Genomic DNA, 55,413 nt, shown 5'->3' with positions numbered 1-55,413 from the left:
GGCGAGCTGGGCCCGCTGCCCGCCCGAGAGCCGCCCGGCCTTCTGCGCCGGGTCCAGGCCGAGCCGATCGATGCGGCGGTTGGCCAGGGCGGCGTCCCAGCGCGGGTTGAGCCGCGCGCCGAGGCGCAGGTGGTCGGCGACGGACAGGCCGGCGTACACCGGGGCGTCCTGGGCGACGAACCCGACCCGGGCCAGCTGGGCCGCGCCCGCCGCCGGCCGGCCGCCCAGCACCTCGATGCGCCCGGACGTCGGGGCGAGCAGCCCGCAGGTGAGGCTCAGCAGGGTGGACTTGCCGGCGCCGTTCGGGCCGACCAGGCCGACGATCCGGCCCGCCGGCACCGCGATGGTGCAGTCGGCGAGGGCGGTTTTGTGGCGGTACCGTTTGCTCAGCTGCGCCGTCTCGATGACTGGCGTCATGTGTCTCTCCCGTCTGGAGGCTTCGGCCAAAGTTCTAGCCCCCGGGCGGTCACAGCACGGTCCGCGCCGTTGTGACCGGTCTGTGACCGCGTTGCGGCTACTGTCGGCGCGATGAGGGTGCTGGTGGTCGAGGATCAGCGGCAGCTCGCCGACTCGGTCGCGCGGGTGCTGCGCCGCGAGGGCATGGCCGTCGACGTCGCCTACGACGGCGGGGCCGCGCTCGAGCGCACCGGCGTCGTCGAGTACGACGTCGTGGTGCTCGACCGGGACCTGCCCGACGTGCACGGCGACGAGGTGTGCCGGACCCTCGTGGCCCGCGAGTCGCCCAGCCGGGTGCTCATGCTCACCGCCTCCGGCACCGTCGCCCAGCGGGTCGAGGGCCTGGGCCTCGGCGCCGACGACTACCTGCCCAAGCCGTTCGCCTACGCCGAGCTCATCGCCAGAGTCCGGGCGGTCGGCCGGCGCACCCGCCCGGCGGTCCCGCCCGTGCTCGTCCACGGCGACCTGCGCCTGGACCCGGCCCAGCGGGTCGCCGCCCGGGCCGGCGCCCGGCTGCCGCTGAGCCCCAAGGAGTTCGCCGTGCTGGAGTATCTGCTCGCCGGGCGGGGCCGGGTCATCTCCGCCGAGGAGCTGCTGGACCGGGTCTGGGACGAGGCCGCCGACCCGTTCACCACCACCGTCAAGGCCACCGTGAACCGGCTGCGGGCCAAGCTCGGCGACCCGCCCCTCATCGAGACGGTCGCGCGGGCCGGGTACCGGATCTGACCATGCGCCCGTCCAACCGTCTGCGGTGGCGGCTGACGCTGCTGTACTGCGTCGTCACCCTCATCTCCGGGATCGTCCTGCTCGCCCTCGCCTCCGCCGTCAAGGTCGGCGTCGACGCCCCCGCGCCGCGCGGCACCCTCGCCCCGCCGGTCCGGCCGGAGCCGCCCGCCCGCGCGACCGGCCTGCCCGTGGAGCACATCCGCGGCGACCCCGACGGCCGGACGCTGCTCGTGCCCGGCATCGCGCTGATCCTCATGGTCCCGTTGTCGCTGGGCTTCGGCTGGTACATCGCCGGCCGCATGCTCCGCCCGGTGCGCACCATGACCGGCGCCCTGCAGCGCATCTCGGGCCGCAACGTCCACGAGCGCCTCGCCCTGCCCGGGCCGCGCGACGAGTTCAAGGACCTGGCCGACACCATCGACGGGCTGCTCGGCCGGCTGGAGACGGCGATCGACGGGCACCGGCGGTTCGTGGCCAACGCCGCGCACGAGCTGCGCACGCCGCTCACGGTCGAGCACGCCCTGCTGGAGGAGCCGCTCATCGACCGCGAGGCTTCGATCGAGTCGTACCGCGCCAACTTCGAACAACTGCTGGCGGTGAACCGGCACCGGGCGCAGCTGCTCGAATCGTTGCTGACGCTCACGGCCACCGAGTCGGCCCGCGACGGCGGCGAGCTCGTGGACCTGGACGCCCTGGTCGACGCGGCCCTGCGCGACCGGTCCGCCGACATCGCGCGGCACGACCTCACCACCGAGGTCGCGCTGCGCCCGGCCCGGCTGGTCGGCGATCCCGTGCTGGTGGCCCGGCTCGTGGCCAACCTGTGCGACAACGCGGTGCACTACAACGCGCCCGGCGGGACGATCGAGGTCGGCACGCGCACGACCGACGGCCGCGCGCGGCTCGTCGTGGCCAACACCGGGCCGGTGGTGCCGGTCGACCAGGTCGAGCGCCTCTTCGAGCCCTTCCAGCGCCTGCATCGGGTCGCCGACGACGGGCACCACGGGCTCGGGCTGTCCATCGTGCGAGCCATCGCGATCGCCCACGGCGCGCAGCTCAGCGCCTACGCCCGGGCGGGCGGCGGGCTGAGCATCGAGGTGCTGTTCCCCGAGCCGTCCTGAGCCGGGCCCGGAGTGGGAGGGCGGCACGGTCCGCGGGCGGGAGGCCGTCGCCGCGTACTGGCGGCGGCAGTGGGCCGAGATCGATCCGAGCGTGGTGCCCGTCGGGTACGAGCACGAACCCGACGGGCGGGTCGCCGTGGCCGTGCATCAGGTGGTGCGGGACACGGGCGGGAGTGTGATCGCCGATCAGATGGTCACGCACGTGTACCGCTTCGACGGCGACGCCGTGGCCGAGATGGAGATCCGTCAGTAGGTGGCCCGCGGCCGGCTCATGGCCGCGGGCCGTCGCCCGGCGACTTGAGCACCTCGTTGAGTGCGATGGCGGTGAGCACGCCGATGGTGATCGGCGTCTGCGCGCCGGTGTGCAGGCCGGCCGTGACGCCGGCGGTGACGGCGGCGGCGACGACCAAGAGCCGGACAGCGACGTGCAGCAATGTGCGGCGGCGGTCGTTTCGTGAGTTCTGCATGCTTCGAGGCAACGCCGCGACCGGTTGGTGACACCAGGCCACATTGCGTTCACACCACGCTCTCCATCATTCACACTGGGTGGGTGGAGACCGAGGGGAGCGATCTCGAATCGGCGCGGCGCGCCTTCGGAAGGTCCGTCCGGGAGCTCCGCGTGGGATCCGGGCTGTCGCAGGACGCGCTGGCCAGGCAGATCCCGTGCCACCGGACCACGGTCGCGAAGGTCGAGGCCGGCTCCATGAAGCCGACCGCCCGCTTCGCCCGCCGGGCCGACATCGTGCTGCGGGCGGGCGGCAAGATCCTGAGCGACTGGCAGCAGTACGAGGAGCGGCGCACCCGGCTCGACACGGCCCCCGCGCCCCGTAGCGCCCCCGAGCCCGCCCCGTCCGGGCCGCGCAGCATGCGGGTGGTGCGGGAGCGCACGCTGCTGGCCCGCCGCGAGACGAGCTACGACCTCACCGTCATGCGCGAGATCGAGAACCGTGGCGAGGAGGCGATCAACGCCTTCCCGATCCGCGTGCACGTCGACGCGTTCCCGAACGACGCCGCCCGCTCGCGGGAGCACCACCGGCGCCACCCCATCGTCTGGGAGGACCTGGACTTCCACGCCTGGCACGCGTCCAGCCTCGAGGACCTCGAGCTGTGGCTGCAGTCCGGGGAGCGGGGCGAGCGGGGGACCGAGCTCATGCACCGGGCCGACCAGTTGATCACCGACACCGTGGTCGAGGGCTGGATCCTGTTCCGGTCGGTCGACCACCGCGAGCCGCTGCCGCTGCACCCGGGGGACCGCGCCGTCATCGGGCACACCTACACCGTGCCCGATCCGCTGTGGGGGCCGTGGTACCAGCGGCACCTCAAGTACGACACCGGGCGGCTGGAGGTGGAACTGCGCTTTCCCCGGCGGCTCAACACCCGGGTGTGGGTGCAGCAGCTCACCGCCGGGCGGGCGGACCTGCACCCGGCCGAGCGGGTCACGCCGCACTTCGAGTCGGCCCCGCAGCAGGACTGGGCCGTCTGGTCGTGGTCGGCGACGGACCTGAGCGCGCACGACCGGTACCGCTTCGAATGGCGGTTCGCCGATGCGTCCTGACGATGGGCGGCGGCGGCCCAGCGAGGTGATGGCCGCGCTCGGCATCCTGCAGCTCGGCGACCCGAGGCTCACCACGCCCGCCCGCGAGCTGCGCTTCCCGGGCGACGAGCGGGAGGCGGCCCGGGTGCTGCAGCGGCTGTCCGGCGTCGCCGACGCCGTGTTGCGCGCGCACACCTTCAGCGCCGGCGCGATGGGTCTCGCCGCGCCGCAGATCGGCGAGCCCGTCGCCCTGGCGCTGTTCCGGCCGGCGAACGCGCCGCAGATCGTCCTCGTCAACCCCGTCGTGGCCGAGGCCTCGCCGGCCGACCCGGGGGAGTGGGAGGAGACGACGGAGGGCTGCCTGAGCTTCTTCGACTTCCGATGTCTGCTGCGGCGGCCGAAGCGGATCGTCGTGCGGTACCGGACCCCGATCGGCGAACCGCGGGAGACGGTCTTCGACGAGGGGCGCCTCGCCCGCGACGTGCTGCACGAGATCGACCACCTGGGCGGGGTGCTGTGCCTGGACCACGCCGAGCGCGGGCGCCCCTCGGCATACGTCGTCTGAGGTGTCCTGCCGCTCTCAGTGCACGGACGCGCCGATGAGCTCCCGCAGCTGTACCGCGTCGACGTCGGCCAGGGCGGCGAAGTGCCGGTCGGCCCCGGGCGCGGGACGGTGCCCGCGGACCTGGACCACGGCGCAGCCGGCCGCCGCGGCGCTGGCCACGCCGCGCGGGGAGTCCTCGACGGCGACGCAGGCCGACGCGGGCAGCTCCAGGTGGCGCATGGCGGCCAGGTAGGGGGCCGGATCGGGCTTCGGGGCGAACCCGTCGTCGCCGCAGACCACCACGTCGAAGCAGCCCGCGCCCGCCTCGGCCAGCACGTAGGCGACGAGCGTGCGGTACGTCGACGTCACCAGCCCGACGGCCAGGCCCTCGCGGCGCAGCGCGGCGAGCAGATCCCGCGCGCCGGGCAGCCAGTTCACGCCCTTGGCGTACTGCTGGCGCACCTGCTCCTCGACCCACGCCACGTCGTCGGCGAGGTCCCAGCCGGCCCAGCCGAAGCGCTCGTGCAGGTACCGCATGGCCAGGGTCGAATCGAGCCCGCTGAGGTTCTGCAGGATCTCGTCGGTCATCTCGGCGTACCGCGACCGCATGAGGCCGCCGTTGGCCGCCGCCCAGACCGGCTCGCTGTCGATCAACGTGCCGTCGAGGTCGAACAGGACCGCCGCTCGATACCCCGCCCGTTGTGACGCCACCAGCGACTCCTCGTTGAGTGCCTGCGAGATGAACCCTCGGTATGCTAACCGCGTCCGTGCCGGTTGGTGATGCACCCTGTCCGTCACCGCGGACACGACTGAGGTAACGTCGCGATGCTGGTGCACGAGGCGACCCGCGAGGCCTGACGGTCAGGCGACCCGGCCCGATGCGGTCCAGGCCGACGCGGTGATCTCGATCGGGCCGTGCGGCGGCAGCAGCGTCGCGCACCGGGCGCGCAGCGCGTCGCGGGCGGCCGTGTCCAGGCCCCTGACGTAGTCCCCGGCCGGGCCGACGCCGAGCGTGAACGGCTCCCACCAGTCGTCGAAGCCGGCGAAGGCGGTCCGGACCGTCAGGGACGTCTCCTCGACGTCGCGCAGGCCGGCCGCGGCGAACAGCTCGGCCAGGTGCCCCTCGCGGGCGCCGGCCAAGCCGGACTCGTCGTGGGCCGCCGGGTCGAGCTGGAGGGCGGCCGTCCAGAAGGTCGCCAGCGGGCCGCCGCCCCCGGCGTGGTCCCACACGCAGGCCGCGACCACGCCGTCGGGGCGGGTGACCCGGGCCATCTCCCGCAGCCCCGCCACCGGGTCGGCCATGAAGTGCACGACCAGCTGCGCCAGCGCGGCGTCGAACTCGCCGCCGGCGAACGGCAGGGCCTCGGCCGCGGCCCGCCGGATGTCCACCCCGGGAAACCGCGCCCGGGCCGCCGCGACGAACGCCTCGGACGGGTCGGCCGCGGCCACGTTGCCGGACCCTAGCCGGACGACGAGCTCGCCCGTCAGCGCGCCGGTGCCGCAGCCGACGTCCAGCGCCCGGCCGCCCGGCGCGAGCCCGGCGAACTGCGTCGCCAGCGGCTCGGAGTAGCGGCCCATGAACCGTCCGTAGGCGTCCGCGGCGACCTCGAAGCTCACGCCACCATGGTCGCATGGGCGAACGTCAGTGCAAGGGGATCCCGGTCCAGTCGCCGTCGGGGCGGGGGCCGAAGATGCGGCGGTCGGACTCCCTGATGCGCAGGTCGTTGATGCTGGCCTCGCGGCGGCGCATGAGGCCGTGCTCGTCGAACTCCCACAGTTCGTTGCCGTAGCTGCGCCACCATTGGCCGGTGGTGTCGCGGCACTCGTACTGGAACCGCACCGCGATCCGGTCGCCGGTGAACGCCCACAGCGACTTGCGCAGGGCGTAGTCCAGCTCGCGCTCCCACTTCGCGGTGAGGAAGGCGACGATCTCTGCGCGGCCGGTGACGAACGTGTCGCGGTTGCGCCAGACCGAGTCCTCCGTGTAGGCGAGGGCGACCCGCCGCGGCTCGCGGGTGTTCCAGGCGTCCTCGGCGGCCCGGACCTTGGCGTCGGCGGTCTCGCGGGTGAACGGCGGCACGGGTGGGTGCACGAGCTCCTCCATCGACGCGCTCTTCCCCGGCGGCGATGCTTTAGTCCCGCCAGGTCGCGACCCGCGCCCGGACCGCCGCCGGCCCGGAGGTCAGTTCAGCTCCGTGAGCTTCGGGATCGTCACGCCGTGGTTGCCGCAGGCGCCGGTCAGGGTCGCCCATTTCTGGACCAGCGGGCCGGCCACGACCAGGGTCAGGCCGGCGTCCTCGTCCTTGGCCGGGTCGGCGCCGGAGAGCTGGTGCAGCAGGTCGAGCACCTCGGTGCCGGCCGCGCGCAGGTCGCCGTACCTCGAGTCGGCGAACTGCTTGCGGAATGCCTGGTAGGCCTCCAGGTCGTCCGGCGACGAGGCCCTAGGGGCGCCCGGCGGGCGGGACCTGGCCGCGGCCGCGCCGTCGCGGATCTGCTCGCAGGCGGCCACCCCCGGGTCCTTGAAGATGCCCGCGGCCGGTCCGGCGCCGGTCGCGCCCGCGACGACCAGTGCGCCGCCGGTCAGGGTCACGGCCGCGGCGGCCGCGACGGTCATCCGGACGGCGGCCTGGGTGCGCCGCCTCGGCCGGACCAGCATCAGCGGCGGGGGAGAAGGCTCCTCGGCCGGCGTGGGCCAGGTGGATGGATGGCCGAACTTCTGCGGGTAGGGATCGGTCATGTATCCGGAGTCTGGCAGCGGCGGAGGCGGACTTGGCCGGTCGTTCGGTCGCTCCGGTCACCCTGCGGACCGAACAGATCCGGCCGTCCGGCTCGCCGCGTGTCGAACGCCGGTGTGGGGGCGAGGGGGTCGGGTACGTTGAACGCGTGAACATTGACCCTGGTCAAATCGGTACATTTGCGTAGGAGGCGGAATGGCGTCGCCGCAACACCGGAGTTGGCTCAACCGTGGTGGGCAGTGGCGGCTGTGCGCGCCGGGCCTGCTGCTGCGGGACACGCTCCGCGCCGCGGGGTACACCGTCTACGACCTCGGTAACGATGCCCATCTCGACCACCAGCCGCCCGAGGACCACACGCCCTACAGTGCCACCGGCTGGCCCGGCACCAGCCCGTACGGCGTGGTGATGGCGATCGACATCATGCCCCCGCCGCCCGGGCGCGGGCTGCCCTCGCTGCAGTGGCTCGGCGCCCAGCTGCACTCGGACAAGGCGGCCGGGCGCTTCCCCCCGATCAAGTACATGAACTGGGGCCCGATCGACGACAACCACGCCGTGCACTGCGGCTGGCAGCCCGGCCACACGCAGACCGGCAGCACCGACACGGGCCACATCCACATCAGCTTCCGCACCGACATGGTCGATTGGTCGGGCCCGTACAACCCGTTGAAGACCGAAACCGCAACGGAGGATGACCACGTGCTGTTCCTGGCCACCAACGCCGAAGGTAACAAGTTCTACCTGTGCGACGGCATGATCAGCCGTCCGGTGAACAACGAGCAGATCGCCCAGCTGCGCGTGCTGCGCGACGCCAAGCTGATCAACGTCGCCCTGAACGGCGGGCACTCCTCGCTGGAGTTCCCGTTCCGCAACTGGTCGGAGGCGTTCGGCGAGCTCATCGCGACCGCCACCGACCTCGCCGCGCTCTCGTCCAAAGTGGACGGACTGGCCCAGCCGGCCGGGGACGGACCGGCGCAGCCGGGCGGGGGACCGGCACAGCCGGGCGGGGACGGACCGGCGCAGCCGGGCGGGGGACCGGCACAGCCGGGCGGGGACGGACCGGCGCAGCCGGGCGGGGACGGGCCGGCAGAGCCGGCGGCGTAGGCTCCGGCGACGGCCTCGGCGGCCGCGGCCAGCAGCGCACCAGCCCGCGGCAGGAACGCCTCGCCGGCGTCGGTGAGCAGCACCCCGCGCGGCGTCCGCTCGAACAGCGCCGCGCCGAGCTGCTCCTCGAGGCTGCGGATCTGCCGGCTGAGCGAGGGCTGGGCGACCCGCAGCGCCCCGTCCGCCCGGCCGAAGTGGCGGTGCTCGGCGACGACGGTGAAGCACCGCACCAGCCGCAGGTCGCGGTCCAGGTGGTCCTTGCCCGACCAGGCTACCCGCGGCCGGGGGCATTCATCGGTTGATGGTGAAGTCCACGGGCGCGCTCACCTTGGTGCCGATGCGCGCGACGACCTGGTACTTGCCGGGCGGGGCCGGGCTCGAGGCCAGGGCGCAGCGCGGGGTGGCGCGGTAGCTGCTCCAGCTGTAGCGGTACGTCACCGCGTCCCCGACGGCGAAGGCGCGCACGTCGCTGGTCCGGGCGCTGCCGCACTCGTCCGAGGTGAACACCAGCGAGCCTTCGCGCAGCACCCGGATCTCCTGCGCGCCCGCGCCGAGGTCGCGGGAGCACCAGTCGGTGGCCTTCGAGACGATGGCGATGCTGAACGTGAACGTGCCGCCCAGCAGGCCCGGGGACGGGCTGGCCGCGACCGTGACCGTGATCTGGTCGTCGGTGCAGGGCGCCACGTTGGCCGGGGCGGGGCTGCGCGGCGTCGCCGCGGGCCCCGTCTGCTCCGGGGTGGCCGGCACGAACGACGGGGACGTGAGGTCGCCCGGGGTGGGGGTGCCCACCGTGGGGGCGGCCGTCGTCGGGCCGGGCGTCGACGTGGTCCTCGACGCCGGCTCGCTGCTCACCGCCGTCGGCGAGGAGGGCGAGCCGCCCCCCACCGCCAGCCAGACGAGCACGACGGCCACGACGACGCCGACGAGCACGATGGCACGGCGACGCCAGTACACGGATGGCGGGAGCGGTCCGACGGTCAGGCGCGGCGCCGGTCGTTGCATTCGGGCAGTTTGCCAGAACCGGTGCGCCGCTTCAGCCCCGGCACCTCGTGTCGCGCCGCTACCAGGCTTCGAGCAGGACGACGAACCGCTCGGAATCGTCCCGCCACGGAACGTGAGCGGCGCCCGGCACGACGGCCGCCTCGCCCGCCGGGAACAGTGGGGCGTACTCGGCGGCGCGGTGCGGCGGCAGCTGGATGTCGAGCTCGCCGGCCACGAGCAGCACCGGCGCCTCCACTGCGGCCAGGCCGGCGCGGACCTCGGCCGGGTCGAAGGCGCCCTCCCCGTAGTAGGCCTTCGCCGCCTCCTCGTTGCGTGGGATGGCCGGGAAGTCCGCCCGGCCGTACACGAACGGGGCGATCGCGTCCCGGTCCGCGCCCGTCGCGGCGCCGGCGTGGATGCGGTCCAGCGCGGCCGATGCGTCGGCGAACCACGGCTCGTCGCGACGGCGGTCGGCGACGGCGCGGCGGTCGTCGTCGGTGACCTCGACGGCGACCGGGCGCGGGCTCGGGGTGATCAGGGCCAGGCGCGCGACGCGGCCGGGGTGGCGCATGGCGTACAGCACGGCGATCGTCGCCCCGGCCGAGTGCGCGAGGATGTCGATCCGGTCGAGGCCGAGATGCCGACGCAGGGCCTCGACGTCGCCGACCTGGCGATCGCAGCGGTACGTCCCGGGGTCCGCCGGCGCCGCCGAGTCCCCGGTGCCGCGCAGGTCCAGCCGGACCGCCGCCCGCCGCAGCGGCAGGTCGGCCAGGTAGGACGAGTCCTGCATGGGCCCGCCTGGCAGGCAGATCAGCGGGTGCCCGGAACCGGTGCGGTGGTAGGCCAGGCGGGTGCCGTCGGGCGCGTCGAAGGTCTCCACGCGGCGATCCTATGGGCGGCGGCGAGCACCTCGGCGACCGTGACGGACAGCAGCGCCGGGTGCGGCTCGTCGCCGGGGGTGTCGCCGGTCTCCGCGGCGTAGCCGTGCCAGATGGCCACGTGCTGCGGCCGCCGGCGCGGCGGCCCCCAGCGCTGCGGCGACATGGGGCCGAAGAGGACGACGGACGGAGTGCCGTAGGCGGTGGCCAGGTGCGCGATGCCGGTGTCGCCGCTGATCACGAGCCGGGCGTGGCCGGCCAGCGCGGCCAGCTCGGCCAGGCCGGTGCGCCCGGCGAGCGCGGACTCCGGCGGCAGGCCGGCCAGGTCGGCGACCCGGCGGGCGAGCGGGGCCTCGTCGGCCGAGCCGGTGACGATGACGTCGTGCCCGTCGGCGGCCAGGGTATGGGCGACGGCGGCGAAGCGCTCCGGCGGCCAGCGGCGCCGGCCGGACCTGGCGCCCGGGTGCACCAGCGTGGCGCCGGGGCGGCCGGTGGGCGGGCGCTCGAGGGCGAGGTCGGCGGGGTCGCAGCTCAGGCCGTACCACTGCAGCAACCGGCACCACCGCAGGACCTCGTGCTCGTCCTCGCGCCACTGCGGGCCGCCGGGACCGTAGGACAGCAGGCGGGCCGGGCGAGTGGTCCACAGCAGGCGGTGCGACCGCGGGCCCGTGCCGTGCAGGTTCACCGCGATGTCCGGGCCCAGCGGCGGCAGCGGGTCGTCGAGGCCGGCGCACGGCAGCACCTCGTCGACCGCGCCGGTCAGGCCGGCCAGCGGGGCGAGCCACTCCGGCGCGGCGAGGACCAGGCGGTGCCCGGGGTAGGCCCGGCGCAGCGCCCGCAGCGCCGGGACGCCGGTGGCGAGGTCGCCCACGCCGAGGGCGCGCAGGACCAGCAGCACCGGTGGTACGAGGAGGCCGACGCCGGTCACCGGCCCGTCCCGAAGGCCGTGCCCCGCCGAACGGAGAACGGCCCGAGGGCGAGCAGGTCGACGGGGGCGGACCCGAAGAGCCCCATCGCCTCCCGGGGGGTGTCGGCCATCGGGCGCCCGGCGGGGCCCTCGGCGGCGATGCGGGCGTTGGCGGCGCAGTTGAGGGCCACCGCGCCGGCCATGGTGAGCTGCGCCGGGCCGCCGGCCGCCCGGTGGGTCCAGCGGGCGAGCTCCAGCAGTACCTCTTCCAGCCGGGTCTGCACCGGGGAGGCCAGGTCGGCGCCGGCCGTGCGGCCGTTGACCACGAGGGCCGCGGCCGGGTCGTGGAACACGGCGTTGATGCCGAGCACTCTCATGTCCGGCCCGGCTACCCCTGCTCCGGATCCGCTAACCAAATCGGTGCTGCAGCCGAACCGTTCGAACCGGCCTACTCCGAGAGCCGCCGGCGCAGGAAGCCCAGCGCGTGGCGCAGCAGCCGGGACACGTGCATCTGCGACAGCCCGATCCGCTCGGCGATGTCCGACTGGGACAGGTTGCCGTAGAAGCGCAGCGACACGATCCGCTGCTCGCGCTCGGGTAGCTGGCCGAGGAGCACCCGCAGCGACTCGTGGTAGTCCAGCGCGGCGAAGCCCGGGTCGTCGTCGCCGACCGTGTCGGCGAGGGTGACGCCGTCCTCCGGGCCGGTGGCCGGCCCGTCCAGCGAGAGCGGCCGGAACTTCTGGACGGCGCTCGCCACCTCGAGGACCTGCTCCTCGTCGACGCCGAGGTCGGCGGCGAGGTCGGCCGCGGTGGGGGAGCGGCCCAGCCGCTGGGCGAGCGGCTCGCGGGCCCGGTTCATCGCCAGCCGCAGCTCCTGCACCCGCCGGGGTATCCGGATGCCGGCCGTGCGGTCCCGGAAGTGTCGCTTGAGCTCGCCGATGATGGTCGGGGTGGCGTAGAAGCCGAACTCGACGCCGCGGGTGGCGTCGTAGCCGTCGACCGCCTTGACCAGGGCGAGCGCGGCGACCTGGGCGAGATCGGGGACGGGCTCGCCGGCGCCGCCGTAGCGGCGGGCGATGCGCTCGGCGGTCGGCAGGCAGTGCTCGATGATCTCGTCGCGGACCCGCGCGCGGGCCGGATCGTCCGGTGGGAGCGATTGCATGTGGTGCATGCGCTCGGCGACACCGGCCGGCCAGTGCCGATGGCCGGGCGGCACGGCGTCGAGGTCGACGGCGACCCGGTCCCGGTCGGCCTCGGGCCAGTCGAGCTCCTCATGGGTCCGCAGCGCCTTGGCGACGCCGGCGATCTCCAGCGTCTGCTGCACGAGGCCTTCGGCGGCGGCGACCCGAAGCGTCACGCCGCGCTCGCCGGCCCGGCGCTGGAGGTAGGTGAGGGCGTTGATCCCCGCGCCGTCGAGCAGCCGCAGCCCGGCGACGTCGAGGAAGAGGTCGTGGACCCCGTCGTCGAAGGCATCGAACACGACGCGGCGTAGGTGGGGCGCCGAGGCGTAGTCCAGGACGCCGGTCAGCTCGACGAGCCCTTCGTCCGGCCGGCGCGAAACCGTCAGCGTGAAATCCATGCGGCCCCCTCCGGCCAGGCTAGACCCCACCGGCGGAGACCGCACGCTCAGGCGTGTTCCATGACCAGAATGGCGCCGACGATCCCGGCCGATTCGCTGGTCAGGGGGGTGCAGACGACCCGCAGGGAGACGGTGCGCCCCCGGCGGTTCACGGCCTCCTGCTCGGACTCCTCGTGCTGCGACCGGCCGGTGAGCACGTCGCGGATCCCAGGGCGCAGCTGGGCGGTGGACAGGCCGATGTCGATGTTGAGGAAGTGTCGGCCGACCGCCTCGTCCGAGCGGAGTCCCCACAGGTCCTCGGCACGCCGGTTCCACACGAGAATCTGCAGCTCCCGGTCCAGCACCACGACCCCCGCCTGGAGGCTGCCGAGGATCGCGGTCATGAACGCGTTGGTGTTGTTGAGCTCGGCGGTGCGGTCGCTCAGCTCGTCGTTGATCGACTGGAGCTCGTCGTTGGTCGACTGCAGCTCCTCGTTCATCGTCTCGAGCTCCTCGTTGGTGGACTGCAGCTCCTCGTTCGTGGTCTCGAGCTCCTCGACCGTGGACTGCAGCTCCTCGTTGGTCGTCTCGAGCTCCTCGTTGGTGGACTGCAGCTCCTCGTACGCGGTCTCCAGCTGCCGGTTGGCCACCTCGAGCTCCTCGCGCAGCCGGCGCGACGCGGTGACGTCCTGGAAGACGACCACCACGCCGGCGGCGTCGGCCAGCGGGATGACCTGGACGTCGAGGTACACCTCCTCGTCCGGCCGGAGCTTGAGGGCCACGGCGTCGACGTGGGCGATCCGCCGCTCGTTCGCCGCCTGCTCGATCAGGCCGCGCAGCTCCACCGGCCGGTACGACAGGTCGAGCTCCCGGAAGGGCCGGCCGGCGTCGCGCGGAGCCAGCCCGAAGAGGGCCTCGGCCTGCCGGTTGGCCAGCGCCATGACGCCGTCGGCGGCGACCACCACCTGGGCCACGGGGCTGGCCAGGAACGCCTCGGTGCGCAGCCGGTCGAGGCCGGGCGGCTGGATCTGAGGAGCCGCGGTGGCCGGACCCCCGGCGGACAGACCGTCGGCTGGCGGCTGGGTGGCCCGCTGGAAGATCCGCCGCCGCAGGTCGATCGGCTCGAACATGGCCGAGTGGCGCAGCAGCATCTCGGCCTTGCCGAGGAACAGCACGCCGCCCGGGGCCAGGGCGAAGTGGAACCGGGAGACGATGCGGGCCTGGGTCTCGGCGTTGAAGTACATCAGGGTGTTGCGGCAGGCGAGCAGGTCGATCCGGCCGATGGGCGCGTCCTGGACCAGGTCGTTGCGCCCGAAGATGACCGACCGGCGGAGGTCCTTGCGGAAGGTGTACCGCGGGCCGATCTGCTCGAAGTACCGGCTGAGCAGGTCCGGGTCGACGTGCTCGAGCTCGCGGGCGGTGTAGGTGGCCTGCCGGGCGTGGGTGAGGGCCTCGTCGTCGACGTCGGTGGCGTAGATCTTGACCCGCTCCCGGAACTGCTCGACCCCGAGCGCCTCGGCGAGCACGATGGCCAGCGAGTAGGCCTCCTCGCCGGAGGCGCATCCGGCGCTCCACACCCGCACCGGCCCCTCGTGCCGGGCCAGGAGCCGGGGCAGCACGTCGCGGGCCAGCGTGTCCCAGGCGTCGGGGTCGCGGAAGAACCCGGTGACGTTGATCAGTATGGTGTTGAACAGCGCCGAGAACTCGTCCGGGTGGACCTGCAGGTAGTCGAGGTACTCGCTGTAGTCGGCCGGCGGGACGACGCCCAGGCGGCGGTCGACGCGGCGCATCAGGCTCGACCGCTTGTAGCCGGTGAAGTCGAAGCCGCGGGTCTCCTTGAGGTACACCAGGAGGGCCTCGAAGTCCGGATCGGTCTCGGTCACCGCAACACGCTACCGTCCGGGCGGCAGCCGCAGCGCCGCCCATACCACCTTTCCGCCCACGGTCTGCATGCTGCCCCAGGCCGCGGAGACGCCCTCGACGATCAGCAGCCCGCGCCCGGGCTCGTCGTCGTCGCCGCCGGACCGGCGCACCGGCCGCAGGCTGCCGTCGCGCACCGCGATGTGCAGATGCCGGCGGCGCAGGGCGACGCTGACGCGCATCGGCGTCCCGGCGTACTGCAGCGCGTTCGCGACGAACTCGGTCACGATCAGGGCCGCGGTGTCGGCCAGGTGCGGCACCCGCCACTGGGCGCAGGCCCGGTCGACGAGGTCCCGGGCGGCCGCCGTCGAGTCCGGATCGGGGGGCAGCGTCGCCTCCATCCGCAGCGGGCCGGGCCGCCGTGCGCGCTCGGCGACGGCCTGCGCGGCCGTGCCGAACACCGGCACCTGCCGGGCGACGCCGAGCCGCTCCAGCTGCTCGGACAGCACCGGGCTCGGGCCGATGAGCATGACTTCGGTGCCGGCCTCGGCGCCCTGCCGGGCCAGCATCGGGAACGCGGTCAGCGTGATGTCGTCGAGGGCGCACACCCCGGCCACGTCGATCAGCAGCAGATCCGGCTGGTCGGTGATCGCCTTCTGCGCGGCCCGCCGCAGGTCGGGCACCGTGGCGTAGGTCAGCGCCCCGGCCACCCGCAGCAGCGCGACCGGGAGGTCCGGCTCGTGCACGCAGCTCAGCTCGTCGGTGCTCATCGCAGCTCGTCCACCTGCTCGCCGTCCTCCAGTGCGCCGAACCGCTCGATCAGCCGGCGGATCGAGCGGCCCGCCTCGTCCGAGTCGCGGGCCGTCTCGCCGTAGCGGTCCGCGCTGTGGCCGTCGCCGCGGCCGAGGGCCGCCTCGGCCATGCGGTGGTTGAGGGCGGCCTTCTCCTCGAGGCTGCGCAGCGCCATCCACAACGCACCCTCGAGGGACGCGCCGAGCTCGTCGAGCAGCCCCGCGGCCGACCAGGCGTGCCCGACCCGGCAGCGGAACCGGTGCCCGAGCCCGGGCAGCTCGAAGAGCGCGCCGTGGCAGGTCGGGCAGCCGAAGCCGGCCGGTGCGCCGCCGATCTCGTCGGTGGTGACGTCCTCCATCGCCGCCATGGCTTCCTCCATGTCGAGCGTAGGCAGCGTAGCCTGGGCCGCCGTCCGGCGAGTGCCCGCCGACGGCAGTCCGGCGAGCAGTTCGGCGAGCGCCACGCCCATCCCGGCGGCCGGCACGGCCCGGGCCCGGGCGGCCTGGGCGGCGGCGTGCCGCGGCATCGAGGGGTACAGCGCCTCGTCCGGGTCCTGGACCAGCGCGGCGCCGCCCTGCCGGGCGATCTCGGCCAGCCCGTAGGCCCCGTCGTCGCGGTTGCCCGACAGCACGACCCCGATCGCCTCGGCGCCCCACCAGCGCGCCGCCGAGCGGAAGAGCGGGTCGACGGCCGGGCGGTGCCCGTTCTCGGCCGGGCCGCGCGACAGCCGCAGCCGGTCGGCGTTCACCAGGAGGTGGGCGTTGGGCGCGGCGACGTGGATTTGGGCCGGCTCGATCGCCATGCCGTCCGCCGCCTGTACGGCGGGCAATGGCCCCGAGCGCCGCAGGATCGGCGCCAGCGCGCTCGCGGCACCGCGGGGGATGTGCAGCACGACGCAGACGGCGGCCTCGAACCCGGCCGACAGCCCGCCGGCGAAGGCGCGCAGTGCTTCGACCCCGCCCGCGGAGGCCCCGACCACGACGAGTCCCCTCGGGCCGGTCCCGTTCGCTGCCGTTACGCCGTTCATCACCGTCGCTGATCTCGCCCGCGCCACCGGCCGGAGCGGGATACGCGAGCGACTACCCGCCGCCCGGCCGCTCAAACGAGATCCCCGTGCGGGGCCGGGCCGCGCGCCCACAGGCTGGGACGTCAGGCTTAGCCCAGGCCGTCGCCGAAGCGGAAGAGCGGGTCGGTGGTGTCGAAGGGCACGTCCGGGCGGCTCGCCTCCATCGCGGCCATCGACGAGGGCAGGTCGAACGGCAGGCGCGGCCCTCGGCCCGCGCGGCGGGCGTCCCGACGAGGGAGCCGGCCCGGGCGGGGTCCACGAACGGGTCGTCGAACAGGCCGAGCCGGAGCTTCTCGCGCGGGACAGCAGGGCCGTCTTGTCCTCGAGGTCCATTCTGGACAGCAGGTCGGCGACGCGGCGCTGCACGTCGATGGTCTTGTCCTGGTACGGAAAACATGGCCGATCCTGCGGTTCAGCGGCGAGGGGCCTCGCCGTGCAGGATCTCGATGGTGACCCGGTGGTCGCTCCAGCCCACCGCCGCCCGGGCGAGCAGGTTGGTGCCCGGCCACAGGATCTCCGCCCGGCCGACCACCACCTGGGGCAGGGCCAGGTGGCTCGGCTGAGGGAGCAGGCTCTTCAGGTTGCCCGCGGTGATGTTCATCAGCTCGCCGGTGGCGTCCTGGATGTCGTCGGGCTTCACGCGGGTGGGGTCGAGGTCGAGCATGGCGGCGGCGATGGCGGCCGCGGCGGCGAGGCCGCTGCGCAGCACGACGTGGCCCAGCCAGGCGCCCGCGATGCACACGCTCGCCGTGATCTCGGCGTCGGCCTGCGGCACCTCGGCGACGGCGGCGCTGGTGGGGCTGCTGCCCAGGTACGCCGTCCACACCTGCCAGATGATGCCGTGCAGCTGGTCGGGCGTGATGGGCGGCTCATTCCGGTCTTCCATCAGGATTCCGATTCTTCCATCAAGTCCGCGCAAATGGGGCGAATCAGGTCCCTTCGGGGCGTGGCGGCGTCGGCAGGTGAGGCCGGTTCCTGGCTGGCCACACCGAGGGCGGCCCGTTACAGGCGGAACCGGGCGACTTCGCGCTGCAGCTGGTCGGCCAGGTGGGAGAGCTGCGTGACGGTCGCGTCGGCCTCGCCCAGCGTGGCCGTCGTGGCCTGTGTGGCGTGTGCGACGGCGGCGATGTTGCCCGCGATGTCACCGGCCCCCGAGGCCGCGTCGCCGACGCTGCGGGTCATCTCGTTGGTGGTCGCGTTCTGCTCCTCCACCGCGGCGGCGATGGTGTGCTGGTAGTCGTTGATGGTCGCGATGATCCGGCTGATCTCCCCGATCGCGGCCACGGCGTTGCCGGTGTCGGCCTGGATCGCCTCGACCCGGCGCGAGATGTCGCCGGTCGCGCGGGCGGTCTCCTGGGCCAGCTCCTTGACCTCGTTGGCGACCACGGCGAAGCCCTTGCCGGACTCGCCCGCGCGGGCCGCCTCGATGGTCGCGTTGAGGGCGAGCAGGTTGGTCTGCTCGGCGATCGACGTGATGACCTTGACGACGTTGCCGATCTCCTCCGACGACGCGCCGAGCTTCGACACCGTGTCGTTCGTGGCCTGGGCGACGCCGACGGCCTCGCCGGCCACCCGGGCGGCGTCGCCGGCGTTGCGGGCGATCTCGCGGATCGACGAGCCCATGGCGTCGGCGCCGGAGGCCACCGTCTGCACGTTGTGCGACACGGCGCCGGCCGCGCCCGCGGCCACCTCGGCCTGGCGGGCCGCCTCCTGCGCATTGGCGGCGATGCGCCCGCTGACCGCGGTGAGCTGCTTGGAGCTGGCGCCGAGGGTCTGCGAGCCGCCGGTGATGGCGGTGACGGTGCCGCGCAGGCCGGCCCGGGCGTCGTTGACCGCGGCCGCCATCGCGCCGAGCTCGTCGCGGGCGTACACCTCGGCCGGCACGGTGAGGTCGGCGCCGGCCAGCGCCCGCAGCGCCGTGGACACGCTGCCGAGCTGGCGGCGCAGGATCCGGGCCACCCAGGCGCCGGCCAGCAGGGCCAGCACGAGGCCGCCGACGAGCAGCGCGGCGATGAGCGTCCGGGCGTTGTGGTACTGGTCGGTGGCCTCGGCGATGGAGGCGGACGCCTCCTTCGCCTCCAGCGCCTGGAGGTCGTCGAGCGCGGTGTTGGTCTTGTCCTCGTAGCCGGTCGAGGTCGCCACGATCTGGTCCTGGGCGGGCATGGAGAAGCCGGCCGGCGGGGCCTCCTGGAAGAGCACCACGTTGCGCAGCGTGCGGTACTGCTCCAGGGCGGTGGTGATGCGGTCCATGGCGGCCAGCCGCACCGACGAGCCGGCGGTCAGGGTCCGGTACGCGGCCGCCGCGGCGTCGACCTCGCTGTCGGCCGTCGCGACCGCTCGCCGGGAGTTCTGCGCCTCGGTCTTGACGCCGCCCGCGTTGTACAGGGCGAACATCAGCGAGTTGCGGTACATGTCCTGCAGGCCGGCGCGCAGCTTGGTGACCTGCACGGAGCTGTCGAGGTGCCGCTGCTTCATGTCGGCCAGGTCCTCGTTGAGCTTCGACATCCGGCTCAGCGACAGCAGCCCGATCACGGCCGCGACGATCGCGACGAGCAGGACCACGAGGAACGCCTTCGTGATCACCCCGCGGTCCGCCACGAGCGCAGTGAGGCCGCCCCGCCGCACGGTGACCTCGACATCCATCTGCCGCGCCATCACGATCCCTCTATTCCCGTCAGCCAGCCTTCACCGCTCCTATCGGCGGGTGGGGCCCAAGCTTGAGCGGCGGCGGGAAACCGTTCCCGGACGCGGTGCCTGCCGGACGGACCGGCCGGACGGCTCAGGCGCCCGGCTGGCCCTGCAGCGGGTACGGGATGAAGGTGCTGCGGTTCTCGTCGAGGTCCAGTCGGCCGCTGATCGGGGCGGCGGCCCGCTGCGGGCAGGTGGCCCGCTCGCAGGTCTTGCAGCCGGGGCCGATCGGCATCGCGGCCGCGGCGTCGTGCAGATCCATGCCGGTCGAGTAGACCAGCCGGCCGGCGTGCTTGATCTCGCAGCCGAGGCCGATCGCGTAGGTCTTGCCGGGCTGGCCGTAGCCGCCGTGGTGGCGGGTCACGGTGCGGGCGATCCACAGGTACCGCTGCCCGTCGGGCATCGCCGCGACCTGGGTGACCGCGCGGCCGGGGGCGCTGAACGCCTCGTAGACGTTCCACAGTGGACACGTGCCGCCGGTGCGCGAGAACGGAAAGCCCGTCGCGGACTGCCGCTTGGACAGGTTGCCGGCCCGGTCGACCCGCACGAAGGAGAACGGCACGCCCCGCGCCCGCGGCCGCTGCAGCGTGCTGAGCCGGTGGCAGACCGTCTCCCAGCCCATCGCGAAGTGCTCGGTCAGCAGGTCGATGTCGTAGCGGCGGTCCTCGGCGGCGGTCAGGAACTGCTCGTACGGCAGGATCAGCGCGGCGGCGAAGTAGTTCGCCAGCCCCACGCGGGTGAGAATCTGGGTCTGTACGTCGTCGAGGCGCTCCTCCTCGACGATCTCGTCGATCACGTCCGCGTACTCCAGCAGCGCCAGCTGCGCCGCCATCCGCATCGCCTCCTGCCCGGCCCGCAGCGACGTGGACAGGTGCAGGGTGCGGGTGTGCGGGCGGAAGCGGTGCAGCTCCCCGTCGAGGGCGTCGGCGTTCTCGAGCACGACCTGCACGTCGTGGCGCTGGGCCAGCCGGTCCTGCAGCGCGGCGCGCACCTCACCCCGGCGCAGCCGCATCCGGGCGGCGAGCGCCTCGGCCGCCTCGTCGAGTTGGGGCACGTAGTTCTGCCGCCGGTAGAAGAACTCGGTGACCTGGTCGTGCGGGCTGCGCCCGGGCTGGCCGCGGTCCCCGACGAGCTCGGTGAGCTGGTCGGCCACCTGGCGGTAGCGCCGGTGCAGGTCGATCACCGCCTCGGCGACCTCCGGCAGCCTGGAGGCGAGCTCGGTGAGGTCGCCCAGTCCGGTCCCGGCCAGCGCCTCGCGCAGCCCGGCGACCAGCTGCGGGGTCTCGTGCGGGGCGAAGACGGCCGGGTCGACGCCGAACAGCTCGGTGACCCGGATGAGCACCTGGGCGGTCAGCGGCCGCACGTCGTGCTCGATCTGGTTGAGGTAGCTGGACGAGATGCCAAGGTGCCGGGCCAGGTCGGTCTGGCTCAGCCCGCGGTCCTCGCGCAGCCGCCGCAGCCGCGCGCCGGAGAATATCTTGGCCATCACTTATAGCTATAACACAGGTGTCAATTCCCGTTTTCGCAACTTAGCAAAACCGCCCGGAAACTTCGCAGGAATTGGCTGTTTCCGTCCCTCGACCGGCCCGGATGCCCCGTGTGACGGTTGGAACCAGGCACTGGATATTGAGGGAGCACACCATGAAGGACGCAGTCGAGAAGTTGCGGCAGGAATGGGACACCGACCCGCGCTGGCGCGGGGTCGAGCGCAGCTACCGGCCGGAGGACGTGGTGCGGCTGCGCGGCGCGATTCAGGAGGAGCACACCCTGGCCCGCCACGGCGCGCAGCGGCTCTGGCAGCTGCTGCACGACGAGGACTACATCCACGCCCTCGGTGCCCTCACCGGCAACCAGGCCGTGCAGATGGTTCGGGCCGGGCTCAAGGCCATCTACCTGTCCGGCTGGCAGGTGGCGGCCGACGCCAACCTCGCCGGGCACACCTACCCGGACCAGAGCCTGTACCCGGCCAACTCGGTGCCCGCCGTCGTGCGCCGGATCAACAACGCCCTGCTGCGGGCCGCGCAGATCACCACCGCCGAGACCGGCGAGCCGGACACCGGCTGGCTGGCCCCGATCGTGGCCGACGCCGAGGCCGGCTTCGGCGGCGTGCTCAACGCGTACGAGCTGATGACCGGCATGATCGTGGCCGGCGCGGCGGGCGTGCACTGGGAGGACCAGCTGGCGTCGGAGAAGAAGTGCGGCCACCTCGGCGGCAAGGTGCTCATCCCGACCGGCCAGCACGTGCGCACCCTGCAGGCGGCCCGCCTCGCCGCCGACGTGGCCGGCGTGCCGACGATCGTCGTGGCCCGCACCGACGCCCAGGCCGCCACGCTGCTCACCACCGACGTGGACGAGCGCGACCGGCCGTTCGTCACCGGTGAGCGCACCGCCGAGGGCTTCTACCGCTTCCGCAACGGCGTCGAGGCCTGCATCGCCCGCGGCCTGGCCTATGCCCCGGCCTCCGACCTGCTGTGGATGGAGACCAGCACGCCGGACCTCGAGGTGGCCCGGTCCTTCGCCGAGGCGATCAAGCACCGGTACCCCGACCAGATGCTCGCCTACAACTGCTCGCCGTCGTTCAACTGGCGCAAGCACCTCGACGAGACGACCATCGCGAAGTTCCAGCGCGAGCTCGGCCACATGGGCTACAAGTTCCAGTTCATCACCCTGGCCGGCTTCCACGCCCTCAACTACTCGATGTTCGACCTCGCCCGCGGGTACGCCGCCGAGGGCATGCCCGCCTACGTGGCGCTGCAGGAGCGGGAGTTCGCTGCCGAGGCCGACGGCTACACCGCGGTCAAGCACCAGCGGGAGGTCGGCACCGGGTACTTCGACCTCGTCAGCACCGTGCTCAACCCGGCCGCCGAGACCACCGCGCTGCGCGGCTCAACAGAGACGGAGCAATTCTGATGCGGTACAAAATCATCGGTCCTATGCAGGATCGCTTCGACGAGGTTCTCACCGCCGGGGCGCTGGAGTTCCTGGTCGCCCTCGACGACCGCTTCGCCGCCCGCCGGGTCGCCCTGCTCGACACGCGCCGCGCCCGGCGGGCCCGCTTCGCCACCGGCCAGCTGCCGGACTTCCGGCCGGAGACCGCGCACGTGCGGGCCGACCCGGCGTGGCGCGTGGTCGAGCCCGCGCCCGGCCTCGTCGACCGGCGGGTCGAGATCACCGGGCCGCCCGAGCGGCGCATGACCGTCAACGCGCTGAACTCCGGCGCCCGGGTGTGGATGGCCGACTTCGAGGATGCCACCGCCCCGACCTGGGACAACATCATCGGCGGCCAGCTCACCCTGATCGACGCCCGGGACCGGAAGATCGACTTCACCGACGAGCGCGGCAAGCGCTACGTCATCGGCGAGAACCCGGCCACCGTCGTCGTCCGCCCGCGCGGCTGGCACCTGGTGGAGAAGTGGATCGCGATCGACGGCCGCCCGATCCCGGCGACGTTCGTCGACTTCGGCCTCTACCTGTACCACTGCGCCGGCCGGGAGCGGCCCTACTTCTACCTGCCGAAGCTGGAGGACCATCGCGAGGCGCGGCTGTGGAACGACATCTTCGTGTTCGCGCAGCAGTACTTCGGGCTGCCGCAGGGCACCATCCGCGCCACGGTCCTCATCGAGACGATCACCGCCGCGTTCGAGATGGAGGAGATCCTCTACGAGCTGCGGGAGCACTCCGCGGGCCTCAACGCCGGCCGCTGGGACTACATCTTCTCCGTCATCAAGAACTTCGGTCAGTGGTCGGACTTCGTGCTGCCCGACCGGGCCGACGTCACCATGACGGTGCCGTTCATGCGCGCCTACAGCGAGCTGCTGGTCGCCACCTGCCACCGGCGCGGCGCCCACGCCATCGGCGGCATGGCCGCGTTCATCCCGAGCCGCGACCCGGACGTCAACGCGGCGGCCTTCGAGCGCGTCTTCGCCGACAAGCGCCGCGAGGTGGGTGACGGCTTCGACGGCTCCTGGGTGGCGCACCCGGGTCTGGTCGCGGCCTGCCTGGAGGCGTTCGACCCGGTGCTGGGGGAGCGGCCCAACCAGCTCGACCGCCGCCGCGACGACGTCGACGTGGCCGTCACCGACCTGCTCTCGGTCGACAAGACCCCGGGCCGGGTCACCGCCGCCGGCCTGCGCGCCAACGTCGAGGTGGCGCTGCGGTACATCGACGCCTGGCTCGGCGGCTCCGGCGCCGTGGCGCTGCACAACCTCATGGAGGACGCGGCCACCGCCGAGATCGCCCGCTGCCAGGTGTGGCAGTGGCTGCACCACCGAACCCCGCTGGCCGAAGGCGGCTGCGTCACCGAGCAGCTCGTCCGCTCCCTGCTGGCCGAGGCCCTGGCCGGCCTGGTCGAGGGCCGCTCCGGGGAGGAGCGGGCCCGGGCGGTGGCGGCGGCCGGCGTCTTCGAGCGCACCGCGCTGGAGGAGGACCTGCCGTCGTTCTTCACCACGGACGCCTACGCCCGGCACCTGGCCCCGTCGGCCTAACAGGTCCTCGGGCAGCGGCACCGAAATCCCGGCACGAGCTCATCGGCGCGCTCGTGCCGGATCTCGTGTGCCCGGTCGCGGACCTGGCGCAGCTGCCCGGCGGTGAGGCGGCGAGCGCTCCAGATGAGCGCGGCCGCCTCACCGGCGTCCGGGTGTGCCTCGGTCTCGACCCGCGTCAGGTCGATGCCGGCCAGCGCGCTCAGGTCGGCGCGGGGAATGTCGATGAACGCGGCGAACCCGGCGAGCAGCTCGGGCGTCAGCGCCTTGCGGCCGCGCCCGATCACGCCGATCGTCGCGGCCGACAGCATCGGCCCGCCACCCAGGCCGAACAGCATCTGGGCCGCGCCGGGCCAGTTGAGGTTGCGGTTGTGCAGCAGGCGCACGATGAGGGCGCCGGCCTCGTCGTCGGGGTAGCGGTGGTACGCGGGCTCCGGCGGCTGCGGCTCGGGCCTGGGCAGCTGTGGCATGGACTCGATGAGCCGCCGCAGCTCCGCGACGGCTCGCGGCAGGTAGGTCAGGGACCACGCCAGGCGGCCGACCTCGCCGGACGCGCTGCGGTCCAGTGGCGCGAGGTCTTCCGGCACGGGCCGGCCGGCGATGACGAACAGGTCGCTGCGGTGCAGCCCGAGGACAGGCGCGAGGTCGGCCGGGTGCGCGGCATCGCCGATGTCGACGGCGCGTGCCTCGAGCAGCCGCGCCAGCCGTCCGCCGAACCCGGGCAGTCTCGTCACCACCCCACGGTACGGCGCGCTCCGGTTGGTCGCCGGGGCGGTCAGCGCAGGCGGCCGGGGCCCTTGCCGTAGAGCAGGTACATCATCGGGCCGATGGGGAACGACAGCACGATGATGAGCGCCCACACGGTGCGGTCGAAGTAGCGCAGGTCGCGGTCGCTGGTCCCGGCGAGGTCGGCCAGGACGCGCCGGTCGAACCACACGACGGCACTCAGGATCGCCACCGCGCTGGCCAGTGCGATCGCGCTTCCGCCGCTCATCGTCGCCTCCATCGGGCCTCGCGCCGCCGCTTGCCCGGCCGCCCGATCATACGCCCGGCCAGGTCAAAGGGGCCTCAGCGCAGCAGCAGGTTGAGCGCCAGCGTGCAGATCGCGGACAGCGCCGGCGAGATGAGGATCATCAGCAGGCAGCCCAGCCCGCCGCCCAGCGGCCGCACCTCGGTCTTGCCGACTCGCATGGCGCCCCCTCCTAGCAGCTCACCCGGGGCCGCACGGATGTGGGATCGTCGATACAGTCTCACGCCATGATCGGCAGACTCTTCAGCAACCGGTACGGCGCGACCGTCCTGGGTCTCATCCTCGTCCTCATCGGCATCTTCGGCTTCGACAGCGGCAAGGTGACGTGCGGCGGCCAGACCATGACGCCCGGCGACAGCTGCGTCGAGATCAGCAAGGGTCGCTCGACCACCCGCAGCTACGAGGAGGAGAAGTCGCGTGACCACCTGTACCGCTACGGCTTCCTCGGCGTCGGCACCCTGATGTTCGTCATCGGCGCCGCCCTGATCATCAAGCGCCACGCCGTCGACTCCCGCCCCGTCCAGCCGGCGGTGGCCACGGGCGGCGGCAATCCCCCGTTCCCGCCCCAGCCCCAGCCCCAGCCCCAGCCGCAGTACCCGCCGCGGCAGTAGCCCGAGCCGCAGGAGACCGCGGGCGCTACTTGGCGAGCGTCCGCAGGCGGTCCGGCCGCCGCACCAGGTCCCGCGGGCCGCTCTGCTCGGTCATCAGGGTGTATCCGAACCTGACCACGGCACCGTCCTCCTCCCGTAGTGACCATTCCCCGGCCCATGCCCGGCGCGCGTTGGGCAAAACGTCACTGGCACTCATAGTGGGCGCCAGACGGGGAAGCGAGGGACGATGCGTTTGGGACTGGTTGGGCGATCGGCCGTCTGGTGCGCGCTGTACGCACTGCTCATGGCGGGGGTGGCCGCGGTGGTGCTGGCCGCCGTCGCCGAGCGGCGCCAGGCCGACGAGGCCGCGGCCCGGGCCGCCCAGGTGCGTGCCGACGTCGTGCGGGCGGAGTACCAGCTGCTGGACCTCGACCGCACGGAGCGGGGGTACCTGGTCACCCACGACGCGGAGCTGCTCGGCTCCTGGTCGGCCCAGCATGACCGGCTCGCCGAACGCATCGGCGCGCTCCAGCGGCTCCAGGAACCTCGGCAGGCCGACCGGACCCGGCGGCTGAGCCAGGACACCCGCTCGTACGTCGAGGAGCACGCGCTCCCGGCGCTGCGCGCGGCGCAGGCTGGCCAACCCGGCTCGTCCGTCCCCGCGACCCTGCGCGACGGCGACCGCAGGATCGCCCTGCTGCACACCGAGCTCGACGACCTCGCGGCCGGCGACGAGCGGCTGGCCGAGGCGCGCGACCATCGGGCCGACGCGCTGGTCCGGGTGATGGGGGTCGCGGCCGTCGCCGGCATGGCCGCGTCGGTGCTCGTCGGCGTGTGCCTCGTGGGCTACCTCGACCGGGCGGTGGTCCGGCCGCTGCGGCGGGCCGCGAGTGCGGCCGGCCAGCTGGCGCGGGGGCGGCTGGGGGCGCGCGTGCCGGAGGAGGGGGCCGCCGAGATCGGCCGGCTGGCCCGCGCCTTCAACGCCATGGGTGGCTCGATGCAGCGCACCGTCGCGCAGCTGGTGCGGTACGGCCGCACGCAGGCCGCGCTGCGGCGCGTCGCCACCCGCATCGCGCAGGGTGCCTCGCCGGCCGAGGCGCTGGACGCGGTCGTCGTCGAGCTGGGGCGGCTCGTCGGCACCGACGGCGCGCTGATCGTGCGCTTCGACGACGGGGAGGGCACCGTGCTCGCCGCGTGGGGCGCGGAGGGCGCCCCCGCGCACGTCGGCGACCGCGTGCCGCTGGACGGCGACAGCGTCTCGGCCTGGGTGTACCGCACCGGCCGGCCGGCCAGGATGGACGACTACGCCGAGGCGGCCGGTCCGGTCGCCGCGCGGATGCGCGAGCACAACATCCGGGCCGCGGTCGGCGCGCCGATCGTCGTCGAGGGTCGCCGGTGGGGCGTGGTGACCGCGACCGTCCACGGCGACCAGCCGCTGGCCGAGGAGGCCGAGGAGCGCGTCGCCGACTACACCGAGCTCGTCGCCACCACCATCGCCAACGCGCAGGCCAGGGCCGACCTCGCCGCGTCCCGGGCGCGCGTCGTGGTCGCGGCCGACCAGGCCCGCCGGCGGATCGAACGCAACCTGCACGACGACATCCAGCAGCAGCTCATCGCGGTCCACATCGGCCTGGGCGCGGCGCAGGAGGTCGTCCCGCCGGACCTGCCGCACGTGCGGCAGGGCATGGCGAGCGCCACCGAGCGGCTGGGCACGGTGCTCGACCAGCTGCGCGAGATGTCCCGCGGCATCCACCCGGCGATCCTGACGGACCGCGGCCTGGGGGCGGCGCTCAAGATGCTCGCCCGCCGCAGCGGCGTACCGGCGCAGGTGGACGTGGACCTGAGCCGGCGGCCGCCGGAGCCGGTGGAGGTGGCCGCGTACTACATCGCCGCGGAGGCACTGGCCAACGCGGCCAAGCACGCCCGCGCCACGCTGGTGCGGATCGAGGCGACGGACGACGACCACGAGGTGCGCCTGTCGGTGTCCGACGACGGCGCGGGCGGCGCCGACCCGGCGCGGGGCTCGGGCCTGCTCGGCCTCGCCGACCGCGTGCACGCCCTCGGCGGCACGATCGCCGTCATCAGCCCGCCGGGCGGCGGCACGCGCGTGGTGGCCGAGCTGCCCCTGGACTCCGTTCTCCTCACCGCCGCGACGGCCCGGCTCGGCTGAGCGCCCGCGGGCCGGCCGGGTTCACCCGTGGTGGCCGAGCTGGCCCCCGGGCTCCGTTCTCCTCACCGCCGCGACGGCCCGGCTCGGCTGAGCGCCCGCGGGCCGGCCGGGCTCACCCCGCGGGCGTGCGGTACATCGCGAAGGTGGTCTCGCGGCGGAGCCGGAAGCCGAGCCTCTCGTAGAGCCGGATGGCGCCGGTGTTGCTCGCGGCGGCGTGCAGCAGCACCTGGTCGCCGCGGGCGCGGATGTTGTGGGCGACCGCGCGCACGAGCCGGCCGGCCAGTCCCTGGCCCCGATGGGCGGCGTCGGTGCACACCGCGCTGATCTCCGTCCACCCCGGCGGGTGCAGCCGCTCGCCGGCCATCGCCACCAGCCTTCCGTCGCGGCGGATGCCGAGGTACGTCCCGAGCTCGAACGTCCGCGCCCGCCACGGTCCAGGGTTGGTCCGCGCGACCAGCTCGCTCATCTCGGCGGCGTCCCGGGCGCCGAGGACCACGGCCTCCTCGTCGGGCCGGGCGTCGAGCCCGTCGCCGACCATCTGCACGCCGCGGCCGACCATGACGGGCGTCCAGCCGGCCGGGGGAGCAACCGCGGCGCCGGTGAGCGGCACCTCGACCGCCGGTCCGACGAGGGCCGCGAGGTCTGTCCAGGTCTGCCCGTCGCGCTCGTCGGGCAGGCCGACGAACACGGAGATGTCGGGGTGATAGCGGCGGGCCACGCCGTGGGCCTGGGCGAAGTGCGCGTGCGGGCCGGTGAGCGAGTGCCAGGCCGGGTTGTCGAGCACGGTGGTCATGGGTGCGCCAATCATCGAGCTGGATGTTGAGGGGTGGCTAATTACTATCTAACCGATCGGGATTGACAACTTATCCTACGTTCCCTACGTTGCCCAATAGGCAGCCCGCCCGCATCCCCCGATCCACCCCGTCCCGATGGAGCCACTCGCATGAGCGAGCCGATCACCCTGCAGAAGCCGCCCGAGACCGGGCCAGTCCCCGGCGTCGACCCGCAGATCGCGCAGCGTCGCGTCACGCCACGGCTGCGCCCGTGGCGCTGGCTGGCCAGTGCGATCGTGCTGGTGGTGCTGGCCCAGTTCGTGGCCGGCATCTTCACCAACACCCACTACGAGTGGCAGAAGTTCTGGCCGTTCTTCACCCGCGAGTCGATCCTCGACGGCGTCGTGGTGACCCTGCAGGTCGTCGCGCTGAGCGCGGCGTCCGGGCTCGTCCTCGGGGTGATCGTCGCGCTCGGCCGGCTGTCCACCAACCCGCTGATCGCCGGTCTGGCCTGGGCCTACGTCTGGTTCTTCCGGGCGCTGCCGCTGCCGCTGCTGCTGATCATCACCTTCAACTTCTCGTACTTCTATCCGCGCCTCGGCGTCGGCATCCCCTGGGGCCCGGTCTTCGCCGAGCTGCAGACCAGCGCCCTGACCCCGCTGACCATCGGCGTCATCGCGCTGGGCCTCAACGAGGCGGCGTACGCGGCCGAGGTGATCCGCGGCGGCGTCCTGTCGGTCGAGCACGGCCAGATCGAGGCGGCCAACGCGCTCGGGCTGTCCAAGGCCAGGCAGCTGCGCCGGGTCGTCCTGCCGCAGGCGCTGCGCTCGATCGTCCCGGCGTACGGCAACCAGCTCATCGGCCTGATCAAGGCCAGCTCGCTCGTGTACTACGTCTCCCTGCTCGACCTGTTCGGCGCGGTGTTCGTGCTCGAGTCGCGCCACCCCGAGTCGCTCGTGCCGATCCTCATCGTCGGCGCGGCCTGGTACCTCCTGCTCACCGCGGCGCTGTCGATCGTGCAGTTCTACGTCGAGCGGTACTTCGCCCGCGGCAGCGTCCACGCCCTGCCGCCCACTCCGGTCCAGCGGCTGCGCCGCCTCACCGTCGACTCGTGGGCCCGCCTGGCCGGCGTCCGCCTCACCCGGAGGGGCTTCTGATGGGCGCCGCGCTGGAGATCCGCAACGTCCACAAGTCGTTCGGGGCGCGGGAGGTGCTCAAGGGCGTCGACCTCACCGTCCCGGCCGGCGACGTGGTGGCCGTCCTCGGGCCCTCCGGCTCGGGCAAGTCCACGCTGCTGCGCACGATCAACCACCTCGAGCGGCCCGACCTCGGCTACGTCGCCGTGCACGGCGAGCTCATCGGCGTCGAGGTCCGCGGCGCCCGACTGCACGAGCTGCCCCCGCGCGCGGTGCGGCGGCAGCGCACCCGCATCGGCTTCGTGGCCCAGAGCTTCAACCTCTTCCCGAACCTGACCGCGCAGGACAACGTCGCCGAGCCGCTGGTCGCGCACAAGCGGCTGGACCGGCCCGCGGCCCGGGCCCGCGCCGTCGAGCTGCTGGCCAAGGTCGGCCTCGGCGACCGCGGCGGGGCCTATCCGCGCCAGCTCTCCGGCGGCCAGCAGCAGCGGGTCGCCATCGCCCGCGCCCTGGCGCTGGAGCCGGGCCTGCTGCTGTTCGACGAGCCGACCTCCGCGCTCGACCCCGAACTGGTGGGCGAGGTGCTCTCGGTGATCCGGCAGCTCGCCGACACCGGCACCACCCTGGTGGTCGTCACCCACGAGATCGGCTTCGCCCGCGAGGTCGCCGACGCCGTCGTCTTCATCGACGACGGCGTGATCGTCGAGCAGGGCCGGCCGGCCGAGGTGCTCGACCGTCCACAACAGACGCGCACGCGCGAGTTCCTTTCCAAAGTGCTCTGAAATCCTTCAAGGAGTCATCAATGTCAACCCGCAGACCATTCGCGGCCGCGGCGCTCTCCCTCGCGCTCCTCACCGGGCTCGCCGCGTGCGCCAAGGACGCCGAGGCCGGCGCGGACACCGGCTCCGGCGCCTCCGGCACGGTGAGCATCGCCGCTCAGGCCAAGGGCATCGGCAAGCCGGCCGAGCTGAAGGTCGAGAAGCAGGCGGCCATCGCGGCCGAGGTGCCGGACGCCATCAAGGCCGACGGCAAGCTCACCATCGGCATCGGCGCCCTGCCGACCGGCTTCCCGCCCCTGGCCTTCGTCGGCGACGACGACAAGACCATCACCGGCGCCGAGCCCGACCTCGGCCGCCTCGTCGCCGCGGTCCTCGGCCTCAAGCCCGAGTTCAACAACGACACGTGGGACAACCTCTTCGTCGGCATCGAGTCGGGCAAGAACGAGGTCGGCTTCTCCAACATCACCGACACCGAGCAGCGCAAGGAGAAGTACGACTTCGCCTCCTACCGCCAGGACAACCTCGGCTTCGCCGTCAAGGCCGCCAACGCCTGGACCTTCGACAAGAACTACGAGCACCTGGCCGGGCTGAAGGTCGCCGTCGGCGCCGGCACCAACCAGGAGAAGATCCTGGTCGCCTGGCAGGAGAAGCTCAAGGCCGAGGGCAAGACCCTTGACATCAAGTACTTCGCCGACACCCCCACCACCTTCAAGGCCCTCGCCTCGGGCCAGATCGACGCGTACTTCGGCCCGAACCCCGGGATCGCGTTCCAGATCAGCCAGGCCCAGGGCACCCCCGACGCCGTGCGCAACGCCGGCGTCTACTCCGGCGCCGGCGAGAGCCTGCAGGGCCTGATCGCCGCCACCACGAAGAAGGACAACGGCCTGATCAAGGCGGTGGCCGACGCCATCAACTACCTGATCCAAAACGGTCAGTACGGGCAGTGGCTGGCCGCCTACAACCTCGACACCGAGGCGGTCGGCAAGGCCGAGGTGAACCCGCCGGGCCTGCCGAAGTCCAACCTGTAGGGGCCGTAGCGCAGGGCGAAGGCGCGGGCCGGGTGTTCGATCGGGTGCGCGACGGCAACGCGCACCCGGTCGGACGGCCGCGCTGCGGGCCGAGCCGCTGCCCGGCACGGCCGCCGGGGAGGTGCTCCCGTGGCAGATCCCCGGCATCGCCTGACCTTCGAGGTCGTCGGCGGCACGCCGGAGGAGGCGCCGGGCGCCGATGAGGAGCTGATCTCTCTTCTCACTGGATCTGATCCCTACCTGATCCGTAACGCCGGACGCTCGCCCGTTCCGGCGGCAGCGCGGCTGGACCATCCCGGCGCGCGATGCCGGCGGGGCGTCGGCGATGCTGTGGGCGTGGAGTACGTGTCCAGAGTGCCGCGACCGCCGCTGGACGGGCTGATCGACGACCTGTACTACCTGGAGGGTGCGCCGCCGTACGCCCGGCTGACGCTGCCGCCGATGCCGTCGGCGTTGCTCATCGTCAACCTCGGGGCGCCGTTCCGCATCCGCGCCGGCACCGACATCGAGACGGCCGAGTACGCCGACGGCTGCATGGTCACCATGCCCACCCGCGCCTTCGAGTTCGGCTATCCGCCGGAGACCCGGTCAGTCGGCGTGCACGTCAAGCCGTGGGGGCTGGCGCCGTTCCTGCCGATGCCCGCGGCCGAGCTGTGTGACCGGCCGGTGACGCTAGAGCAGGTTTGGGGCCGGCCCGCCATTGCTGAGCTGCGAGACCGGCTGGCCACGGCGGACGGACCGCACGAGATGCTGACGCTGCTCGAGGAGGAGCTGATGCGACGGCTGTGCGAGACCGCCGGCCTGGGGCTGGTCCGCCATACGAGCAGCGTCATCGCGGCGACCAGCGGGGCGGTGGCGATCGGCGACCTGAGCGTGGCAGCCGGTGTCAGCAGCACTCATCTGGCACGGCGGTTCAAGGAGCTCATCGGCGTCACGCCGAAGCGGCTGGCCCGCACCTACCGCTTCGCCGCCACCGTGTTCGCGATCAACCCCGCCGGACCGATCGACTGGGGCGACCTCGCCGATGGCGCAGGCTACTTCGACCAGGCCCACTTCGGCCACGAGTTCCGGGCGTTCACCGGGCTCACGCCGACCCGGTACGTCGAAGTCCGGCGGCGGTTCCTGCGCGAACATCCCGGCCACGTGATGGACGGCTGGCCGCTGCCGGCCGATTGATTTCTTACAAGAGCGGCAGCTCGCGACACGCTAATTTGGGGGCACCCAGAGCAGAGGAGAGTCCCGTGGGCAAGGTGGTCATGTACAGCTCGGTGTCGGTGGACGGCTTCGTCGCGGACGAGAATGACCAGCCCGGACCGCTGTTCGACTGGTTGTCCAGCGGTGACGTCCCGTTGGACGAGAGCGGCGAGGTGAAGGTGTCGCAGACGTCCTACGACTACACCCGGCCGTACTGGGACCAGATCGGAGTCACGATCGTCGGCCGCCACGTCTTCGACATGACGGACGGCTGGGACGGGAAGCCTCCGGGCGGGATCGACCACGTGGTCGTCGTGACGCACCGGCCGGCGCCCGAGGGGTGGGACCCCGAGGCACCGTTTCACTTCGTCGACGGCGTCGAGGCAGCCGTGGCCAGGGCGCAGGAGCTTGCGGGTGACCGCATGGTCGAGGTCGCCGCTGGCGACGTCGGTGGCCAGGTGCTTGCCGCGGGCCTGATCGACGAGGTGCGCATGGACGTCGTACCCGTCGTGTTCGGGTCCGGCAAGCGCTACTTCGGGTCGGTCCACGCGCAGCACCTGTTGGACGACCCTGACGTGGTGATTCAGGGCAACCGGGTGCTTCACCTGCGCTATCGGGTGCGCCGTTGACCGATCCGAGCGGGCACGCGAAGAAGGTCCACTGCGAACGGTGACACAAGGCGAGGGCCGCGGCGGCTTCGGTGCGCGCGACGCCGGCGCGGAGCGCAAGGGTGGTGCGTATCGGTTCGGGTCCGTTCGGTCAGGTGGCGGGAACTTCGGGGGCGGTCCCGCCGACCAACTCGGTGATGCTGAAGCGTAGTACCTGCGAATCATGACTTTTCGTGACATATCCGTTCGGCGGCTGCTGACCGTTGCCGGCGGGCTGGTCGCCCTGGTCGTGACCCTGGTGGTCGCGTTGCGCTGGGGTGGCGGCGTGCTCGGGCGCACGATTGCCGGGCTGCCCGACCCGGGCCCGGTCGCGGCGTGGGGGCTGCCGCTGACCAGGGCGGCGGCCGACGTGTGCGGGCTGCTGTGCGCCGGGTGGTGCGTGACGGCGGCGTTCCTGCTGCCCGGAAGCGGCGAGACCGGCCGGCATGGGGCAGGTCAGCTGCTGGGGCCGGCCGGATACCGGCTGCTGCGGCGGGCCGGCTGGTGGGCCGTGGGCTGGGCCGTGGCCGCCGTCGCGCTGCTGCCGTTGACCTTGTCCGACCTGCTCGGCCGGCCCCTGACCGGCGTCACCTTCGCCGGTGTGCGTAGCCTCGCCTGGTCGGTGGCGCAGGGCCAGTCGGCTGTCGTCCAGGCGGCCCTTGCGCTCGTCGTCGCGATCGCGTCCCGGGTTGTGCTGACCCGTACCGGTGCTGCCGTCATCGCTCTGCTGGCCTGTGCGGCGCTGGTGCCGCCGGCGCTGACCGGCCACTCGGCCGGAGCCGGTAACCACCAGCTCGCGGTGACGAGCCTGGCGGTGCATATCGTGGGCGCGGCACTGTGGGTCGGCGGGCTGGCCGCGCTGCTGGTCCTGCGTGGCGAGCGGGTTCTTGCCGTTGCGGCGCGGGGGTACAGCTGCCTCGCGGCGGGCTGCTGGATCGCGGTGGCGACCAGTGGCGTCGCCAACGCCGCCGTGCGTCTCGGCGGCCTTGACCAGCTGTGGATGTCCCGCTATGGCCTGCTCGTGCTGGGCAAGTCCGCCGCGCTTGTCGTGGCCGGGGTGTTCGGTGCGGTCCACCGGCGGCAGACGTTACCGGCTCTCGACGCGGGACGGCCGGGCGCGTTCCGCCGCCTTGCCGCCGGTGAGCTGATCCTGTTCACCGCCACGGTTGGGCTGGCCGTGGCGCTGTCGCGCACGCCGACGCCGGTGCCGTCGAACCCGGTCGAGACGGACCCGGTCACCGATCTGCTCGGCTTCACCGCACCGCCGCCGCTGACGGCCGTGCGGGTGTTCTGGCCGCCGCTGCTGGACGCGTTCTTTCTGGCGGTGGTGGTACTCGCCGCGGCCGGCTATCTGACCGGGGTGTGGCGGCTGTACCGGGCCGGGCACCGGTGGCCGGTCGCGCGGACGGCGAGCTGGCTCGGTGGCCTGGCCCTGCTGGCCGCGTTCACCGTGTCCGGGCTCGCGCGTTACGCCTACGTGCTGTTCTCCGTGCACATGGCCCAGCATCTGGTCCTGGCGATGCTGGTGCCGATCCTGCTCGTCGGCGGCGCACCGGCCACCCTCGCGCTGCGCGCCCTGCGCCCGCCGCGCGACCCGAGGATTCGCGGCGCCCGGGACTGGCTGCTGCTCGTGCTGCACAGCCGGGCCCTGCGCGTGCTGTCGCACCCTGTCGTCGCGCTCGCGATCTACGTGGTGAGCCTGTATGGGCTGTACTTCTCCGACCTGCTCGGCGTGCTCATGCGGTACCACGTCGGGCACTTGGCGATGCTCGTGCACTTCGTGCTGTCCGGGTACCTGTTCTTCTGGGTCCTCATCGGCGTCGACCCCGGCCGCCGCCCCGTCGCGGCGCCGGTCCTGGTCCTCGTGCACTTCGCGAGCATGGCGTTCCACGCCTTCCTCGGCGTCGCGCTCATGCAGTCCCGGACGGTGATCGCGCCGGACTGGTACGGCTCGGTGCACCCGGCCTGGGCCGGCAGCCTGCTGGCCGACCAGCATGTCGGCGCCGGGCTGGCGTGGGGCTTCGGCGAGATCCCTGCGGTGGCGATCCTGCTGCTGCTTGTCGTGCGCTGGATCCGCGCCGACGAGCGCGAGCAGCGCCGCCTCGATCGCGCCGCCGACCGCGCCGAAGCGAGCGGGGAGGACGACGAACTCGCGCGCTACAACGCGTTCCTGCGGGCCGCCGCGGAGGCTGCCGAACGGGGCTGAACGGCGGCGACCGGCCTGACCTGGTCGCGCTGGGCGGGCGGCAACTTCAGCGATGCCCTGGACCAGCTCGACGCCCGCCGTCCCGCGCACCGGACCGACTACGTGGACTGGCCGAAACTGAGCGGCTGCGTGTAACCGCCGGTGCCGCCCTTACCCGCTCTGGCCGGTGCCTGACCGCCTTCGCCACAACAGCGCACCGGCGGCCAGCAGCACGACCGCGACCCCGCCGGCGACGGCCCAGAGCCACCCGCTCGAACCGCCGTCGCCGGCCGGTTCCGCTACGGCCGTCGGCTGGGGGCTCGACGGCGCCTCGGTCGGCGCGGCGGCGGTCATCGCACCGGCGGCCGCCGGCGGGGCCGACGCGGCGTTGGTGAAGGCGAACCGGCCCTCGATCGGGTGCCCGTCGGCCGAGACGGTCCGCCAGGCGACCTTGACCGCGCCGGTCGGCAGCGGCTTCACGGCCTGAGTCAGGGTTTTGTCGACGGCGTGCGGCGCGCCGTCGCTGTACGAGGCGCCGTCCGCGCCGGTCACCACGATCGTGCTGAACTGCTGCTTGATGTTCTCGTTGAAGGTCAGGGTGATCGCGGCCGGTGGCGCGCTCACCGTCGCACCGTCGGCCGGGTCGGTCTTGAGCAGTGTCGAGTGGGCGAAGGCCGGCGGGGCCGGCACGAGCAGCACCAGCAACGCCGCGGCGAGCAGGCCGCCAAAGGTCGCACGCAGTCGCATGCACCCCATCCTGAACCGCCGCGCTACGCCCGATACACGCGGGGGTACCGGGAACTTCCCGCCACGCGGTGCCGACTACCTGTCGGCTGCTGACCAATACGACCAAGGGATTTCGGGATGCCGCGCTCGTTGCGTGTCCGTTCCATCGCGCTGTTCGCCGGGGGTGCGCTGGCGCTGGCGCTGTCCGCCTGCGGCGCCGACGACTCGCCCGCAGCCGCGCCGTCCGCGGCCGGCCCGGCCGCGAGCGCCTCCGCGCAGCCGGTCCTGATGATGAAGGATCCATGGGTCAAGACCGCGGACTCGGGCATGTCGGCCGCGTACGGCACCCTGATGAACACCACCGACAAGGACATCACGGTGGTGTCGGCGACGTCGACGGCGTCGCCGATGATGGAGCTGCACGAGACCACGATGGTCGACGGGAAGATGGCGATGAAGCCCAAGGAGGGCGGGTTCCTGATCCCGGCCAAGGGCAGCCACGAGTTCAAGCCCGGCGGCGACCACCTGATGCTCATGGACGTCAAGACCCCGGTGAAGCCGGGTTCCGAGGTGACGTTCACGCTGACGCTGAAGGACGGCGGCACCGTGCAGTTCACCGCGCTGGGCAAGGACTTCGCCGGCGGAAACGAGTCCTACCAGCCCGGGACGGGCGGCTCCGGCATGCCGATGGGCAGCCCGTCCGCCAGCCCGACGTCGACGGGCTGACATGACCGAACGCACACCCGCCCCGGTCAGCAGGCGCGCCCTGCTGACCGGCGGCGCTCTCACCGTCGGCGGTGCCCTCGCCGGCGCCGCGGCCGTCGCCGCCGTCCGCCGCGACGCGGCCGGCCCCGCCCCGGTATCGTCCACAGTGGACTACGGGCTCCAGGTGGTGCCGTTCCACGGCGAACACCAGGCCGGGATCGAGACGCCCGCGCAGGCCCACGCCGCGTTCGTCGCACTCACCCTCGGCGCCGGTGTCGACCGGGAGGCATTGGGCCGGCTCATGCGGCTGCTCACCGACGACGCGGCCCGGCTCACCCAGGGCACGGCCGCGCTCGCCGACGGCCAGCCCGAACTCGCCGCCGTTCCCGCCCGGCTCACCGTCACCTTCGGCTTCGGCCCGGGCCTGTTCGACGCCGCCGGCCTGGCCGCGAAGCGCCCGGAGTCGCTGCAGCAGCTGCCCCCGTTCGGCATCGACAAGCTGCAGCCGCAGTGGTGCGGCGGCGACCTGCTGCTCCAGATCTGCGCCGACGACCCGGTCACGGTCGCGCACGCGCAGCGGATGCTGGTGAAGGACGCAAGAGCATTCGCGGCGGTACGGTGGGTACAGCGGGGCTTCCGCCGCGGTCGTGGCATGCAGGACGACGGCGTGACCCAGCGCAACATCCTCGGCCAGGTCGACGGCACCGCCAACCCGCAGCCGGGCACTGACGTGTTCGCGGGTGCTGTCTGGACCGATGACGGTCCGCAGTGGCTGCACGGCGGCACCACCCTCGTCCTGCGCCGCATCCGGGCCGAGCTCGAGACGTGGGACGCCGCCGACACCGTCGGCAAGGAGTTCGCCGTTGGCCGCCGGCTCTCCGACGGTGCTCCGCTCACCGGCCGCACCGAGCACGACCCGCTCGACCTGCAGGCCAAGAACGCCAACGGATTCCCGGTCATCTCGGAGTTCTCGCACGCGGCCCGCGCGCACGTGCTCAGCGACCGGCAGCGGATCTTCCGCCGGCCGTACAACTACGACGAGGCTCCGGCCGCCGACGGTACCGCCGACGCCGGGCTGATCTTCGCCGCCTACCAGCGCGACATCGCCCGGCAGTTCCTGCCCATCCAGCGCAACCTCGCCGAGGCCGACCTGCTCAACGACTGGATCACCCCGATCGGCTCCGCCGTCTTCGCCGTCCCGCCCGGCTGCGCGGCCGGCGGCTGGATCGGTCAGGGGCTGCTCGGATGACAGCGGCCACGCCCCGCCTGCCCGGCAGGCTCTGGTAGGGCTTGCCCCGGTCGGCTGACGCTACGGTCGGCGCGCCATCGCGGCGGCGTGGAGGCGACGGTCCCGTTGCGCCGCACCACCGCTTCGGCGGGCTGCGGCGCCGAGCCGGGGTCGTGGCGCGTTGTGGCAGCCCGCGATCTCCCGCCGAAGTTGGTTCCGGCCGACGTTTCGGCAACGACCGTCCGGGCATGCGGAACCGGATGAATCCGACATGGTGAAGGGAGCCATGGTGGGAACGCAAGAGACGCTCGACTCGGCGGGCGTGGGCATGTTCGCGATCGCGGATCTCGTGACCGCGGTCGACGCCCTGATGGCGCTGGAACGTGACTCGACCGCCTGTGCCGCCGCGATGAGCCGCTGTCGTGGTGCGGCCCACGGCGATGGGGACGGCATGAACCTGGTCGCGGCCATCCACGCGGACCTCGACTGCGCCGACATGGCCGGTGTCGCGCACCGGGTGCTGTCCCGCGGCCCAGCCGCCGACATCACGGTCATTCGCGCGGTCCTGGAGGCGGCGGCCGCGGCTGCGGACCGCTGCGTTGTCGAGTGCGGCCGGTCGCCGCATGCCCACTGCCAGGTGCACACGGAGAGTGCGCGGCGGGCCGCGGGGTCGGCTCGGGCGCTTCTCGGCGGTCTGCCGGCCTGAGGGACGTTGGCCTGGTTGGTGTACCGCGACGGATGGCGGTAGCGGCCCGGTTCGGCGGCGAGCAGGGCGTCGATGGTCCTGAACGAGTCTTGGGCGGGCGGTAGGGTCGGGGCATTCGGACGAGCCGGGCAGCGCGGGACGAGCGGAGGACCCAGGGTGGTGATGCCGGCGGCGGTCCGCGCCGTGCTGGAGATCGCGTTCGTTGCCGCCGGTGGCTACTGCCTGCTGCGCTGCCTGGCCGCACGCCATGGGTGTCCGGCGATGCTCGAGGACCTTCTCCACGGCGGGATGTGCGCGGCCATGGTGGCGATGCTGGCGGGCGTTCCAGCAGACCCGTGGGGCGTGCAGCTGACCGTGTTCGCCGTTGCCGGTGCTTGGTATGCCGTGCGGCTCGTACGTTCGGACGGCGGCTCGCGGCGGTGGGCGGCATGGCCGCAGATGGTGATGATGGCCGCCATGTGCTGGATGCTGCTGCCGGACATGGGCGGGGCGCATGCCTCGATGCCGGGGATGGACGTGCCCGGCCGCGCGTCGTCGGCGATCACGTCGGCCGTGACCGGTTCGCTGGTCTTGCTGCTCGGCGCGGCGGCGCCGGTGTGGGCCCTTCGGTCGGTCGCCGCGAACGGGGTGCCGGTCACACCCGGCGCGCCGGCCCCGCGGTCACCGTTCGGATCGGCCGGCGTGGCGGTGTGCCAGGCGGTCATGGCGGCGGCGATGGCTGCGGTGCTGGCCGCCATGCTGGTCCGATAGATCCACCTCGACCATTCAGCGCACTCTACGAGCCCTCTCATGTTCCTTATGGCCGCGTCTCGCAGCGCGACACGCAGTGGTGACGGACCTGTGTGTTCACTCGGCCCGTGCTGGAATGCACTTGGCTGCTTCGCGTTGCAGGATGGCGATCATCGTGTCGAGTACACCGGGAAACGCGGACTCGCCCATCACGGGCAGATGGTCGCGTACGGCGTGCATGTTCGGATAGTCGTCGGCCGGCAGCCCTTTCGCGGTGTCGAGCCATGTCTGCCAGTCGGCCTGTTCCTGTTCCGGGGCCAGGTCGCTGACGTCGAGGGCGGCGAGCGCGAACGTGGTTTCGATGAAGTCGCGGTAGTGGCGGACGGCGGCGGCGGGTTCGAACCCGGCCCGCAGCAGCAGGCCGACGCCGGTGTCGACGACCCGGAGCTCGTGCGGGCCGGCGATGAACCGGCGGGCCCGCAGTTGTGCCAGCCGCGGGTGCGCCTGCATCGAGCGGTAGATGCGGCCGGCGATGTCGCGCAGGGAGGCGGCGAGGTCGGGGCCGGGCACGAACCCCGCGGTGGCTTCGCCGATCAGCCGGTCCGCCACCGCCAGCAGGATGGCGTCCAGGCTGCGGAAGTAGCGGTAGATCGCCGTCGGGTCGGCGCTCAGCGCGGCGCCGACCCGACGCACGCTGAGCTTGTCGCCGCCCGGGCCGTCGATCAGGCGCAGGACCGTGTCGACGATCAACTCCCGGCTGAGCACCACGCCGGCGCGGGTGGGCCGCCGCCGCGCCCCGACCGCCGAAACCCGTCCGCTCACGCCTGCCTCCGATCCTTATGTCAACGCATTGACTTTAGCAGGTGCGCGGCGTTCCATCGGTTCAGGGGAGGCATCCCACCCCAGCCGAAGGGAAGTTCTCATGCAGGTTCGGCCTGCCTACGACGTGCACATCCGCACCGACTCCGCGCGCATCCACCGAGCCCTGGCCGACGCGCTGCCCCGGCCGTTCTGGCTGGAGGACCCGGGCCGACCGGCCGCCGAGGCGCCGCTGACCGCGGACATCGAGGCCGACCTGCTCGTCATCGGCGGCGGCTACTGCGGCCTCTGGACGGCACTGCTCGCCAAGCAGGCCACGCCCGGGCGCGACGTCGCGCTCATCGAGGGTGAGAAGGCCGGCTGGGCGGCCAGCGGGCGCAACGGCGGCTTCGTGGACGCGAGCCTGACGCACGGGCCGGAGAACGGGCGGCGACACTTCGCCGACGACCTCGCGGCCCTCGCCGGGCTCAGCGCCGAGAACTTCGCAGGCTTCGCGCAAACGCTGCAGGAGCACGACATCGACGCGGAGTTCGCGGCCGAGGGCTTCCTGGCCGTGGCCACGGAGCCGCACCAGGTCGCGGACCTGCGGGCGCGGGCGGGCGAGAACGCGGAGTTCCTCGAGGACAACGCGCTCGCCGCGATGGTGCGCTCGCCGTTGCTGCGCGCCGGCCTGTTCAGCCGCGAGGGGCACGCCCTGGTCCACCCGGCCAAGCTCGCCTGGGGCCTCAAGCGCGCCTGCCTGCGCCTCGGCGTGCGCATCTTCGAGCACACCGCGGCGACCGCCGTGCGCGACGACGGCGGCGCCGTGCGGGTGGAGACACCGCACGGCGCGATCCGGGCCCGCCGGGTCGCGCTCGCCACCAACGGGTTTCCGTCCCTGCTGCGGCGCAATCGCCGCCTGACACTCCCGGTCTACGACTACGCGCTGATGACCGAGCCGCTGACCCCGGCCCAGCTCGAGGACATCGGGTGGACCGGGCGCTTCGGCATCTCCGACGCCGGCCGCCAGTTCCACTACTACCGCAAGAGCGCCGACAACCGGATCCTCTGGGGCGGCTACGACGCCGTCTACCACCGCGGCGGGGCCATCCGGCCCGAGTACGACCAGCGCCCGGAGACCTTCGCCCGCCTCGCCGACCACTTCCTGCGCACGTTCCCGCAGCTGGAAGGCGTCCGCTTCACGCACGCCTGGGGCGGCATGATCGACATGTCGACCCGGCTCAACGCGTTCCACGGCACCGCGATGGACGGCAAGCTCGCGTACAGCAGTGGCTTCACCGGCCTCGGCGTGGCCGCCACCCGGTTCGCGGCAGCGGTGATGATCGACCTGCTCGCGGGCGCCGACACACCGCGCACCCGGTTGCGGATGGTACGCAGCCGGCCGCGGCCGATCCCGCCGGCACCGCTGCGCTACCCGGCGGTGCAGCTTGTCCGGGGCGCGATCGCCCGGGCCGACCGCAACGGCGGCCGGGACGGGCTGATCCTCAAGGCCGCGAATGCCTTCGGCTACTCGTTCGACTCATGACCGGCCAACCTTCGCGGCTCAGCGCTTGTAGGCCTGAGCGATGGGCTACGTGGGGAACGTTCCCAAACTGACAGCACCGTGGTGTCACAGTGGCCGGCGCATGCAGCCACGCGGCCACCGGTCCAGGCCATGCGCCGCCTCGAACGCGACTACCTCGGCGGCGCAGGTATCTAAGTATAGAAATATTACGTATGATGCCGCCATCACGATCTGTGATTGCCGTTGCTCGTGGGAAGGGATACCACGCAGTGGTCCACTCCACCTCCGCGCCCCGGTCGCGCCGAGCCGGGTTCGCCGCGTTCGTCGTCGCCGCCGTCCTCGGCGCCGTCCTGCCCGTCGTGGCGGGTGCGGCTCCTGCGGCCGCGGACGCTGGCAACGTCGCGCTCGGCCGGCCGATCACCGCCGCCTCGGTCATGCCCTTCGCGTCCTACTATGCCAACGACGGGGACCCGAACTCGTACTGGGAAAGTCCGCCGAATGCCTTCCCGCAGTACATCACGGTCGACCTCGGCAGCGCGCGCAACGTTTTCCGCGTGGTGCTCAAGCTGCCGCCGCAGTGGCAGACACGGACGCAGACAGTCACCGTGCGCGCAGGGAATGCGGATCCCAATCCCATCGTCGTCGGCGCTAGGGCGTACACGTTCAACCCGGCCGCCGGAAACGTTGTGACGATCGACTTCACGCCGGGGTACCGCCGCTATGTCCAGCTTGTCATCGAGGGCAATTCCGCCTGGCCGGCGGCGCAGCTTGCAGAGTTCGAGGTGTACGAGGTCCCGCCGGCGCCGCCGGCACTGTCGATCAGCCCGGGCAGCGTCAGCTTCGGCAGCGCCACCGTCGGCGCGACGAGTGCGGCGCAGCCCGTCACCCTCGCCAACACCGGCGGCAGCCCGGCGACGCTCACGCCCGTGACGGTCACCGGCGACTTCCAGCGGCTCGGCGGCACCTGCGGCGCGACCCTGCCGGGCGGCGGCTCCTGCACCATCACGGTCGTGTTCAGGCCCACCGTCACCGGTTCACGGTCTGGCACGCTGTCGGTGAGCTCGTTGTCGGTCGCGCTCGCCGGCACGGGAGCCGCCGCGCCGCCGCCCGACCTGGCCGCGTTCCGGCAGGTCTGGGCGGAGTCCTCGGGCATGTCCACCGGCGCGGACGCGGTCGACCGCAACCCCGACACTGTGTGGGAGAGCCGGGCGAACAACTTCCCGCTGCCCATCATGGTCGACCTGAACGCCAACTACCAGGTGTCGCGAGTGGTGCTCAAGCTCCCGGCCGGGTGGACGGCACGGACCCAGACGATCGCGGTCACGACCTCGCTCACCCCCGACCCGTGGACCACGGTCGCCGACATCAGGCCGTACCTCTTCGACCCGGCCAACGCGAACACGGTAACCATCACGTTCCCGCCGACCAACGCGCGATACGTGCAGCTCATCTTCTTCGGCAACACCATGTCGCCGTCGGCCCAGCTCGGCGAGTTCGAGGTCTATCCACTGTAGACCCGCCGCCGTGCGAGCCGCCGCCACAACGGCGGGCCGCGACCCCGACTCGATCACCTGCGCGTGCAACATCATCGTTCGCATCGACCCGTCGCTGGTGCCCACGCCACTCAGGCCTGCTCGATTGGCCGGTCGGCATCGGCTGTCCACCCCGACCACGAGGCGACGTAGACCGGGACGGTGCGGCCGAGCGTGGCGTAGGCGAACGCGACGGTGGTGGCCGAGACACCCGCGCCGCAGTACACGGCCGCCGGAATGGGGAGTGCGGACTGTAGGGCCTCCGCGCTCTTGAGTCTGCCGTCGTCGAACACGGGACTTGGGACGAGTCGCGCGCCGGGGATGTGACCGCCGGCGTAGGCGGCCTTGTCGCGGGCGTCGAGAAGGTTCCCGCGGGCGCCGAACTGGGCGGCGCGGTCGGCGTCGATCGTGGGCAGGCGACCGGGCGATGCGGTGAAGGCGCTCGGCACCGCAGGAGCCGTCGTGGCTATGTCCTCGGTGCCGCCGCCCTCTGCCCGCCAGGCGTCGAGCCCGCCGTCGAGTAGCCGGACGTCGGGCAGCCCGGCCCAGCGCAGTACGAACCAGGCCCGGGTGGCCGCGGAGACGAGTTCGGATCGAGCGGCGTAGACGATCACCGGCGTTGCGCCGTCGATGCCCCAGCTTCGTATCCGATCCGTCACGCTGCGGGCGTCGGGCAACGGCAGCCTCCCGCGCTCGCCGTCCGCGGGTCCCCCGAAGTCGTCCTCGAGTTCGGTCACGTGAGCACCGGCGATTTTGACCTGTGGCGCCGGAAGCGTCGCGGACGCCCGGCCGACGTGCAGCACGACGGGTCGTGGCACCGGATGGTCGATCAGCTCTCGGGCACTGATCAGGTGTTGTGAGCGGGGCTCGGACACGGGAACTCCTCGGGATGGTCTACAGCACGGACGCGAGCAGTGCGCGGGTGTACTCCTCGGCCGGTGACCGGAAGACGTCGGCGACGGGGCCGGACTCGACGGCGGTACCGCGGCGCAGGATCGTGACCGTGTGGGCGAGGCCGGCCACCAGGCGCAGATCGTGGGAAATGAACAGGTAGGTCAGCGAACGTTCGCGCTGCAGCGTCTGCAGCAGTTGCAGCACCTGATCCTGGATTCGTACGTCGAGCGCGGAGGTCGGCTCGTCGAGCACGATGAGTTTCGGGTTGAGGGCAAGTGCACGCGCGATCGCGACCCGCTGCCGCTGGCCGCCGGACAGTTCACGTGCCCGGTGCTGCAACACGTTGGTAGGCAGTCCCACGGCGTCGGCCAGCTCATCGATGCGTGCCTGTCGCTGTCGACGGTTCCCGGCGCGGTAGCGGACCAATGGCTCGCCGATGATGCGTGACACCGTGTACCGCGGATCGAGCGAGCCGTACGGGTTCTGGTGCACGATCTGCAGGTCGCGCCGAACCTTGCGCAGGGCAACGCGGTCCGTGGGGTCGATCGGCTGCCCGGCGAGCCGCACCGCACCGGAGTCGGCGTGCAGCAGGCCCAGCACGACCCGGGCGAGGGTCGTCTTGCCCGACCCCGACTCACCGACGAGCGCGTGTGTGGTGCCCGACGCGACGTCGAAGGAGACGGCGTCGACCGCCGTCAGCCGGCCGAAGGTCTTGCTCACGCTATCGACGGTGAGGGCCGGCCCGGGGGCTTCTCGGGCGGTGTCGTCGGCGCGTTCGGCGAGCGCTACGGCGACAGGCTTGGGGGCGCTCGCGAACAACGCTTCGGCGTACGGCGGCGAGGCCACCCGGCCCCGATCGAGCGTGACGACCTGATCGCTGTGCGCCGCGGCGAGGGCCAGATCGTGCGTGATGAGCAGGACCGCGAGGCCGAGCTCGGCACGCAGTTGGTCGAGCGTGTCGAGGATGCCCTTCTGGATGGTCGCGTCAAGGGCGGAGGTCGGCTCGTCGGCGATGAGCAGCCGCGGCCGTCCCGCGATCGCCGCAGCGATGAGCGCGCGCTGCAGCAGCCCGCCGGACAACTGGTGCGGATAGGAGTCCAGCACCCGGGCGGTGTCGCAGACCCCGGCCCGCCGCAGCAAAGCCTCCGCTTCTGCGGCCAGGCCGCGCTCGGGTCCGGTAAGGCGGAGAATCTCGTACAGCTGGCTGCGCACTGTACGCAGCGGGTTGAACGACATGGTCGGGTCCTGTGGCACGTAGCCGAGTTCGTGTGAGCGGAGCTGCCGCAGCTGTCGTCGCGACGCCCGGCCGAGGTCGGTGCCGTCGAACAGGATCGTGCCGCCCGTGGTGCGCGCGTTGGCCGGCAGGATCCGCAGCACGGCACCGGCGAGCGTGGTCTTGCCGGAGCCGGATTCCCCGATCAGCGCGACGGTCTCGCCGCCCCGTACGTCGAAGGAGACGTCGTGCACCACAGGGTTCCACTGCCGGGCAGCCCGGTAGGCGATCGACAGGTCTCGTACCCGCAGCAGCGGCGGATCGGCGGGTGCTTCAGAGCGACTCATCGAATGCCCTCGCGTCGAGGTAGGTGGACAGGCGGTTCACGGCGAGCACGACGATGACGACCACGGTGGCGGGGGCGTAGACGAGCCACGGTGCTGCGTAGAAGAAGTTCGCGCCCTCGGCTACGAGCTGCCCCCACTCCGGGTTGGGCGGCTGGGCGCCGAAGCCGAGGAACGACAGCGTCGACAGCGCCAGGATCGCCGCGCCGAACTCCAGAACCGCCAGCGAGATGAGCGTCGTGGCGATGTTGGGCAGCAGATGCGCGACCACGATGCCGACGCGGGTGGTGCCGGCGACTTCCGCGGCCTCGATGTACGGCGCCGAACGCACGCGCAGCGCTTCGATCCGGGCCACCCGGGCGAAGCTGGCGATCATCGAAAGTCCCACCGCGACGGCTGCGTTGGCGCTGGAGAACCCGAAGGCGGCGACGAACACCATCGCCAGGAGCAGTGACGGGATCGCGAGCAGCACGTCGATGAGTCGCATCAGCGGTGTCTCCAGCCACCGTGGCCCGAGCGCCGCGGCGAGACCCGCGACCGTGCCGAGGCTCACGGCCACGGCGACGGCGAGGATCGCGCTGAGCACCGAGGTCCGGGCACCGTGGACGATCCGCGAGTACATGTCGCGGCCGAGGTAGTCGGTGCCCAGCCAATGCGCCCCGCTCATCGACGCGAGCTTGTCGGACGGGACGCCGTTGATCGGGTCCTGACCGGCGAGCAGCGAGGGCGCGACGGCAGAGGCGAGTACGACCACGATGACGAGCACGGACAACACGACGGTCGGCGGGATTCGACGTCCCCGCAGGCGCCGGGCGGTGCCCGAGCGTCCGGCTTCGATACCGGGATCCGGTTCGGTGCCGAGGTCGGCGAGCAGGGTGTCGTGGGCGCTACCTGGCATGGCTGAACCTCGGCTGGACGCGTGGGTCGAAGCGCGGATAGACGACGTCGACGAGAAGGTTGGCAAGCATGAACACCGCGGCGTTGACCACGACGATGCCGAGCAGCACCGGCTGATCGTGTTGCTGCACGGCCTTCTGGGTGAGCGCCCCGAGCCCGTACCGGGTGAACACGGTCTCGGTGACGACGGCGCCGCTCATGAGGTAGCCGATGGTGATGCCCAGGACGGTCAGGCTCGGCAGCGCGGCGCCCGGCAACAGATGCCGGGTGAATATCCGGAACTCGGGGATGCCCCGGGCGCGGGCGACGGTGATGTGCGGCAGGCGGTCCGCGTTGATCAGGCTGCGGACGAACACCTGGATCAGCGGTGGCGAGATGGTGATGCCGAGGACGCAGGCCGGCAGGAAGGTGGCGGCGAATCCGCCGTCGCCGTTGAGCGGAACCCAGCCGAGCTGGAACGAGAACGCCTGGATGAACACGACGGCGACCAGGTACACCGGCAGCGAGTAGACGAGTGACGGCACCGACATGAACGCCACACGCAGCGCCGGGATGCGGCCGTACAGCGCGCCGAGTCCGACGACAGCGGTCAGGATGAGCACGATCAGCAGCGCGATGCCGGCCAGCTCCAGCGTCGGTGCGAAGGCGTCGGCGAGCTTGCCGGTCACGGGCTGCCCGTCGGCGAGCGAGTGTCCCAGATCGCCGTGCAGAGCCCGCAGCAAGCCTTCCGCGTACCGCAGCGCCGCGGGCTTGTCGACGCCGTAGTACTGCTTGAGCAGATCCACCGTCTGCGGCGTGTAGCCCGCGTCCGGGTCGCTGAGGCGGTTGCTGATCGGATCGCCGGGCAGCACGACGAGCACAACGAACACGAGCGTGTAGACCAGGAACAGGACCAGCGCGAGTACGCCGGCCCGCCGCAGTAACTGTTTCACTGTGCGCTCTCTTCGCTCAGTCCGGGCGGGACGCGCACGTCCCGCCCGGTCGAGATGGTCGGTCCGGAGCCCGGCTACTTGCTCAGCCAGGCGTCGCAGAAGAACAGCCGCCCGTACGCGTCGACGTTCAGGTCGTGCACCTTCTTCGCCACGGCGAACGTCTGCTGGTTCGTGTCCAGCGGGATCACGTACGCCTGGTCGATCAGGTAGTTCTGCAGCTCGCCGACCGCCTTGGTATAGGTGCCGTCGTCGGTGGCGTTGCTGAGCGCGTCGACATGACCGTCAAGCTCGGCGTCCTTGGCCAGCGCACCGCTGTTGAACCAGCTCGTGGTGACCGCGCTGTGGAAGTTGTTGCGCATCGGCCCGGACACGGTCGGCACGCTGCCCAGCGAGATGGACAGGCTCACGCCGGGCGCGCCGACCGCCGCCGTCTCGTTGTTGGAGTCGACGTTCTTGACCGTCAGCTCGATGCCCACCTTCTTCAGCTGCTGGGCCAGCAGGAGCAACTCGGGCTGCGACTGCCGGATCCACGACACGGAGTACACCAGGAACGACAGGCGCTGGCCGTCCTTCGTGCGGAAGCCCTGTGCGTCCCGGGCCGTCCAACCGGCCTGGTCCAGCAAGTTGTTCGCCTTGTCCACGTCGGTGGTGAGCTTGGCGGACAGGTCCACCCAGCCCGGCACGCCCGACTCGATCACCGACGTCGCCGGCTTCCAGATGCCGGTGAAGTAGAGCGTGTCCACAAGCTCCTTGCGATCCACGGCGTGCTGTATCGCCTGCCGCACGCGGACGTCCGCCGTCGCGGCACTGTTCGGCCGGACCCGGATCTGCACCGAGTACGCGATCTGCTTGGCCGGCAGCACGGTGAATCCCGTCTGGCCGAGCCGCTGCTCGTCGGCCGGGGGCACGTCGCGCATGACGTCGGCCTGCCCGGACTGCAGCAGCCCGGTCCGCACGCTGTTCTGCCCGGCGATCCGGACGGTGATCTTGTCCAGGTAGGCAGGACCGGCGTGCCCGACACCGTCCGGAGCCCAGTTGTAGTCCTTGCGCCTGCTCAGGACGTACTGTTCGCCGGGGGTGTAGCTGTCGAACACGAATGGGCCGCTGCCGACGAGGTTCTTGATGTCGGAGCTGTCCTGGAAGCTCAGCTTGAGCGTCTTCTCGCCCACGATGCCGCTGTGGTAGAAGGTCAAGGCCCGGATGAAGCCGTACGCCGGTCGGGAGAACTTCACCGCCACGGTGTCGGCGTCGGTCACGGTCGCGCTCTCGAACCCGGCCGGCCAGGTGTAGGTGCCCGGGATGCCGAGCGCCTTGTCGCCCTTGCCTTTGATCGTCAGGTTGTCGGCGACGACTTGCGCGTTCAGCGCCGAGCCGTCGCTGAACGTCACACCCTTGCGGATTTTCAGGGTGAACTGGGTGCTGTCGGGGTTGGCCGTCCACGACTCGGCCAGCCACGGCCTGAGCGTGCTCGACTCCGCGTCCCAGTAGACGAGCCGGTCGACGAGAGCGCTGAAGATGATGCCCGGCTCCCAGTCGTTGACGTCGGTCCATTGGAAGTCGGGGTTGTCGTAGGAGGCGAGGTAGACCAGGTTGCCGCCGGACACCGGCGCGCCGGCGTTCTGCGATGGCGAGGCCGCCGGGTTCGAGCCGCATGCGGCCAGGACGGTGACGAGCGCTACCGCGATGGTCGCGGTCAATGCTGAAGCGGTACGGCCTGAGCGGCGCCGGGCGCTACCGGGCCGAGCAGGGGGTTGACCGTCGAACATGTGAAGTTGCTCCTTCTCGGGGCTCATGCGATGCCGAGGTTCTCGGCCAGCAGACGGGACTCGTACTCGCGGCGGAACAGCCCGCGCCGCTGCAGTTCGGGCACGACGTTGTCGACGAAGAAGTCGGCCGGCCCGCGGTGGTACGGAGGGAACAGCTGGATCCCGTCGAAGACCCGCTCGACGAAGTTCGCCTCGAGCCAGTCGGCGAAGCCTGCGGTGTCGCCGACGAAGATCTGCTCGCCGTGCAGGTGGCTCTGCACCGCGTGGTACAACTCGGCCAGCGTGAGATCCTCGCCGAGTCGCTTGGCCAGCAGATCGTGCAGCCAGTGCGCGTCGTCGAGACCGCCGCGTTTCACGGTGCTCGCCTCCCTGGCCAGGCCGCCGCTCCGGTTGGTCTTGAGGGCGTCGCCGCTCAGCCGTTCCAGCGGCAGCACGTCGGCCGCCCGGCTCGACGCCCGGACACCGGCCAGGTCGACGCCGAACACCTTCGAGAAGTAGGCCGGGATGACCTCTTCGGTCTGGACGCGATGGGCCTCATTGAATTTCTCCCGCGCCTCGCGCTTGGTGCCGGCGACGAAGAACGTGATGCCGGGGATGATCAGGAACTTGTCGGGATCGCGTCCTGCCTCGGCGACCTGTTGCTTGACCTGTTGGTAGCGGCGCTTGCCCTCCTCGAATCCGTAGTACGGGGAGAAGCGCACCTCGGCGTGGCGGATCCCGAGTTCGAGTGAGCGGGCCGACTCGCCGACATGGATCAGCGGCACCTTGCGCTGCACCGGCGGCGGCGCGTTCAACGGGCCCCGAACCTGGAAGTGCTTGCCCACGAAGTCGATCGGGTGCCAGCTGTCCGGCCGGATCAGGGTGCCGCCGTCACGGTCGTCGAGCAGTAGGTCGTGGTCCCAGCTGTCGTGCAGCAGCCGGAACAACACCTCGGTGAACTCGTCCGCGCGGTCGTACTTGGACTGCTCGCCGGGCAGCGGCCAGCCGCCGAAATTGCCCGCCGGTCCGCCCTCCCGGTCGATGCCGTAGACGAGGTTCACGCCGATGCGGCCGGCACTGAACCGGTCCGCGGTCGCGATCTGCCGGGCGACGAAGTACGGGTGCTCGAAGGAGGTGTTGTAGCTGGGGAAGAACCCGACATGCTCGGTGACGGCCGCGAGCGTGCCGGCGTACACCGAGTTGTCCCACCGGAAGACCCGGTTCAGGCGGTTCGGTTCGGTCGCGAGCGCGCTGCCGCTGAAGACGTAGTCGAGCTTGCCCCGCTCGGCGATGCGGGCGACGTCGACGATGACGCTCGGGTCCAGCAGTCCAGAGTTCGTGGCGCCCGGCAGCCGCCAGGCCTCCAGATCCCATCCGGTTCCATAGGCGGCCAGGCCGATCCTGAGCCGGCGTGCAGAAGACACGACTGTTCCTTCCGTACTGAGAGAGGCACGCGCCACGGCAGGAGCCGCCGAACGATCGGCAGGCAGCAGGGATCGGGGGAGCGGCGCGCGGGTGCGGTGAAAGAGGCTTGGCTGATCAGCGACAGCGCGCGCTGCAGACCAACATCATGTCGACGGCACGGCGGCGCGTCAGCAACGCTGACCGCATCCCCGCCATCACCGAACCTCCATGTGGATCCACTTTGAATCCATACCGTATCACTAGGAACTCGGCATGGCTACAGTGGTGATCGACAGCGGTGCGCAGCGAGGAGATGTTCCCAGGTGGCAGCACAGAACGAGAACCCGGCGAAGCACGTCGGCGCGGACGACATCTACACCCAGATCCGGCGCCGGATCGTCGAGGGGCACGTCACGCCGGGCCTGACGCTCGGCGAAGCTCAGCTCGCCTCCGAGTACGGCGTGTCCCGCACGCCGGTCCGCAACGCCCTGGCCCGGCTCGAACAGGACGGCCTGTTCGAACGCGTGCGCTTCGGATACGCAGTGCCCGTCCGCAGTCCCGAACAGGTCGTCGAGCTGTTCGAGGCCCGCATCATCCTCGACCTCGCCGCGGCCGAGCTGGCCGCGCAGCGGCGCAGTGAGCTCGATCTGGCCCGGCTCCGGCACCTTCTCGAGCAGGCCGAGGCTGCCACCGGGGCAGACCTGATCCACATCAACGATGCGTTCCACGACGCATTGCGCGACGCGGCCCACAACCCGACGGTGGCGCAGTTGGCGAGCCGGGTCGACGCTCAGCTGGCCGCCTACGAAGCCCGGCCGGCCGGCACGCCCGACGATCGGCAGACCACCCAGGACGAGCACCGGCGGGTGTTCGACGCCGTCCACGACCGTGATCCGGCCCGGGCGCGCAGCGAACTGCAGGCCCACGTTGAACGGGCACGCGATCTGCGCATCGCCGCGCTCGCCCGCGAAGACCGCAAGACCTGATCCGCGCTGGGCCTGCCCGACGGCCGGTTCGGCCCGGATGCCCCGGTCAGCACCGCCGACCTGCCCGCGGACATTCCCCGTCAGGAAGGCCGCCGGTCACTGATCGCGGGCCGGGACCGTGTACTGCAGCAGCAGCGTGTCGATCCAGCGGCCGTGCTTGTGGCCGACCGCAGTCAGGCGGCCAGCGTCGGTGAAGCCCGCCCGCCGGTGCAGGGTGGCCGAGGCGTCGCTACCCGTGTCGGCGATGACCGCGATCACCTGGCGCACGTCGGCGGCGGCGCAGGACTCGAGCAGCGCGCGCAGCAGCAGCGTGCCGAAGCCCGCGCCGGTGTGCCCCGGCGCCAGGTAGATCGAGTCCTCGACGGTGTGCCGGTACGCGGGCTTGGGCCGCCACGGTCCCACGTACGCGTAGCCGGCGACCTCGCCGCCCGCCTCGCCCACGAGGAACGGCAGGCCCCGCTCGGCCAGGTCGTCGAGGCGCCCTCGCCAGTCGGCGGTCGACGGCGGGTGCTGCTCGAACGTGGCCACCGTGCCGGTGACGTAGTGCGCGTAGATGTCCGCGACGGCGGCGAGGTCGCCGGGCGCGGCCGGGCGGACGAGGAGGTTCGGGGCCATGACCCCATCAGATCATGCAGGCCCGCGGATGGTAGGCGAGCGCGACGCCCTCTGTGCCGGCCTGGAAATCGCCCAGCCGGGCCGGCGATAGAGTGCGCCGGTGCAGGTTCGGCTCCTGGGTCCGATCGACGTGCTCGTGGACGGTGCCGCGCGGCCGGTGCCGGGACTGCGGCGTCAGGCGGTCCTCGCCGCGCTGGCCGTCGTGCCCGGCGAGGTCGTCGCCGCGGACCGGCTGATCGAGATCGTGTGGGGCGCCGACCCGCCCGCGACCGCGCCGAACGCGCTGCAGCAGCACGTGTCGTTCCTGCGTGACCGGCTGGGCAGCCGCGACGCGATCGTGGCCCGGCCGCCCGGGTACGCGCTCCAGCTCGACGGCGACGCCACCGACGCCGCCGAGGCCGATCGGCTGGTACGGCTCGCCGCCGAGGCCACCGAGCCGGCCGAGCGGGTGCGGCTGCTGCGCGCCGCGCTCGGGCTGTGGCGGGGCCGGGCCCTCGCCGATGCGGCCGAGCTGCCGGGCTTGCGGGCCGCGGCCGAGCGCCTCGACGCCCTCTGGCGCACCGCCCGGGCCGCCCTCGTCGAGGAGCGGCTCAGGCTCGGCGAGCACGCCGCCGTGCTGGCCGACCTCGAGCGGATGACCCGCGAGCGGCCCCTGGACGAGCGGCTGCACGGGCAGCTGATGCTGGCCCAGTACCGCGACGGGCGGCGCGCCGAGGCCCTCGACAGCTACCAGCGGCTGCGGCGCGCGCTCGGCGAGGAGCTCGGCCTGGACCCCGGGCAGGCGCTGCGCGACCTGCACGCCGCCATCGTGCGGCGCGACCCGATGCCGGACCCGGCCGGCGGCGCGGGCCCGGCGGCGCCCACCGCGGTGCCGGCCCAGCTGCCCCTGGCCGTGCGCGGGTTCACCGCCCGCCGGGCCGAGCTGGCGTGGCTCGACGACCTTGCCAGCGGGGCCTGCGTCATCACCGGGCCGGCCGGCGTGGGCAAGACCAGCCTCGCGGTGCACTGGGCGCAGGGCGCGGCCGCGCGGTTCCCGGACGGGCAGCTCTACGTCTCGCTGCGCGGCTTCGACCCGGCCGGCCCGGCCATGGACCCGGCCGAGGCGCTGCGCGGGTTCCTGCTCGCCCTCGGGCTGCCCGCCGAGAAGCTGCCCTCCGGCGTGGACGAGCTGGCCGCCCTGTTCCGCGGTACCGTATCCGGCCGCCGCGTGCTCGTGGTGCTCGACAACGCCCGCGACGCGGACCAGGCCCGGCCGCTGCTGCCCGGCGCGCCCGGCTGCCTGGCGCTGGTCACCAGCCGCGACCGGCTCGCCCCGCTCGTCGCCGCCGGCGCGCACCCGGTCGCCCTGGACCTGCTCACCGGCGCCGAGGCCCGCGACCTGCTGGCCAGCCGGCTCGGCGCGGACCGGGTGGCGGCCGAGCCCGGCGCCGTCGAGGACATCATCGCCAGCTGCGCGCGGCTGCCCCTGGCCCTGGCCGTCACCGCCGCGCTGGCCGCCACCCGGCCGGGGGCGTCGCTGGCCACGCAGGCGGCGCAGCTGCGGGCCGCCGCCGGGGGCCTCGACGCGCTCGACGGCGGCGACGCGGCCACCGACGTGCGGGCCGTGTTCTCGTGGTCGTACCGCGCGCTCGACCCGGCCGCCGCCCGCCTGTTCCGGCTCCTCGGGCTGCACCCGGGCCCGGACTGCACGGTGCCCGGCGCGGCCAGCCTCGCCGGGCTCGGCGTGGAGGAGGTCCGGCCGTTGCTGCGCAGGCTCGTCGAGGCCAACCTCGTCGCCGAGCGGACCCTCGGCCGCTTCGCGCTGCACGACCTGCTGCGCCAGTACGCGACCGAGCGGGCGCGGGCGAGCGAGGACGCCGGGGAGCTCCGCCTCGCGGCGCATCGCGGCCTCGACCACCATCTGCACACCGCCCGCGCCGCCACGCACCTCATCGACCCCGGCCGCCGCCCGGTCGACCCCGGCCCGCCGCTGCCGGGCGTCACCATCCCGCCGCTGGGCGACCGTGACCGGGCGATGGCCTGGTTCACGGCGAACCACCAGGTGCTCACCGCGGCGATGCGCATGGCCGCCGCCGACGGCTTCGATACGCACACCTGGGCGCTGGCGTGGGCCGTGATGCCGTACCTCAACTGGCGCGGCCAATGGGACGAGATCCTCGCCGCCGAGGCCCGGGCCATCGACGCGCTCGGGCGCCTCGACGAGCCCGAGGCGCTGGGCCAGGCCCACCTCGACGTCGGCCGGACCTACGCCCGGCTCGGCCGCTTCGACGAGGCGGCCGTGCACCTCGACCAGGCCATCGCCCAATTCGCCGGCATCGGCTACGTGGACGGCCAGGCCCGGGTGCACTACATCCTCGCCTACAACCTGCAGAGCCAGGGCCGCGACCGGGAGTCGCTGCCGCACACCGAGCGGGCGACCGAGCTGTTCCGCGCCAACGGCGACCTGCTGTGGGCGGGCCGGTCCATCGGCAGCCAGGGCTGGGTCCTCGCCCGGCTCGGCGAGCACGAGCGCAGCCTGGAGGCCTGCCGCGAGGCGATCGAGCTGTCCAGCCGCTTCGACGACCGGTTCCCGCAGGCGGCCTCCCTGCACAGCATGGGCTACGCCCTGCACCACCTCGGCCGGCACGGGGAGGCGATCGACAGCTTCCGCGAGGCACTGCGGCTGCTGGAGGGCTTCGGCGACAGCACCGCCCTCGCCGACGTCTTCCTGCACCTCGGCGACGCCCTCGCCGCGCATGGCGAGCGACCGGCCGCCGTCGAGTGCTGGCGGCGCGCGCTGCGGCTGCGTGAGGACCTCGCCGACCCGAGCGCCGAGGAGGTCCGCGAGCGGCTCAGCGGGGACGGGTGACCGTCGTGGCGAACGCCTCGACGGCGTCGACGACGGCCTCGAAGCGGGGCGAGTGGAACAGGTCGAAGGCGTGCTGGCCGCCGGGGAGCTCGACGTAGTACACCGGATTCGCCGACACCTCGCGCAGGCGCCCGGCGAACGCGCGGTTGTCCGCGACGGACACGAGCGGGTCATTGTCGCCGTGCACGATCAGCACCGGTGGGGCGGGAGCGGTGGCCAGGGCCAGCACGAGCACGGGGATCGCGTAGCCGGGAGGCATTACCGCTCCTTCACGGCGAGGGCGAGCGCCGGCAGCATCGCCGCGGCGGTCAGCAGGAACGTCAGGGGGTACCCGGCCGAGGTCACGACCAGCCCGGCCAGCAGCGCGCCGCCGGCCATCCCAAGATCATAGGCGGTGTTCCAGATCGCGCTGACGATCAGCTCGCCGCCGGCCGGCGCGCGGTCGTACATCAACGCGAGGGTCGCGTTCTGCAGCACCCCGAAGCCGGCGCCGAAGACCAGCGCCCCGCCGATCACCGCGGCCGCGCTGCCGGTCAGCGCCATGGCCGCCATGCCCGCCACGGCCAGCGCCAGGCCGGGCACCAGCAGCCGGGCCGGGCCGCGGCGGTCGCCGAGCCGCCCGGCCACCC

At 72.8% G+C, this 55,413-nt stretch carries 56 protein-coding genes and 1 pseudogene (1 of these 57 only partly in view); 24 read left to right on the top strand and 33 right to left on the bottom strand.

Annotation, left to right across the window (positions count from 1 at the left end; genetic code table 11):
- Window positions 1-417: the 5' portion of an ABC transporter ATP-binding protein gene (locus ABD352_RS00485; RefSeq protein WP_344610144.1), read on the bottom strand. It extends 435 nt beyond the left edge of the window; the window shows 417 of its 852 coding nt (coding positions 1-417); its start codon is at window positions 415-417; its stop codon lies beyond the left edge, outside the window.
- A 111-nt stretch (window positions 418-528) separates the two neighbouring features.
- Here ABD352_RS00485 and ABD352_RS00480 point away from each other — a divergent pair, with 111 nt between their 5' ends.
- The 3 genes from ABD352_RS00480 to ABD352_RS00470 all read left to right on the top strand — a co-directional run bounded on the left by ABD352_RS00480 (window position 529) and on the right by ABD352_RS00470 (window position 2,553).
- Window positions 529-1,182 carry a response regulator transcription factor gene (locus tag ABD352_RS00480; protein WP_344610143.1) on the top strand — a complete coding sequence of 218 codons (654 nt, stop codon included), beginning with the start codon at window positions 529-531 and terminating at the stop codon, window positions 1,180-1,182.
- 2 nt (window positions 1,183-1,184) lie between these two features.
- Complete coding sequence (locus ABD352_RS00475) at window positions 1,185-2,300, top strand: sensor histidine kinase (protein ID WP_344610142.1); 1,116 nt, start codon at window positions 1,185-1,187, stop codon at window positions 2,298-2,300.
- A 91-nt stretch (window positions 2,301-2,391) separates the two neighbouring features.
- Window positions 2,392-2,553: a hypothetical protein gene (locus ABD352_RS00470; RefSeq protein WP_344610141.1), complete on the top strand. Its 162-nt coding sequence runs from the start codon at window positions 2,392-2,394 to the stop codon at window positions 2,551-2,553.
- A 16-nt stretch (window positions 2,554-2,569) separates the two neighbouring features.
- Here the strand turns inward: ABD352_RS00470 and ABD352_RS00465 are convergent, their stop codons facing one another.
- Complete coding sequence (locus tag ABD352_RS00465; RefSeq protein WP_344610140.1) at window positions 2,570-2,767, bottom strand: hypothetical protein; 198 nt, start codon at window positions 2,765-2,767, stop codon at window positions 2,570-2,572.
- Here ABD352_RS00465 and ABD352_RS00460 point away from each other — a divergent pair.
- Both ABD352_RS00460 and ABD352_RS00455 read left to right on the top strand, forming a co-directional pair.
- Entirely contained in the window at window positions 2,734-3,855 is a 1,122-nt protein-coding gene (locus ABD352_RS00460; RefSeq protein WP_344610139.1) for a helix-turn-helix transcriptional regulator, read from the top strand. The two genes, ABD352_RS00465 and ABD352_RS00460, sit on opposite strands and share 34 nt — an antisense overlap.
- Window positions 3,845-4,399, top strand: coding sequence for a peptide deformylase (locus ABD352_RS00455; protein WP_344610138.1), 555 nt, complete (start codon window positions 3,845-3,847; stop codon window positions 4,397-4,399). The genes ABD352_RS00460 and ABD352_RS00455 overlap by 11 nt, the downstream gene beginning before the upstream one ends.
- 15 nt (window positions 4,400-4,414) lie before the next feature.
- Here ABD352_RS00455 and ABD352_RS00450 read toward each other — a convergent pair whose 3' ends face one another.
- The 4 genes from ABD352_RS00450 to ABD352_RS00435 all read right to left on the bottom strand — a co-directional run bounded on the left by ABD352_RS00450 (window position 4,415) and on the right by ABD352_RS00435 (window position 7,115).
- Window positions 4,415-5,089, bottom strand: a complete 675-nt coding sequence (locus ABD352_RS00450) for an HAD family hydrolase (RefSeq protein ID WP_344610137.1) — start codon at window positions 5,087-5,089, stop codon at window positions 4,415-4,417.
- Between the two features lie 150 nt (window positions 5,090-5,239).
- Entirely contained in the window at window positions 5,240-5,995 is a 756-nt protein-coding gene (locus ABD352_RS00445; protein WP_344610136.1) for a class I SAM-dependent methyltransferase, read from the bottom strand.
- 25 nt (window positions 5,996-6,020) lie between these two features.
- Window positions 6,021-6,482 carry a nuclear transport factor 2 family protein gene (locus tag ABD352_RS00440; RefSeq protein ID WP_344610135.1) on the bottom strand — a complete coding sequence of 154 codons (462 nt, stop codon included), beginning with the start codon at window positions 6,480-6,482 and terminating at the stop codon, window positions 6,021-6,023.
- Between the two features lie 78 nt (window positions 6,483-6,560).
- Window positions 6,561-7,115, bottom strand: coding sequence for a hypothetical protein (locus tag ABD352_RS00435; RefSeq protein ID WP_344610134.1), 555 nt, complete (start codon window positions 7,113-7,115; stop codon window positions 6,561-6,563).
- A 193-nt stretch (window positions 7,116-7,308) separates the two neighbouring features.
- On the opposite strand from ABD352_RS00435, the gene ABD352_RS00430 reads away from it, so the two are divergent.
- Window positions 7,309-8,214: a hypothetical protein gene (locus ABD352_RS00430; protein ID WP_344610215.1), complete on the top strand. Its 906-nt coding sequence runs from the start codon at window positions 7,309-7,311 to the stop codon at window positions 8,212-8,214.
- A 71-nt stretch (window positions 8,215-8,285) separates the two neighbouring features.
- Here the strand turns inward: ABD352_RS00430 and ABD352_RS00425 are convergent.
- The 12 genes and pseudogenes from ABD352_RS00425 to ABD352_RS00370 all read right to left on the bottom strand — a co-directional run.
- Window positions 8,286-8,444, bottom strand: a pseudogene (locus ABD352_RS00425) (helix-turn-helix domain-containing protein); the annotation flags it as partial.
- 61 nt (window positions 8,445-8,505) lie between these two features.
- Window positions 8,506-9,216: an RAD23 family protein gene (locus tag ABD352_RS00420; RefSeq protein WP_344610133.1), complete on the bottom strand. Its 711-nt coding sequence runs from the start codon at window positions 9,214-9,216 to the stop codon at window positions 8,506-8,508.
- A gap of 58 nt (window positions 9,217-9,274) precedes the next feature.
- A complete protein-coding gene (locus tag ABD352_RS00415) occupies window positions 9,275-10,075 on the bottom strand; it encodes an alpha/beta fold hydrolase (RefSeq protein ID WP_344610132.1) in 801 nt (266 codons plus the stop codon).
- Window positions 10,006-10,971, bottom strand: coding sequence for a glycosyltransferase family 9 protein (locus ABD352_RS00410; protein ID WP_344610210.1), 966 nt, complete (start codon window positions 10,969-10,971; stop codon window positions 10,006-10,008). The genes ABD352_RS00415 and ABD352_RS00410 overlap by 70 nt, the downstream gene beginning before the upstream one ends.
- Before the next feature lie 26 nt (window positions 10,972-10,997).
- A complete protein-coding gene (locus ABD352_RS00405) occupies window positions 10,998-11,357 on the bottom strand; it encodes a carbamoyltransferase N-terminal domain-containing protein (protein ID WP_344610131.1) in 360 nt (119 codons plus the stop codon).
- A gap of 71 nt (window positions 11,358-11,428) precedes the next feature.
- Window positions 11,429-12,559 (bottom strand): SigB/SigF/SigG family RNA polymerase sigma factor, encoded by a 1,131-nt coding sequence (locus ABD352_RS00400; protein WP_344610130.1) that lies wholly within the window; start codon window positions 12,557-12,559, stop codon window positions 11,429-11,431.
- Window positions 12,560-12,606: 47 nt separating this feature from the next.
- Window positions 12,607-14,421: a CheR family methyltransferase gene (locus tag ABD352_RS00395; RefSeq protein ID WP_344610129.1), complete on the bottom strand. Its 1,815-nt coding sequence runs from the start codon at window positions 14,419-14,421 to the stop codon at window positions 12,607-12,609.
- 9 nt (window positions 14,422-14,430) lie between these two features.
- Complete coding sequence (locus ABD352_RS00390) at window positions 14,431-15,168, bottom strand: STAS domain-containing protein (protein ID WP_344610128.1); 738 nt, start codon at window positions 15,166-15,168, stop codon at window positions 14,431-14,433.
- The gene (locus ABD352_RS00385) at window positions 15,165-16,169 is read right to left on the bottom strand and encodes a chemotaxis protein CheB (protein WP_344610127.1); all 1,005 of its coding nucleotides are present in this window, start codon (window positions 16,167-16,169) and stop codon (window positions 15,165-15,167) included. The genes ABD352_RS00390 and ABD352_RS00385 overlap by 4 nt, the downstream gene beginning before the upstream one ends.
- A gap of 499 nt (window positions 16,170-16,668) precedes the next feature.
- Window positions 16,669-17,142 (bottom strand): chemotaxis protein CheX, encoded by a 474-nt coding sequence (locus ABD352_RS00380; protein WP_344610126.1) that lies wholly within the window; start codon window positions 17,140-17,142, stop codon window positions 16,669-16,671.
- A 116-nt stretch (window positions 17,143-17,258) separates the two neighbouring features.
- The gene (locus tag ABD352_RS00375; protein WP_344610125.1) at window positions 17,259-18,911 is read right to left on the bottom strand and encodes a methyl-accepting chemotaxis protein; all 1,653 of its coding nucleotides are present in this window, start codon (window positions 18,909-18,911) and stop codon (window positions 17,259-17,261) included.
- 124 nt (window positions 18,912-19,035) lie between these two features.
- The gene (locus ABD352_RS00370) at window positions 19,036-20,430 is read right to left on the bottom strand and encodes a short-chain fatty acyl-CoA regulator family protein (protein ID WP_344610124.1); all 1,395 of its coding nucleotides are present in this window, start codon (window positions 20,428-20,430) and stop codon (window positions 19,036-19,038) included.
- 155 nt (window positions 20,431-20,585) lie between these two features.
- Here ABD352_RS00370 and aceA point away from each other — a divergent pair, with 155 nt between their 5' ends.
- Both aceA and aceB read left to right on the top strand, forming a co-directional pair.
- Entirely contained in the window at window positions 20,586-21,854 is a 1,269-nt protein-coding gene (aceA, locus tag ABD352_RS00365; RefSeq protein WP_344610123.1) for an isocitrate lyase, read from the top strand.
- A complete protein-coding gene (aceB, locus tag ABD352_RS00360) occupies window positions 21,854-23,428 on the top strand; it encodes a malate synthase A (protein WP_344610122.1) in 1,575 nt (524 codons plus the stop codon). The genes aceA and aceB overlap by 1 nt, the downstream gene beginning before the upstream one ends.
- Here the strand turns inward: aceB and ABD352_RS00355 are convergent.
- The 3 genes from ABD352_RS00355 to ABD352_RS00345 form a co-directional block, all read right to left on the bottom strand.
- Window positions 23,425-24,159 carry an XRE family transcriptional regulator gene (locus ABD352_RS00355; protein WP_344610121.1) on the bottom strand — a complete coding sequence of 245 codons (735 nt, stop codon included), beginning with the start codon at window positions 24,157-24,159 and terminating at the stop codon, window positions 23,425-23,427. The two genes, aceB and ABD352_RS00355, sit on opposite strands and share 4 nt — an antisense overlap.
- A gap of 41 nt (window positions 24,160-24,200) precedes the next feature.
- Window positions 24,201-24,419 carry a hypothetical protein gene (locus ABD352_RS00350; protein WP_344610120.1) on the bottom strand — a complete coding sequence of 73 codons (219 nt, stop codon included), beginning with the start codon at window positions 24,417-24,419 and terminating at the stop codon, window positions 24,201-24,203.
- Window positions 24,420-24,493: 74 nt separating this feature from the next.
- A complete protein-coding gene (locus ABD352_RS00345) occupies window positions 24,494-24,616 on the bottom strand; it encodes a hypothetical protein (RefSeq protein ID WP_344610119.1) in 123 nt (40 codons plus the stop codon).
- 66 nt (window positions 24,617-24,682) lie between these two features.
- On the opposite strand from ABD352_RS00345, the gene ABD352_RS00340 reads away from it, so the two are divergent.
- Together ABD352_RS00340 and ABD352_RS00335 are read left to right on the top strand one after the other, a co-directional pair.
- Entirely contained in the window at window positions 24,683-25,066 is a 384-nt protein-coding gene (locus ABD352_RS00340) for a hypothetical protein (RefSeq protein ID WP_344610118.1), read from the top strand.
- 226 nt (window positions 25,067-25,292) lie between these two features.
- On the top strand, window positions 25,293-27,215 hold the full coding sequence (locus ABD352_RS00335) for a GAF domain-containing protein (protein WP_344610117.1): 1,923 nt from the start codon (window positions 25,293-25,295) through the stop codon (window positions 27,213-27,215).
- A 112-nt stretch (window positions 27,216-27,327) separates the two neighbouring features.
- On the opposite strand, the gene ABD352_RS00330 is transcribed toward ABD352_RS00335, so the two are convergent.
- Window positions 27,328-28,008, bottom strand: coding sequence for a GNAT family N-acetyltransferase (locus ABD352_RS00330; RefSeq protein WP_344610116.1), 681 nt, complete (start codon window positions 28,006-28,008; stop codon window positions 27,328-27,330).
- Between the two features lie 150 nt (window positions 28,009-28,158).
- On the opposite strand from ABD352_RS00330, the gene ABD352_RS00325 reads away from it, so the two are divergent.
- The 6 genes from ABD352_RS00325 (at window position 28,159) to ABD352_RS00300 (ending at window position 34,978) form a co-directional block, all read left to right on the top strand.
- Window positions 28,159-29,145, top strand: coding sequence for an amino acid ABC transporter permease (locus ABD352_RS00325; protein ID WP_344610115.1), 987 nt, complete (start codon window positions 28,159-28,161; stop codon window positions 29,143-29,145).
- Entirely contained in the window at window positions 29,145-29,906 is a 762-nt protein-coding gene (locus ABD352_RS00320) for an amino acid ABC transporter ATP-binding protein (protein WP_344610114.1), read from the top strand. The genes ABD352_RS00325 and ABD352_RS00320 overlap by 1 nt, the downstream gene beginning before the upstream one ends.
- Window positions 29,907-29,926: 20 nt before the next feature.
- On the top strand, window positions 29,927-30,931 hold the full coding sequence (locus tag ABD352_RS00315; protein WP_344610113.1) for a transporter substrate-binding domain-containing protein: 1,005 nt from the start codon (window positions 29,927-29,929) through the stop codon (window positions 30,929-30,931).
- Between the two features lie 129 nt (window positions 30,932-31,060).
- Window positions 31,061-32,107: a helix-turn-helix domain-containing protein gene (locus tag ABD352_RS00310; protein WP_344610112.1), complete on the top strand. Its 1,047-nt coding sequence runs from the start codon at window positions 31,061-31,063 to the stop codon at window positions 32,105-32,107.
- A gap of 65 nt (window positions 32,108-32,172) precedes the next feature.
- On the top strand, window positions 32,173-32,754 hold the full coding sequence (locus ABD352_RS00305) for a dihydrofolate reductase family protein (RefSeq protein ID WP_344610111.1): 582 nt from the start codon (window positions 32,173-32,175) through the stop codon (window positions 32,752-32,754).
- A gap of 202 nt (window positions 32,755-32,956) precedes the next feature.
- On the top strand, window positions 32,957-34,978 hold the full coding sequence (locus tag ABD352_RS00300; RefSeq protein WP_344610110.1) for a bifunctional copper resistance protein CopD/cytochrome c oxidase assembly protein: 2,022 nt from the start codon (window positions 32,957-32,959) through the stop codon (window positions 34,976-34,978).
- A gap of 150 nt (window positions 34,979-35,128) precedes the next feature.
- Here ABD352_RS00300 and ABD352_RS00295 read toward each other — a convergent pair whose 3' ends face one another.
- The gene (locus tag ABD352_RS00295; protein ID WP_344610109.1) at window positions 35,129-35,704 is read right to left on the bottom strand and encodes a copper resistance CopC family protein; all 576 of its coding nucleotides are present in this window, start codon (window positions 35,702-35,704) and stop codon (window positions 35,129-35,131) included.
- A 117-nt stretch (window positions 35,705-35,821) separates the two neighbouring features.
- On the opposite strand from ABD352_RS00295, the gene ABD352_RS00290 reads away from it, so the two are divergent.
- The 4 genes from ABD352_RS00290 (at window position 35,822) to ABD352_RS00275 (ending at window position 39,072) form a co-directional block, all read left to right on the top strand.
- Complete coding sequence (locus ABD352_RS00290) at window positions 35,822-36,409, top strand: copper chaperone PCu(A)C (protein WP_344610108.1); 588 nt, start codon at window positions 35,822-35,824, stop codon at window positions 36,407-36,409.
- 1 nt (window position 36,410) lies between these two features.
- Window positions 36,411-37,637, top strand: coding sequence for a Dyp-type peroxidase (locus ABD352_RS00285; protein WP_344610107.1), 1,227 nt, complete (start codon window positions 36,411-36,413; stop codon window positions 37,635-37,637).
- Window positions 37,638-37,887: 250 nt separating this feature from the next.
- Complete coding sequence (locus tag ABD352_RS00280) at window positions 37,888-38,322, top strand: four-helix bundle copper-binding protein (protein ID WP_344610106.1); 435 nt, start codon at window positions 37,888-37,890, stop codon at window positions 38,320-38,322.
- A 183-nt stretch (window positions 38,323-38,505) separates the two neighbouring features.
- Complete coding sequence (locus tag ABD352_RS00275) at window positions 38,506-39,072, top strand: DUF5134 domain-containing protein (protein WP_344610105.1); 567 nt, start codon at window positions 38,506-38,508, stop codon at window positions 39,070-39,072.
- Between the two features lie 96 nt (window positions 39,073-39,168).
- Here the strand turns inward: ABD352_RS00275 and ABD352_RS00270 are convergent, their stop codons facing one another.
- On the bottom strand, window positions 39,169-39,873 hold the full coding sequence (locus ABD352_RS00270; RefSeq protein WP_344610104.1) for a TetR/AcrR family transcriptional regulator: 705 nt from the start codon (window positions 39,871-39,873) through the stop codon (window positions 39,169-39,171).
- A 100-nt stretch (window positions 39,874-39,973) separates the two neighbouring features.
- Between ABD352_RS00270 and ABD352_RS00265 the strand changes: the two genes are divergently transcribed.
- Entirely contained in the window at window positions 39,974-41,395 is a 1,422-nt protein-coding gene (locus tag ABD352_RS00265) for an NAD(P)/FAD-dependent oxidoreductase (protein ID WP_344610103.1), read from the top strand.
- Between the two features lie 248 nt (window positions 41,396-41,643).
- On the top strand, window positions 41,644-42,888 hold the full coding sequence (locus ABD352_RS00260; RefSeq protein WP_344610102.1) for a galactose-binding domain-containing protein: 1,245 nt from the start codon (window positions 41,644-41,646) through the stop codon (window positions 42,886-42,888).
- Between the two features lie 110 nt (window positions 42,889-42,998).
- On the opposite strand, the gene ABD352_RS00255 is transcribed toward ABD352_RS00260, so the two are convergent.
- The 6 genes from ABD352_RS00255 to ABD352_RS00230 form a co-directional block, all read right to left on the bottom strand.
- Complete coding sequence (locus ABD352_RS00255) at window positions 42,999-43,643, bottom strand: sulfurtransferase (RefSeq protein ID WP_344610101.1); 645 nt, start codon at window positions 43,641-43,643, stop codon at window positions 42,999-43,001.
- Window positions 43,644-43,800: 157 nt separating this feature from the next.
- On the bottom strand, window positions 43,801-45,360 hold the full coding sequence (gene nikE, locus ABD352_RS00250) for a nickel ABC transporter ATP-binding protein NikE (protein WP_344610100.1): 1,560 nt from the start codon (window positions 45,358-45,360) through the stop codon (window positions 43,801-43,803).
- Window positions 45,347-46,255, bottom strand: a complete 909-nt coding sequence (locus ABD352_RS00245; protein ID WP_344610099.1) for an ABC transporter permease — start codon at window positions 46,253-46,255, stop codon at window positions 45,347-45,349. The genes nikE and ABD352_RS00245 overlap by 14 nt, the downstream gene beginning before the upstream one ends.
- On the bottom strand, window positions 46,245-47,186 hold the full coding sequence (locus ABD352_RS00240) for an ABC transporter permease (protein WP_344610098.1): 942 nt from the start codon (window positions 47,184-47,186) through the stop codon (window positions 46,245-46,247). The genes ABD352_RS00245 and ABD352_RS00240 overlap by 11 nt, the downstream gene beginning before the upstream one ends.
- A gap of 74 nt (window positions 47,187-47,260) precedes the next feature.
- The gene (locus tag ABD352_RS00235) at window positions 47,261-48,883 is read right to left on the bottom strand and encodes an ABC transporter substrate-binding protein (RefSeq protein ID WP_344610097.1); all 1,623 of its coding nucleotides are present in this window, start codon (window positions 48,881-48,883) and stop codon (window positions 47,261-47,263) included.
- 92 nt (window positions 48,884-48,975) lie between these two features.
- Entirely contained in the window at window positions 48,976-50,355 is a 1,380-nt protein-coding gene (locus ABD352_RS00230) for an LLM class flavin-dependent oxidoreductase (RefSeq protein WP_344610096.1), read from the bottom strand.
- Between the two features lie 303 nt (window positions 50,356-50,658).
- Here ABD352_RS00230 and ABD352_RS00225 point away from each other — a divergent pair, with 303 nt between their 5' ends.
- Entirely contained in the window at window positions 50,659-51,321 is a 663-nt protein-coding gene (locus ABD352_RS00225; RefSeq protein WP_344610095.1) for a GntR family transcriptional regulator, read from the top strand.
- A 96-nt stretch (window positions 51,322-51,417) separates the two neighbouring features.
- Here ABD352_RS00225 and ABD352_RS00220 read toward each other — a convergent pair whose 3' ends face one another.
- Window positions 51,418-51,936, bottom strand: a complete 519-nt coding sequence (locus ABD352_RS00220; RefSeq protein ID WP_344610094.1) for a GNAT family N-acetyltransferase — start codon at window positions 51,934-51,936, stop codon at window positions 51,418-51,420.
- A gap of 100 nt (window positions 51,937-52,036) precedes the next feature.
- Here ABD352_RS00220 and ABD352_RS00215 point away from each other — a divergent pair, with 100 nt between their 5' ends.
- Window positions 52,037-54,784, top strand: coding sequence for an AfsR/SARP family transcriptional regulator (locus ABD352_RS00215; protein WP_344610093.1), 2,748 nt, complete (start codon window positions 52,037-52,039; stop codon window positions 54,782-54,784).
- Here the strand turns inward: ABD352_RS00215 and ABD352_RS00210 are convergent.
- Entirely contained in the window at window positions 54,768-55,043 is a 276-nt protein-coding gene (locus ABD352_RS00210) for an alpha/beta hydrolase (protein ID WP_344610092.1), read from the bottom strand. The two genes, ABD352_RS00215 and ABD352_RS00210, sit on opposite strands and share 17 nt — an antisense overlap.
- Window positions 55,043-55,413: MFS transporter (locus ABD352_RS00205; protein WP_344610091.1), on the bottom strand; the 371-nt coding region annotated here is incomplete at its 5' end. The genes ABD352_RS00205 and ABD352_RS00210, both read right to left, overlap by 1 nt.

This window comes from Dactylosporangium salmoneum (assembly GCF_039532525.1).
In the GTDB taxonomy this organism is placed as follows: domain Bacteria; phylum Actinomycetota; class Actinomycetes; order Mycobacteriales; family Micromonosporaceae; genus Dactylosporangium; species Dactylosporangium salmoneum.
Note: the sequence above shows the minus strand (reverse complement) of the source record. Positions and strands in the feature narration are given on the sequence as shown.

Bases quoted from the DNA above. Each gene is read 5' to 3' on its own strand.
- nikE (WP_344610100.1), bottom strand. From the start codon at position 45,360: ATGAGTCGCTCTGAAGCACCCGCCGATCCGCCGCTGCTGCGGGTACGA.
- ABD352_RS00325 (WP_344610115.1), top strand. From the start codon at position 28,159: ATGAGCGAGCCGATCACCCTGCAGAAGCCGCCCGAGACCGGGCCAGTC.
- ABD352_RS00400 (WP_344610130.1), bottom strand. From the start codon at position 12,559: ATGGATTTCACGCTGACGGTTTCGCGCCGGCCGGACGAAGGGCTCGTC.
- ABD352_RS00335 (WP_344610117.1), top strand. From the start codon at position 25,293: ATGCGTTTGGGACTGGTTGGGCGATCGGCCGTCTGGTGCGCGCTGTAC.
- ABD352_RS00420 (WP_344610133.1), bottom strand. From the start codon at position 9,216: ATGCAACGACCGGCGCCGCGCCTGACCGTCGGACCGCTCCCGCCATCC.
- ABD352_RS00460 (WP_344610139.1), top strand. From the start codon at position 2,734: ATGTGCGGCGGCGGTCGTTTCGTGAGTTCTGCATGCTTCGAGGCAACG.
- ABD352_RS00480 (WP_344610143.1), top strand. From the start codon at position 529: ATGAGGGTGCTGGTGGTCGAGGATCAGCGGCAGCTCGCCGACTCGGTC.
- ABD352_RS00375 (WP_344610125.1), bottom strand. From the start codon at position 18,911: ATGGCGCGGCAGATGGATGTCGAGGTCACCGTGCGGCGGGGCGGCCTC.
- ABD352_RS00330 (WP_344610116.1), bottom strand. From the start codon at position 28,008: ATGACCACCGTGCTCGACAACCCGGCCTGGCACTCGCTCACCGGCCCG.
- ABD352_RS00340 (WP_344610118.1), top strand. From the start codon at position 24,683: ATGATCGGCAGACTCTTCAGCAACCGGTACGGCGCGACCGTCCTGGGT.
- ABD352_RS00220 (WP_344610094.1), bottom strand. From the start codon at position 51,936: ATGGCCCCGAACCTCCTCGTCCGCCCGGCCGCGCCCGGCGACCTCGCC.
- ABD352_RS00390 (WP_344610128.1), bottom strand. From the start codon at position 15,168: ATGAGCACCGACGAGCTGAGCTGCGTGCACGAGCCGGACCTCCCGGTC.
- ABD352_RS00295 (WP_344610109.1), bottom strand. From the start codon at position 35,704: ATGCGACTGCGTGCGACCTTTGGCGGCCTGCTCGCCGCGGCGTTGCTG.
- ABD352_RS00290 (WP_344610108.1), top strand. From the start codon at position 35,822: ATGCCGCGCTCGTTGCGTGTCCGTTCCATCGCGCTGTTCGCCGGGGGT.
- ABD352_RS00280 (WP_344610106.1), top strand. From the start codon at position 37,888: ATGGTGAAGGGAGCCATGGTGGGAACGCAAGAGACGCTCGACTCGGCG.
- aceA (WP_344610123.1), top strand. From the start codon at position 20,586: ATGAAGGACGCAGTCGAGAAGTTGCGGCAGGAATGGGACACCGACCCG.
- ABD352_RS00465 (WP_344610140.1), bottom strand. From the start codon at position 2,767: ATGCAGAACTCACGAAACGACCGCCGCCGCACATTGCTGCACGTCGCT.
- aceB (WP_344610122.1), top strand. From the start codon at position 21,854: ATGCGGTACAAAATCATCGGTCCTATGCAGGATCGCTTCGACGAGGTT.
- ABD352_RS00265 (WP_344610103.1), top strand. From the start codon at position 39,974: ATGCAGGTTCGGCCTGCCTACGACGTGCACATCCGCACCGACTCCGCG.
- ABD352_RS00285 (WP_344610107.1), top strand. From the start codon at position 36,411: ATGACCGAACGCACACCCGCCCCGGTCAGCAGGCGCGCCCTGCTGACC.
- ABD352_RS00370 (WP_344610124.1), bottom strand. From the start codon at position 20,430: ATGGCCAAGATATTCTCCGGCGCGCGGCTGCGGCGGCTGCGCGAGGAC.
- ABD352_RS00210 (WP_344610092.1), bottom strand. From the start codon at position 55,043: ATGCCTCCCGGCTACGCGATCCCCGTGCTCGTGCTGGCCCTGGCCACC.
- ABD352_RS00435 (WP_344610134.1), bottom strand. From the start codon at position 7,115: ATGACCGATCCCTACCCGCAGAAGTTCGGCCATCCATCCACCTGGCCC.
- ABD352_RS00315 (WP_344610113.1), top strand. From the start codon at position 29,927: ATGTCAACCCGCAGACCATTCGCGGCCGCGGCGCTCTCCCTCGCGCTC.
- ABD352_RS00350 (WP_344610120.1), bottom strand. From the start codon at position 24,419: ATGAGCGGCGGAAGCGCGATCGCACTGGCCAGCGCGGTGGCGATCCTG.
- ABD352_RS00475 (WP_344610142.1), top strand. From the start codon at position 1,185: ATGCGCCCGTCCAACCGTCTGCGGTGGCGGCTGACGCTGCTGTACTGC.
- ABD352_RS00380 (WP_344610126.1), bottom strand. From the start codon at position 17,142: ATGGAAGACCGGAATGAGCCGCCCATCACGCCCGACCAGCTGCACGGC.
- ABD352_RS00405 (WP_344610131.1), bottom strand. From the start codon at position 11,357: ATGAGAGTGCTCGGCATCAACGCCGTGTTCCACGACCCGGCCGCGGCC.
- ABD352_RS00440 (WP_344610135.1), bottom strand. From the start codon at position 6,482: ATGGAGGAGCTCGTGCACCCACCCGTGCCGCCGTTCACCCGCGAGACC.
- ABD352_RS00430 (WP_344610215.1), top strand. From the start codon at position 7,309: ATGGCGTCGCCGCAACACCGGAGTTGGCTCAACCGTGGTGGGCAGTGG.
- ABD352_RS00345 (WP_344610119.1), bottom strand. From the start codon at position 24,616: ATGCGAGTCGGCAAGACCGAGGTGCGGCCGCTGGGCGGCGGGCTGGGC.
- ABD352_RS00320 (WP_344610114.1), top strand. From the start codon at position 29,145: ATGGGCGCCGCGCTGGAGATCCGCAACGTCCACAAGTCGTTCGGGGCG.
- ABD352_RS00455 (WP_344610138.1), top strand. From the start codon at position 3,845: ATGCGTCCTGACGATGGGCGGCGGCGGCCCAGCGAGGTGATGGCCGCG.
- ABD352_RS00300 (WP_344610110.1), top strand. From the start codon at position 32,957: ATGACTTTTCGTGACATATCCGTTCGGCGGCTGCTGACCGTTGCCGGC.
- ABD352_RS00245 (WP_344610099.1), bottom strand. From the start codon at position 46,255: ATGCCAGGTAGCGCCCACGACACCCTGCTCGCCGACCTCGGCACCGAA.